Genomic DNA, 56629 nt, shown 5'->3' on the forward strand with positions numbered 1-56629 from the left:
CTGAAGAGCCTTTTTTCAGCACAAAAACAAACGCCCCGAACAAGTCGGGGCGTTTGGTCTAGGGCCTATCAGTGTGTTTTCACACAGTCTGCTTCGGGGCCCTTTGTCGTTTCCCGTCATGACAACCCTTTCATGACAGAAATGTTTCAAATGCTTGCCGAGCGTGCGAAGCTGGCGGCAGGTCCGCAAAACAACTAAAGCTTGAGTGAGCACTGGATAAAACGCCCACCCCCGGGCACCGGCTCACGGCTTCACCATTGGCCCCAGCCTGGGGCATCGGCAACAAGGGGGGCCTGGAACATGCTGACCCTGCTCAACCTGCTGTCCGCCGTGGCCCTGCTGGTATGGGGCACGCATATCGTGCGTACCGGCATCCTGCGGGTGTATGGCTCCAACCTGCGCCGCGTGCTCAGCCAGAACATGAGCAAACGCCCGCTGGCCTTCATCGCCGGTATCGTGGTGACGGCCCTGGTGCAAAGCAGCAACGCCACGGCGATGCTGGTCACCTCGTTCGTCGGCCAGGGCCTGATGGCCATGACCCCGGCGCTGGCGATCATGCTCGGTGCCGACGTGGGTACGGCCCTGATGGCGCGGGTGCTGACCTTCGACCTCTCGTGGCTGTCGCCGCTGCTCATCTTCCTCGGCGTGATCTTCTTCCTGTCGCGCAAGCAGACCCGTGCCGGCCAGCTGGGCCGCGTGGGCATTGGCCTGGGCCTGATCATCCTGGCGCTGCAACTGATCGTCCAGGCCGCCGCACCGATCACTCACGCCCAAGGCGTACGTGTGCTGTTCGCCTCCCTGACCGGCGACATCCTGTTGGACGCCCTGATCGGCGCCCTGTTCGCCCTGGTGTCCTATTCCAGCCTGGCCGCCGTGCTGCTCACCGCCACCCTGGCCGGGGCAGAAGTGATCAGCCTGCCGGTGGCCATCGGCCTGGTGGTCGGTGCCAACATCGGCAGCGGCCTGCTGGCGTTCCTCACCACCAGCATGCAGAACGCCGCCGGTCGGCGGGTGGCCCTGGGTAGCCTGCTGTACAAGCTGATCGGCCTGGTGCTGGTGATCCCGGTACTGCACCCACTGGTGGACTGGATGGACTCGTTGAGCTTCAGCCCCCAGGAGCTGGTGATCGGCTTCCATTTGCTCTACAACACCCTGCGCTGCCTGATCATGCTGCCCACGGTCAAACCCATGGGTCGCCTGTGCAACTGGCTGCTGCCTGACCGGGACAACGGCAACGGGCAGATCCGCCCCCGACATCTGGACGCCACGGCCCTGGCCACGCCAAGTCTGGCCCTGGCCAACGCCGCACGCGAGACATTGCGCCTGGGCGACATCGTCGACAGCCTGCTCGAGGCGATGCTCGGCGCCCTGCGCGGTACCCAGACCGCCGTGCCGCAGCAGGTTCGTGCGCTCGGCGAGGATGCCGAGGCGCTGTACAGTGCCATCAAGCTGTACCTGGCGCAGATGAGCCGGGAGGACCTCAGCGAGCAGGACAACCGGCGCTGGGCCGAGATCATCGAGCTTGCCATCAACCTCAAGCTTGCCAGCGACCTGATCGAGCGGATGCTGCGCAAGGTCCAGCAGCAGAAGACGTCACAGCGCAGGGAGTTCTCCCAGGTCGGCCTGGAAGAGCTGACTGGCCTCCAGGAACAATTGCTGGCCAACCTGCGCTTGGGCCTGTCGGTGTTCCTCAGTGCCGACCCGGAAAGCGCCCGCCTGCTGCTGCGCGAGAAACGCCGTTTTCGCGCCCAGGAACGTCGCCTTGCCCACGCCCATGTCAGCCGTCTGCAACGTAAAGTGGTGCAAAGTATCGAGACCAGTTCGCTACACTTGGAGCTGATCGCCGACATGAAGCGATTGAACTCTTTGTTCTGCAGCAGTGCCTATGTGGTACTGGGCGGCGGGGATACGGGCGGGCTTCTGCTCGACAGCGTGCCGGACGAAGCCCGCCTGTCCTGAACTTGCACACCTGGAGACCCACGCCCGCCGATGCGTTGCCTGATGTTCATTTGCCTGCTGATCTGCAGCCTCCCTTCGCTTGCCCTCGATCGCTCACAGGTAGAGGGCTACCTGTTGCCCAACGGCTTGCAGGTGATCCTCAAATCCGGCTACGAGCGCGACCACGTGGCGATCCGCCTGGTGGTAGGCGTTGGCCTGGACGATTTCGATTGCGACCAGAAAGAGCTGCCGCACTTGCTCGAGCACCTGCTGTTCACCGGTATCGACGATACCGGTGAAGGCGGCCTGGAGGAGCGCATCCAAGCCCTGGGCGGGGAGTGGAACGCCTACACCAGCAGCGCCGACACCACCTTCGTGATCGAAGCCCCGGCGCATAACCAGCGCAAGGTGCTCGACCTGCTGTTGGCGGTGATCCGCGATACGCCCATCGACGCCAAGGCCTTGACCACGGCCAAGAAGATCATCGAACGCGAGGACGGCGGCCACTACGGCCACCTGCAACGCTGGCTCGACCGCCAGGACATCGGCCACCCCGGAAGCGACCAATTGGCCGTAGAGCTGGGCCTCAAGTGCCCGGAGCGCTCCAACGTCGATGCCATGACCCTGGAGCAGGTCAAGGCCCTGCGCGAGCACTGGTACGCCGCCAACAACATGACCTTGATCGTGGTCGGCGGCCTCGACCGCCTGCTGCCGGCCTACCTGGAGCGCACCTACGGCGAACTGCCGGCGAGCGAACCGGGTGAGCGGCGCAGCCTGGAATCCATCAGCCAGAAGGCCGAGCAACGCCGCGACCTGACGCGCGGCTGGTTGGGTGACAACGTCAAGCTGCACTGGCTGTTCATCGAGCCGGTGCTCGAAGATGGCCACGAGGCGACTCTGGACGTGCTCTCGCGCTACCTTGAATGGGCCCTGTACGACCAGCTGCGCCTGCGCCACGGCTTGTCCTACGGGCCATCGGTGCGCCGCGAAAGCTTCGGCGATACCGGCATGCTCGCGCTCAACGCGGACCTTGAGCGCCAGGATGTGGACACCGCCGTCAAGGTGCTGCAGCAACTGTTCGAGCACCTGCGCGAGCACGGCCTGGACCCGGACACCTTTGCCCGCATCAAGGACGCCGCCATCGCCCGTGAAAGCTGGAACACACAAGGCAACAGCGCCCTGGCCGACTACTACTGGAGCGCGCTCAACAACTACAGCGATGGGCGCTTCCTGGACCCGACACGCAAGCTACGCCAGGTCAGCCTCGAGCAGGCGGACGCAGCCTTGCGCGAAATGCTCAAGGCCCAGGGCTACCTGCGCATCGAGAAACCGCTGCTAGGCTATGACGAGCTCTACGGGCTGGTCGCGCTGGTGCTGGGCGTGATCCTGGCCGGCGGCCTGCTGCGCCGCCGGCGCCATTCGGCGCCCACGCCTGGTGGCGCTACACGCGAGCCCTGATTTGGCAGTATCCTTGTGGCATCATCTCGCCAGCTCCGGCCCTATCATCCGTGCAGGAGCGGGCTCGTCCCGCGATAGGGCCAGTATGGCCCCCACATTCATGCCTTCTCTGTTGCCCCCATGCCTCCAATACCCCACTTCGTCATCCGCGTGATCGAGCTGCTCAAGCGCTACCCCGGCGTCATCGCGCTGGGCGGTTTCCTGTCCGGTGTCGGCAGCTTCATCCTGGTCGATCGCCAGGCCGGCCTGGCCAGCTGGATCGCCGTGCTGATGCTGGTCAGCTGGATCTGGCTGATGCTGGAGAACACCCTCACAGGTCTGTTCACCAAGGTCTTCAAGCGCGAGATCCCGCAGCCGCTGCTGCGCTATGCCACACAGATGATCCACCAGGAGAGCCTGTTCTTCGTCCTGCCGTTCTTCTTCATCACCACCACCTGGAACAGCAGCCAGGTGGTGTTCACCGGCTTGCTCGCCGCCGCCGGGCTGGTCTCGATCATCGACCCGCTGTACTACAAGTGGCTCGCGCCCAGGCGTTGGCTGTTCCTCGCGCTGCATACCCTGACCCTGTTCGCCGCGCTGCTTACTGCCCTGCCGATCATCCTGCACCTGACCACGGCGCAAAGCTTCAAGCTGGCCTTGATCATTGCCATGGCCTTGTCGTTCCCCAGCCTTGCGAGCAGTTTCCCCATCAACAGCTGGCGTCGCGCGGTGGCCCTGGTGCTGGTCACCCTCACCGTGGGTGGTGGCGGCTGGCTGTTGCGCTCCTGGGTACCGCCGGCCACCCTGTGGATGACCGAGGTGGCGGTCAGCACCGAAGTGCAGAACCGCCAGCCTGGGGATTCGCTCGAGGAAGTCCCCGCCAGCCGCATCCGCAGCGGCGGCCTGTACGCCTACACCGCGATCAATGCCCCCCGCGGCCTGAACGAGCGCATCTACCATGTGTGGCAGTTGAACGGCAAAGAGGTGGACCGCATCGCCCTGGATATCCACGGTGGGCGCAAGGAGGGTTACCGGGCCTGGACCCACAAGCAGAACTTCCCGCCCAACCCCGTAGGCAAATGGCAGGTGAGGGTGCTGACCGAGGACGGGCAGGTGATCGGCGTGCTGCGCTTCAAGATCATCGATGATGCGCCGTCCCAATGAAATAGCGGCCCAGCCCCCATCGCCGGCAAGCCGGCTCCCACCGGTACTTCGCCAACCACATCCTGTGGGGCTTGCCGGCGATGGGCTGCAAAGCAGCCCCAGCAGCACCATTACGCTATGATCTGACTCGACGCCTCGCGCCCTGTCAGATGCATGGAGCTTATGACCACCCCCAGCGCCACCTTGGACACCAGCAGCCAACCGGCCTGCCTGCGCATTGCCGGTGACTGGACCCTGGCCCACTACGCCGACCTCAAGCGCGAGAGCGACCAGCTGCGCACGCAATACGGCGACGACGCCATTGCCGACCTGAGCCAATTGGGCCGCCTGGACACCGCCGGCGCCTCGCTGCTGGCCGAACTGCTCGGCTCCGAGCGCCTGTCGCGCTGCACCGGCGAGCTTCCCGAAGCCAGCCGTGCCCTGCTCAAGAACGTCTACTGCTCGGTGCAGGACTACTGCATCCCAACCAAGGAGCCCGAGCGCCACGTCCTGCTGCTGTTGCTCGAGCGTATAGGCTGCGCCGTCGCCACCCTCTGGCAGGATACCCGGCAACTACTCGGCTTCATCGGCCTGATCCTGGAAACCTTGGCGCGCCGCGCCCTGCAGCCCCATCGCTGGCGCATCACGCCGGTGGTCTCGCACATCGAACAAACCGGCCTGGACGCCGCGCCCATCGTTGCCTTGCTCACCTTCCTGGTGGGTGCGGTGGTGGCCTTCCTCGGTGCCACGGTGCTGGCCGACTTCGGCGCCACCCTCTTCACTGTCGACCTGGTGGCGTTCTCCTTCCTGCGTGAGTTCGCCGTGCTGCTGACCGCGATCCTCATGGCCGGACGCACCGCCAGCGCCTTCACCGCGCAAATCGGCTCGATGAAGGCCAACGAAGAGATCGACGCCATTCGAACCCTCGGGCTGAACCCCATCGAGTTGCTGGTGGCCCCCCGGGTGCTGGCTTTGCTGATCACCCTGCCGTTGCTAACGTTCGTCGCGATGCTCTGCGGCATTGTCGGGGGCGCGGTGGTCTGTGCCTTGTCCCTGGACATCCCGCCGGCCATGTTCCTTTCGCTGCTGCAAAGCGACATCGGCGTGCAGCATTTCCTCGTCGGCCTGGTCAAGGCGCCGTTCTTCGCCTTTTTGATCGCGGCCATCGGCTGCCTGGAAGGCTTCAAGGTCACCGGCAGCGCCGAATCGGTGGGCGCGCACACGACCTCGAGCGTAGTCCAGTCGATTTTCGTGGTGATCGTGCTCGATGCCGTGGCGGCGCTGTTCTTCATGGAGATGGGCTGGTGAGTGGTATAGGCGAAGCCGTGATCGAGGCCCGGGGCATCTGCAACCGCTTCGGCAGCCAGAGCGTGCATGAAAACCTCGACCTGGACCTGTACCGAGGCGAGATCCTCGCCGTGGTCGGCGGCTCGGGCAGCGGCAAGTCGGTGCTGTTGCGCAGCATCATCGGCCTGCGCCGGCCCAACGAAGGGCAGGTCAAGGTCTTCGGCCAGGACCTGGCCACGCTGAACAACGAGCAGCGCTCGCACGTGGAGCGGCGTTTCGGCGTGCTGTTTCAGAAGGGCGCACTGTTTTCCTCGCTGACGGTGACCGAGAACGTGGCCCTGCCGCTGATCGAGCACGCCGGGCTGTCCCGTGCCGACGCCGAGCACCTGGCCGGGGTCAAGCTAGCCCTGGCCGGGCTGCCGATTTCCGCGGCCGACAAATACCCCTCGTCGCTGTCCGGCGGCATGATCAAGCGCGCCGCCCTGGCCCGGGCCCTGGCGCTGGACCCAGACATCCTGTTCCTCGATGAACCCACCGCCGGCCTGGATCCGATCGGCGCAGCGGCCTTCGACCAGCTGATCCTCACCCTGCGCGATGCCCTGGGCCTGTCGGTGTTCCTGATCACCCACGACCTGGATACCCTCTATACCATCACCGACCGGGTCGCAGTGCTGTCGCAGAAGAAAGTCCTGGTGGCCGGCCCCTTGGCCCAGGTCGAGCAGACCGACGACGCCTGGATCCACGAATACTTTCACGGCCCACGCGGGCGGGCGGCCGAGCATGCCGCCGCCAGTGCAGGGCAGGAGCGCTGAACAATGGAAACCCGAGCTCATCACGTCCTGATAGGCCTGGTCACCGTCCTGGTGGTGGCCGGCGCCATGCTGTTCGGCCTGTGGCTGACCAAGTCCAGCGTAGACGACACCTTCAAGGACTACGAAGTGGTGTTCAACGAAGCCGTTTCGGGCCTGTCCCGGGGTAGCCCGGTGCAATACAACGGCATCAAGGTCGGCGATGTCAGTACTCTGCGCCTGGACCCCAAGGACCCGCGCCGGGTACTCGCGCGCATTCGCCTGAGCGCCGATACCCCGGTCAAGGAAGATACCCAGGCCAAGCTGACCCTGGCCGGGGTGACCGGCAACGCGTTCATCCAGCTCACCGGCGGCACGCCGCAAAGCCCGGAGCTCAAGGGCAAGGACGGCAAGCTGCCGGTGATCGTGGCCTCGCCGTCGCCCATCTCGCGCCTGCTCAGCGACAGCAGCGACCTAGTGACCAACGTCAACCTGCTGCTGCACAACGCCAACCAGATGTTCTCAGAAGACAACATCGAGCGCCTGAGCAACACCCTGGCCAACCTGGAACAGACCACCGGTACCTTCGCCAACAACAAGGGCGGTATCAGCCAGGCCATCGAGCAACTGGCTGAAGTGGGCAAACAGGCCAACGCCACCCTGGCCGAAACCCAGGCCCTGATGCACAACGCCAACGGCCTGCTCGGCAGCGAGGGCAGGCAGGCCTTTGGCAGCGCCGAACAGGCCATGCAGTCGCTGGCCGAAAGCACCGCGACCATCAACAGCCTGCTCAAGGACAACCGCGAAGCCCTCGACGACGGCGCCCAAGGCCTCAACCAGCTGGCCCCGGCCATCCGCGAACTGCGCGAAACCTTGAACGCCCTCAAGGGCATCTCGCGGCGCCTGGAAGCGGACCCGAGCGGCTACCTGCTGGGCCGTGACAACAACAAGGAGTTCCAGCCATGAAACCGTCTCTGCGCCTTCTGGCGCTGGCCGCCACGCTGAGCCTGGCCACGGCCTGCTCGATCCTGCCGCAGAGCGAGCCGGTGGACATCTACCGCTTGCCGGTGAACCAGGCGGGTCGCACGGTCCCGCCGCTGGACTGGTCGCTGCGCCTGAACAAGCCATTGGCCAGCGAAACCCTGGCCGGGCCTCGCATCGCGGTGATCCCCCAGGGCGACATGATCAGCAGCTACAAGGGCGCGCGCTGGAGCGACCCGGTGCCGCTGCTGGTACGCAACCGCCTGCTCGATGGGTTCCAGCGCGACGGCCGGGTGCAGCGCCTGAGCGCCGATGACAGCAACTTGCAAGCCGACTATGAGTTGGTCGGCGAGTTGCAGGCCTTCCAAAGCGAGTACCGTGCTGGCGGTGCCGTGGAGGTGGTGATCCGCTATGACGCGCGCCTGGTGCAAGGGCGCAGCCAACGCATCCTCGCCAGCCACCGCTTCGAAGTGCGCCAGCCGCTGGCCGACGAACAGGTCGCGGCGGTGGTCGCCGGCTTCGGCACGGCGAGCGACCAACTGGTGGCGCAATTGGTGGACTGGACCGTCGGCCAGGCCAGCCAGGCTCAGGCGAAGAACCAGTAGCAGACGCAGATCGCCGCGATCACCCCGGCAAGTTCGGCAAGCAGGGCGCAGCCCACGGCGTGGCGTACGCGCTGGATGCCGACTGCGCCGAAGTACACCGCCAGCACATAGAAGGTCGTCTCGGTACTGCCTTGTACGGTCGCAGCCACCAGCGCGGGGAAGCTATCGACGCCGTGGGTCTGCATGGTCTCGATCAACATGGCGCGCGCCGCGCTGCCGGAGAACGGCTTGACCAATGCTGTCGGCAGGCCTTCGACGAAGCGGGTATCCAAGCCCATCCACTCGACGGTGTGGCGAATACCGTCCAACGCCAACTCCAGCGCGCCGGAGGCACGCAGCACGCCAACCGCGCAAAGCATGGCGACGAGGTATGGCAGCAGGCCCTTGGCCACGTCGAAGCCTTCCTTGGCGCCTTCCACGAACGCTTCGTAGACCTTGACCCGCCGCAACGCACCAACCACCAGGAACAGCACGATCACGCCGAACAGCGTCAGGTTGCCGAGGATCGACGACAGGCTGGCCAGCGCCGTCGCCGAGAGGGTGCCGAGAAATGCCATGAAGGCCCCCAGCAACAATGCGCCAGGCACCAGATAGGCCAGCACCACCGGGTCCCACAGGCGCAGGCGCTGCATCACCGCCACCGACAGCAGGCCCACCAAGGTCGAGGCGCTGGTGGCCAACAGGATCGGCAGGAACACCAGGGTAGGGTCCAGGGCGCCTTGCTGGGCGCGGTACATGAAGATGGTCACCGGCAACAGGGTCAGCGACGAGGCGTTGAGCACCAGGAACAGGATCTGCGCATTGCTCGCCGTGGTACTGCTGGGGTTGAGGTCCTGCAGGGCACGCATGGCCTTCAGGCCGATGGGGGTCGCCGCGTTGTCCAGGCCAAGGCCATTGGCGGCGAAGTTCATGGTGATCAGGCCCAGGGCAGGGTGGCCAGGCGGCACTTCGGGCATCAGCCGGGCGAACAGTGGCCCCAGGACCTTGGCCAGCCATTCGACGATACCGGCCTGTTCGGCGATCTTGAGAAAGCCCAGCCAGAGGGTAAGGGTACCGAACAGCAGGACCATGACCTCCACCGAAAGCTTGGCCATGGCGAAGATGCTCTCGACCATCGCGGCGAAAATGCCGGCATTGCCACCCACCAGCCATTGGGCCAGGGCGGATACCGCCGCCACCAGGAAAAAGCCGAGCCAAAGGCCGTTGAGCATCCGTGTATTCCCCCTGAAAAATGCCCCGAATGATAGCGGAATTGCCCGGTGGCTGTACCGGCCCAATCGCCGGCAGCCGGCTTCCACAGGTGCTGTGCGGCCTCTACATGCGGTGGGAGCCGGCTTGCCGGCGATTGGGCCGGTACAACCAACACTCTGATTTCCTGCGGCCAACAAAAAGCCCCAACCAAGGTTGGGGCTTTTTGTGCATTACAGAACGCTTTACTGGTTCTGCTGAGCCGCTTGGGCCGGCTTGCCAGCGGCAGCCACCACCGCCTCATGCTTGTTACCTGCCATCAGCGAGCTGTAGTAGCGCTCGCCCTTGGCGGCGTCGTACATGCCTTCCCACCGTGCGACAACCAGTGCCGCCAGGGCGTTGCCGATCACGTTCAGAGCGGTGCGGGCCATATCCATGATGCGGTCGACACCGGCGATGAAGGCCAGGCCTTCCAGCGGAATGCCCACGCTGCCCAGGGTCGCCAGCAGCACCACGAAGGAAACGCCCGGTACACCGGCGATACCCTTGGAGGTGACCATCAGGGTCAGCACCAGCAGCAGCTGCTGGCTCCAGGACAGGTCGATACCGTACAGCTGGGCGATGAAGATAGCCGCGATGCTCTGGTACAGGGTCGAGCCGTCAAGGTTGAACGAGTAGCCGGTCGGAACCACGAAGCTGCAGATCGACTTCGGCGCACCGTAGGCTTCCATCTTCTCGATCACCCGCGGCAGCACGGTTTCCGAGCTGGAGGTGGAGTAGGCCAGGATCAGCTCGTCTTTCATGATGCGCATGATCTTGATGACCGAGAAGCCGAACACGCGCGCCACCAGGCCCAGCACCATGAAGGCGAAGAAGGCGATGGCGAAGTACACCAGCAACACCAGCTTGGCCAATGGCAGCAGCGAGGCGAAGCCGAAGTTGGCGACAGTCACGGCGATCAGGGCGAACACGCCGATCGGGGCGTAGTTCATGATCATGTGGGTGACCTTGAACATGGTCTCCGACACGCCCTGGAAGGTACGTACCAGCGGATCGCGCAGGTCGCCCGGCAGGCTCGACAGGCCCAGACCGAACATCACCGAGAAGAAGATGATCGGCAGCATCTCGCCACGGGCCACGGCCGCGAAGATGTTGGACGGGATCAGGTTCAGCAGGGTCTCGATGAACGCATGCTCATGCTGCACCTCGGCCGCAGTGGCCTGGTACTTGGAGATATCGACGGTACCTAGGGTGCTCATGTCGATGCCGGCGCCTGGGTGGAACAGGTTGGCCAACACCAGGCCAACGACGATGGCGATGGTGGTCACCACCTCGAAGTAGATGATGGTCTTCAGGCCGATGCTGCCCAGTTTCTTCGCGTCGCCAACCCCGGCGATGCCCACGATCAGCGACGAAATCACGATCGGGACGACGATCATCTTGATCAGGCGAATGAAGATGTCACCGGCTGGCTGCAGGACATTACTGATCCACCATGCCTTTTCTGCACTGAAATGGTTCAGCAGCGCGCCGATCGCAACGCCGAGGACGAGTCCGATGAGGATCTGCCAGGCGAGGCTCAGTTTTGCCTTCTTCATGTCATTACCCTTTCTTTTAGTGGTCATGGGTGCCAAGCGGAAAAACGCATCCCAGAGCCTTTGGCAGCGCATTGGGCAGCGTTGGGCTTCCGTCCGGCGACGCCATCGAAGGTCACCGCAAGCGAGCGTCTGGGCGCTCGGGCCAGCGAAAAAGGCGGCAACTATTGCGACGGGAAAGGGGGCAGTCTAATGCCGGAAACGATTACCCTATGCCGAATCGGCATGAGGCTTGGGAGCAAAAACGCGCATCAGAGAGGGTTAGGATTCTTGCGTTCGGATTTCCGAACAAGACCAAAGCGCCATTTTTCGGCAGATTTAACAGTGGTCATTTGGGTGTTTCGGCGCCTTGTTCGACAATCCGAATGGTGCCGAACAGGACGGCGCGGCGGCGTACCTGTACGAAAAAAATTTCGATGTACGGTCGAGGCAAAATGTGCCTCCAACGAAAAAGCCAAAACGATAGGCCCTTTCTTATATAGGCGCCTCGGAAGTCCGGCCTGGCACTTGTGTCGCCTGACACGCCGGCCATGACTTCCGATGCCGCCTTGCCTGACCCGGCCCATGACGGAGGTACTCCCTGTACCCCTAGGCCACTCCGATCCTGAAGCAATCAGAACAGCCCGGCCCCCTGGTCATGCGCCACCCCTCCTCGGAGCGGCGCACCATAGAAGCCTGAAAGATAAAAAGGTTCAGCTTCTATCTGGTTACAAACCGCGACCTTCGGTCAGTACCACTTCGGGTCGCGCTTGAGCTGCTCGCGCAGCATGGCTTTCATGCCGTCGTCCGGGTCGCCCAGCCAACGATACTGCGCATGGCGGGTGGGCGATTTATCCGAAGGCAGGCCTTCGGGCACTTCAACGAGCATCCCGTAGGCATCCTCCTTGTCCCAACTGAACGCCACCACCAGGCGCTTGTAAGTGCAGTTGGTTTGGGATTCGCACAAAGGCCCGACCAGGTACTTGTCGCCATCCTCGGTAACGGCCGACATCTGCTCCTGCGAGCTGCCGCTGAGGTTGATCACCCAGTCGGGCAGGCGCTCCTCGCCTTTTATGGCGTCCTGCCAGGTTTCTCGATATTCGGGGTCCGAACCCAGCAGCTGGCTGACCCGGACCTGGCCGTCATTGGCCGCCATCGCCCCCGCGCTACCGCCCACAAGCAGGGCGGTAGCCAGGGCTTTGCAAAGCATCCGGCTCATGCTCAACCTCTACCGCGTCCGAAGAAGAAGGAAGCCACGAACAGGACCAGGAAGACGATGAACAGGATCTTCGCGATACCCGTGGCGGCGCCGGCAATACCACCGAAGCCCAGCACGGCGGCGACAATGGCAATGATCAGGAAGGTGATGGCCCAACTCAGCATGATGGTTCTCCTTTATTTTTCGAAATCGGTCGTGGTCAGAACACCCAGCGTTCCTGGGTGACGACGTTCTCCAGGGTGTCGGATGAAACCTCTTGCGCTGGCAGCGGCGCTTGCGCTCTGACCAGGGTCTCGGCACGGGTCGCCTGCAATTGCGTCAACAGCGCGGTATGTGCCGCGACCTGCTCGGCGAGCCGCGCGGTCTGCCAGCTGTAATAGAACTGGCCAGCGGCGAGCGTCAGCAGCAGGGCCAGGCCGAGGTAAAGGCACTGGCGCCAAGGAAGTTCGGCGGTCTGCGAGCGATTGACGGATTGGCGATTCATGCCGGCTCCTCCTGCTGTGTTTTTATTCGAACCTGACAGGGAAGTTGCAGCCTGCATGCCAGTCCGTGCAGTCTATTAAAATCCTTTAAATTCAATAAGTTATCTAAACTCAGACGCCGTCTTGGGCGTTTATCCTGCACGATGGCCTTTTCGAAGCCGTGCGTTTTGCACGATCAGCCTTCGACTTTACTGGCCACTTTCAACAGGTCTGCGTCCACGCCCCTTACGCCGATAATCTGCCGAGCCACCTCGACGGCAATGGTTTTCTGCTCGCTGCTGACCACCTCGCCGGAAAGGCGCACCAGGCCTTGCTCACTGGCCACCTTGAGGTTGAGGCCATCGAGATTGCGACTGAAGCGATAGCTCGCCTGGATCTTGTCGACGATCCAGTTATCGCTTGGCTGCGGCCCGCTCGGCGCATCCACGGGTTTTTCCCGGGTCTTGGCCATGGCCGCGCTGTCCAGGCTGACCAGGTTGTTGACCAGGTGCACCCCCTCGGTGGTGCGCGCCAGTACACCGGCAAGCTCTTTGGCCTCGGCGCTGTCGACCTTGCCGCGCAGGGTCACCACGCCCTCACGGCTCTCGACTTCGATCGGCGCCTTTTCGGTGACCGTGCTCCAGAGCAGCCGGGCCCGGATGACCGCCGCCAACGTCGCGTCCTCCAACCGCTGGGCGTAGGCACGCAACTCCAGCGGGCGCTCGACGAGCTGCGGGTTGACCCGCAACTGGTTGTCGACCTGTTCGATACCACGGGTCGCCAGGGCGACATGCTCGGCCAGCTGGCGCTCCACCTCGTTCTCCACCTCGCCGGATAGCGTGGCTTTGGGCCCCTCCACGCCGACTTCGATACGGAACGGGTTGAGCACACGGTTGAGCGACAGCGCCGTTTGCAGGGCGCCTTCGAGGCGGGCGTTCTGCGCGGTATCGGCCAGGGCAGGCGAGAGCACAGGCAACAACAAGGCCGCCAACAGGGCGGCTCGAGGGAATAAAGGCATGGGTTGCACCTCCTTTCGTGGCAAAAAATTGAAGATCGTCGCAACTGCCATGCCAGTCGAACGGTCTGTCAAAACGCCCGGTATGTTTCGTACCAGCGGAAGAACAGGCCAATGGCTAGCATGCAAACGACGGATTCCTTCAGAATGGACCATGCAACTTGCCCGATTTTTCCGACACTAATTGAGATCAATCCCGAAGGAGCGTAGGAACATGGAATCAGCCCAGGACACCCAAGGCCGCATTCTGCTGGTGGATGACGAATCCGCGATCCTGCGAACCTTCCGCTACTGCCTCGAAGACGAAGGCTATAGCGTGGCCACGGCCAGCAGCGCCGCCCAGGCCGATGCCTTGCTGCAGCGCCAGGTATTCGACCTGTGCTTCCTCGATTTGCGCCTGGGCGAAGACAACGGCCTCGACGTGCTCGCCCAGATGCGCATCCAGGCCCCCTGGATGCGCGTGGTCATCGTGACGGCCCATTCCGCGGTAGACACTGCGGTGGATGCCATCCAGGCCGGCGCGGCCGATTACCTGGTCAAGCCATGCAGCCCCGACCAGTTGCGCCTGGCCACCGCCAAGCAGCTGGAGGTCCGCCAACTGTCGGCACGCCTGGAGGCCCTGGAAGGCGAAGTACGCAAACCCAAGGATGGCCTGGATTCCCACAGCCCGGCGATGATGGCGGTACTGGAAACCGCCCGGCAGGTAGCGACCACCGACGCCAACATTCTCATCCTCGGCGAGTCGGGCACCGGCAAGGGCGAACTGGCGCGCGCCATCCATGGCTGGAGCAAGCGAATGCGCAAGGCCTGCGTGACCATCAACTGCCCATCGCTGAATGCCGAACTGATGGAAAGCGAACTGTTCGGCCATACCCGCGGGGCCTTTACCGGCGCCAGCGAAAGCACCCTGGGGCGGGTCAACCAGGCCGACGGCGGTACCCTGTTCCTCGACGAGATCGGTGATTTCCCCCTGACTCTGCAACCCAAGCTGCTGCGCTTCATCCAGGACAAGGAGTACGAGCGGGTCGGCGACCCGGTCACCCGCCGCGCCGATGTCCGCATCCTGGCCGCGACCAACCTCAACCTTGAAGAAATGGTCCGCGACGGGCGCTTCCGTGAAGACCTCCTCTATCGCCTGAACGTCATCACCCTGCACCTGCCGCCGCTGCGTGAGCGCAGCGAAGACATCCTCACCCTGGCCGAGCGCTTCCTGGCCCGCTTCGTCAAGGAATACGCGCGCCCGGCCCGGGTGTTCAGCGACGAGGCGCGCACTGCGCTGCTCAATTACCGCTGGCCCGGCAATATCCGCGAGCTGCGCAACGTGGTGGAACGGGCGAGCATCATCTGCCCACAGGAACGGGTGGAGATCGCCCACCTGGGCATGGCCGAAGCGCCCACCAGCAACGCACCGCGCATCGGCGCCGCCTTGAGCCTGGACGAGCTCGAGCGCGCGCACATCGGCGCGGTCCTGGCTGCCAGCGATACCTTGGACCAGGCGGCCAAAACCTTGGGTATCGATGCTTCGACCCTGTACCGCAAACGCAAGCAGTACAACTTATGAAATGGCCGATGAAGCTGCGTACGCGGCTTTTCCTGAGCATTTCGGCGCTGGTCAGCGTCGCCTTGCTTGGCCTGTTGCTCGGGCTGGTGAGCGTGGTACAGATGGCCACCGTCCACCAGCGGCTGGTGGAAGAAACCACCCGAACGTTGGAAATCGGGCTGAAACTGCGGCAGAACCTTGGCGAGCAGTTGACCCTGATTCTCAACGAGAACACCGATTCGCGCAGCCTGCTGGCGTTGCAGGAAGATTTCCAGGCCCTGCTCAACCAAGACCTGGCCGGAGGCGGCGAACGTACAGCGTTCAGCAAGACCAGCAGCAACTACCAGGCGTTTCTCCAGGCCTACCGGGACAGTACGGCGCCCGCGCGGAACATGAGCCCCGACCTGCCGCTGGGTGCTGCCTTCAATCAAGTCCGCAACGACCTCATCGACTCCCACAAGCAGGCCCTCGAACACATCACCAGTGGTGAGGCCCATACTCGTGACCGCGCCTTGCTGGTCAGTGGGCTGCTCAGCCTGCTGGGCCTGGCGGTACTGGTACTGGGGTTCGCCACCGCGCACAACATCGCCCGCCGCTTCGGCCAGCCGATCGAGGCCTTGGCCAAGGCCGCCGACCAAGTCGGCCAAGGCAATTTCGACGTCACCCTGCCGGTCACCCAAGCCAGCGAGCTCAACCAGCTGACCCGGCGCTTCGGGCTGATGGCAGATGCCCTGCGCAAGCACCAGGCCACCAATGTCGATGAACTGCTGGCCGGCCAGCAACGCCTGCAGGCGGTGCTCGACAGCATCGATGACGGATTGCTGATCATCGACCGCCAAGGCTGCCTGGAGCACCTGAACCCAGTGGCACAGCGTCAGCTGGGTTGGGACACCAGCCGGGTCGGCAGCGGCCTGACCGAAGCGCTGCAACGCCCGGAGCTGGAGCAGCAGCTGCGCCAGGTCCTGCGCGGCGGCAGCCTGGACCGCCCGCCCGATGACCTGAGCATCGAGATAGACGAAGAAACCCGGCTGCTGACCTACAGCCTCACACCGGTCTGCCATCCTGAGGGGCCGATCCTGGGCGCCGTGATGGTGCTGCACGACGTCACCGAACAGCGTGCCTTCGAGCGGGTACGCAGCGAATTCGTCCTACGGGCCTCCCATGAGCTGCGCACGCCGGTCACCGGCATGCACATGGCATTCGGCCTGCTGCGCGAGCGCGTGGCGTTTCCACCCGACGCGCGGGAGAACGACCTGCTCGAGACCATCGGCGAGGAAATGCAGCGCCTGACCCAACTGATCAACGACCTGCTCAACTTTTCCCGCTACCAGAGCGGCCTGCAAAAGCTGGAGCTGGCCCCTTGCGCCATCGACCAGCTGCTCGAGCATGCCCAGGCGCGCTTCGCCGAACTGGCTGTGCAGAAAGAGATCGAGCTGTTCATCGAACTGGAGTCGCCCTTGCCACGCATTCAGGCGGACGTGGCCCAACTGGACCGGGTATTGGACAACCTGCTGCACAACGCCATCCGCCATACCGCCAGCGGCGGGCGCATCCGCCTGCATGCGCGGCGGCATGCCGAACGGGTGATCATCGGGGTGGAAGACAATGGCGAAGGCATCGCCTATGGCCAACAAGGCCGGATCTTCGAGCCGTTCGTCCAGGTCGGGCGCAAGAAGGGCGGTGCCGGGCTTGGCCTGGCCTTGTGCAAGGAAATCGTCCAGCTGCACGGGGGCCGCATGGGCGTGTACTCCCGGCCTGGGCAGGGTACCCAGTTCTATATGGCCTTGCCTGTCTAGCGGCTACCTGCGGTTACGCCGCTCGCGGGTGACCAATACGGTAAATTGGCGAGCCGTGAGCGGATGAGCGAACAGCCAGCCCTGGCCATAGTTGACCCCTTCGCTGTTGAGCAGTACCGCCTGGTCTTCGCATTCGATGCCCTCGGCAATCACCCGCAGGTGCAGGGAATGGGCCATGCGGATGATATGGGGCGCCACGCCACTGCTGGCGGCATCGTGCCCCAGGGCATCGATGAACGCCTTGTCGATCTTCAGGCAGTCCACCGGCAAGGTTTGCAAGTAGGCGAGGCTGCAGTAGCCGGTGCCGAAGTCGTCGATCAGCACCTGGTGCCCCACGGCCCTCAAAGCCTGCAGATTGTTACGCGCCACCACTACATCGATCAGGCCACGCTCGGTCACTTCGAAGGCGATCTGGCTGGCAGCCACCCGGTGATGTGCCAACAGCCGGGCCGCCACCCGACCGATACGGGGGACCATGACATCGCACGCCGCGAGGTTCACCGAGATGTACAGCTCAGGGTTGGCCCGCAGCAACTGGCTCAGCTGCTCCAATACCCGTTGCAGGACGAAGTCGGTTATCTGGCGGATCTGCCCGGTATTTTCGGCCAAGGGGATGAACAGCTCCGGGCTGGTCAGGGTGCCATCCGGCCGCAGCCAGCGCACCAGCGCCTCGGCACCGACGCAGCGTCGGCTGTTCAATTCGAAGATCGGCTGGTAGAGCACCTGCAGCTCTCCCCGGCGCAGGGCGTTCTGCAGCTCCGAACTCATCGAGCGCCGCTGCAGGATCAACTGCAGCACCAGCCAACCGATGCAGCACGCCAGCACCAGGCTGCCAGGGAACAACAGCCAGAGCATGCCATTCATCTTCAAGGGCAGGCCTGCGCGCGGGGCGATCAGTACCAACTGATAGTCCGGAGACTTGGTCTGCATGTAATAAAGCAGCCGGTCATCCAGCTCCACCAGCGGCTGGCTCGACGGCGGCGGCCAATCAGCCGCCGGCGGCCAGCGCTGGGGAGGGCCAAGCACCGGGATGGCGCGGGTACCGTGGTCGAGGACCACCAGCACGCTGCTGCCCAGGGGCAGGTCGACCACGTCGGTGAGGTGCCCCCGCGAAGTGGAGACCAGGAATTGGCCCCGGCCAAGCATCAGCGCCGCCAGGTTCTCGTTGGGTTCGGTGGAGGTATTGAGCCAATAGCTGTAGGTCGGCCCTTGAATATCTGGGGCCCGGAACGGCTCGATGGCCCGTTCGCCGCCGCGGTTGGAGCAGGCCTCGGTGCCGTCTACGTAGGCCGCTTCGTAGATGAAGCGCGAGCTTAGCCCCACTTGCTGCAAAGCCGCGATCATCGCCGCATCGCAACCTCGCAAAGGTTGCGCCTGGAGCTGGTCGACACCTTCTCGCAGTTGCCCGAAGATCTGCTCCAGCCGCTCCAGAAAGCGCTCACCCCGAGCATTCATCTGCGCGCTTTCGTTCTGCTTCACCTGCTGGAGCGCCACGCCGAGGCTTGCCGTGAGCAACAGTACTGCGCTGGAAAATGCGGCCAGCCCAGCCAGCATCCAGGGACGGTGGAAAAATTGACGCAGTGCCGCAAGGAACGCTGACATCGCAGACATCCAGTTGATTACCAAGAGGTATAGCAACTATGCGTGCAGTCAGCGTTGCCGTTGGGCGCAATCCCGGCCCGTTCGGGGAAGTAACCGATCAGCGTGTGCGGTTGAGCACCTGCAACATGGCGGCGGTCTGGGCGTCGGGCATGCCGTCGAAACGCTGCGCACGGAAGCGCATCTGGAAGGCCGCGATCACGTGACGGGTGGACACATCCAGCTCGCCGGTCTGGTCGATGGCATAGCCGAAGCGTGCCAGCTGCTGCTGGTACCAGGTGATCGTCGGTGGGTTGACGCTGAAGTAGGCCTGTTGCCGAGCCACCGCAGTGGCCTCCGGCCACACGCCCAGCCCAGCATCGGCCAGGCGTTTCCAGGGGAACATCGGCCCTGGGTCGAGCTTGCGCAACGGGGCGATGTCGCTGTGGCCGATGATGTGCCGGGGCTCGATATTGTTGCGTTTGACGATGTCCTTGAGCAGCGCGATCAGCGCCTGGACCTGCGCCTCGCTGTACGGGTGCCAAACCCGGCCGTTGGGCGTGTCGGTGTAGCCCGGGTTGACGATTTCGATGCCGATGGAGCTGGAGTTCAGCCAGGTGCGGCCTTGCCATTGACTATCGCCGGCATGCCAGGCCCGGCGGTTCTCGTCGACCAGCTGGTAGACCGTGGCCGGCCCGTCGCCGATCAGGTAATGGCTGCTGACTTCGCCATGGGTCAGCAAGGCCAGGGAGCGCTCCAATGACGCGTTGGTGTAGTGCAGGACCACGAACTGGATACGGCTGTCGTGATTGACCGAAGGGTGACTGCGGTCGATGCGCAGGCCGGTAGAGCAACCGGCCAGGACGATCGACAGCAGGACGGTGAACAACACTTTCATGTAAGGCGCCAGGGTGATGAGTCAGTAATGCAACAGCATAACGTATGCGCGCCGACTCAGCCTTGCTCCACACGGTTGCGCCCAAGCTCCTTGGCGCGATAGAGCGCGGTGTCGGCACGCTTGAGGACCTGGTCGGCGCGCTCGCCGAAGCGAAACGCGCTGAAACCGATGGAGGTGGTGATGACCACTCGTTCGCCCTTGAAGTGGAACGGGCAGGCCTCGACCGTCGCCCGCAGCACTTCTGCCAGCTTGGCGCCGACCTCAGGGGCGGTCTGCGGCAGCAACAGGACGAACTCCTCGCCACCGAAACGGGCGATGAAATCCTGCCCACGCAGGCGTTTGCGCAGCTGGCTGGCGACGATTTTCAACACCTTGTCGCCGGCCAGGTGGCCATAGCTGTCGTTGATGCGCTTGAAGTGGTCGAGGTCGAGGATCGCCATCAGCAAATTGCCACCCTGGGCCTGCCATTTCTTCACCTCCTGCTCCACACGCTCCGACCAGGCCGCGCGGTTGGGCAAGCCGGTGAGCGGATCAAGCAAGGCCTTCTGGCGTTGTTCTTCCAGATGCTCGCGATAGCCGTGGGCTTCCTGCTCCATGTTCTGCACCCGCTCGGCCAGGCCTTGCAGGCGGCTCGCCAGCTCCTGCTCACGTCGGTCACGTTCGTGCTGGTGTTCGTCCATGGTGTTCAACAGGCCTTCCAGGCGGGTTTCCAGCACGCGCTTGAGGCTACCCAGGTCAGCCGCGTCCTGCACGCTGCTCTGCAGCCCGTCGACCTGCTCGCGCAGCTGGTGATCCAACTGGCGGACAGCGCTGCTGTTGTCGGCATGCCCCGCGCTCGCTTCCTGCAGGTGACTCTGGAAGGACGCCAGGCGCTCGTTGAGCTGTTGCAGGTAGGCCTCGAATTCATGCTGCCCGCTGTCGGTGATCGCCAGCATCAGCACAGCCAGGTCATCCAGCACCGGGATCAGCTCGTACCAGTTCAGCCCCCGCGACACTCGCTCGCGCATGGCCTGCGCCTGGGCCTTGTAGGGCTCGGGCAGGCTCAGGTCGTCGAGCAGCCCGATCAGGGTCTGCTCGATGTGCATGGCGACCATGCTGTAAGGCGGTTCGACGGCATCGGGCAGGGCGAAGGAACCCTCGCCAGGGCTGTCCGGGCTCACCCCAGACAATGCCTGCGGCGCGTCTGCCGCCTGCGGCTGCGGTTGCACCTCGTCCACCAGGGGCGGGGCCGTTGCTTGCGAGTGCGCAGTCGGGTCGAAGGGCCGCTCCTGCGCATCGGGCTCAGCCACCGGGGCGATTTGCTCCTCGGGCTCAGGCAACGGTTGCAGGGCATCCACATCGACCGGGGACGAAGGTTCGCTCGGTGGCTGGGCGGCGGCATCGACGTGGATCACGTCCGCGGGCGCGGCGGAGGGCTCGGCCTCGGCCTCGCGCCCACCGAACAGGCGCTGGAGAAAACCGGGCCGCATCTCTTCGTCCGGCCGTTGCAGTGCGTTCAGGGCCCGGCCCTGCAAACCACTGAGTTCGCCCAGCAGCGGCGGCAGTTCGCGGGATTGGCTGACGCCTGCCTCGAGCTTCTTGGACAGTTTCTTCAGGGGGCGGGCCACCTCGCCGGGCAACGACAGGCCCTGTAGCTGACTGACCAGTGCAGTCAGCGCTTCACTGACCTGGGTCATGCGCGTCTCGCGACGCTGCTCGGAATCGAGCACAGCCTTTTCCAAGCGTGGCAGCAGCCCGGCCAGACCGGCATCCATGTTGTCGCTGCGGATGACGTCGCGCAGCTCCTTCATGCATTGGTCGACAGTCTTGTCGCTACCTTCGGCAGCCAGGGTGCTGCGCACCAGGCCACGACGCAACAAGTCCAGGCGAGCCTCCCAGCGGCGCTCGAGCTGCTCCTGTCGTTCGATGCTCTTGAGGTACTTCTCTTTCCAGCGCTCGCCTTCGTCTGTCATGCCTGAATCCGCGAACCGGTGATGGCAACTAGCCCAAAACCGGCAGCGTATCCACAGTCAGTGCATCAGGCAAACGAATCTCGACGGCTACCGGAAGGTGATCGGAAATCGGCTGGGCCAACACCTCGACCCGTTCCAGGGTCAGGCTGGGGCTGAGCAGGATATGGTCCAGGCAACGTTGCGGGCGCCAGCTGGGAAACGTGGCCTCGACCTGAGGGGCGATCAGACCAAGGTCACGCAGCGGCGAATGCTCGAGCAGGTCGGTGGCGTGGGTATTCATGTCCCCCATCAGCACCTGGTGACGATAGCCGCCAATCAGCTCGCGCACGTAGGCCAGTTGCCGGGCGCGAGTCTTGGCGCCGAGGGCCAGGTGCATCATCACCACGATCAAGGCATCGTCGCCTTCGCCGAAACGCACCAGGATCGCACCGCGACCGGCAGGGCCGGGCAGGGGGTGGTCTTCGAGGTGCTGGGGCTTGAGCCGGCTGAGCACACCATTGCTGTGCTGCGCGAAACGGCCCAGGTTACGGTTCAGTTGCTGGTACCAATAGGGGAAGGCACCGAGCTGGGCCAGGTGCTCGACCTGGTTGATGTAGCCCGAGCGCAGGCTGCCGCCATCGGCTTCCTGCAAGGCCACCAGGTCGAAATCGGCAAGCAGGTCACCGATCTTCTGCAGGTTGCCGGCACGCCCGGTGTGCGGCAGCAGGTGCTGCCAGCTGCGGGTCAGGTAGTGCCGGTAGCGTTCGGTGCTGATGCCCACCTGGATATTGAAGCTGAGCAACCGCAGGCGCCCGTCCTCTGGCAGGCCGGGGGCCTGCAGGTGGTGCTCGTTGACTTGCGGTTGTCGCAGGCCAACCAGGCGGGTGGACCGAAAGCGGTTCATGGGCAACGCCGCTTACTTGGCGGCGCGCTCCTTGGCGATCAGCTGGTCGGCGACGTTCAGCACGCCTTCCGGCCCCCCGGCGGTCCCCAGGTCGAAGCGGTACTTGCCGTTTACGACCATGCTCGGTACGCCGGTGATTTCGTACTTCTTCGCCAGCTCCTTGGCCTGCTGCACCTGGCCCTTGATGGCGAAGGAGTTGAAGGTGGCGAGGAACTTGTCCTTATCCACGCCCTGGGTAGCCAGGAAGTCGGCCATTTCTTCAGGCTTGGTCAGGCGCATGCGCTTGTTCTGGATGGCGTCGAAGACGGCGGCGTGGACCTTGTGCTCGACGCCCATGGCTTCGAGGGTCAGGAACATCTGGCCGTGGGCATCCCAAGGGCCGCCGAACATGGCCGGTACGCGCTTGAAATTGACATCGGCCGGCAGTTTCTCGGCCCATGGATTGACGGTCGGTTCGAAGTGGTAGCAGTGCGGGCAGCCGTACCAGAACAGCTCGACGACTTCGATCTTGCCCGGCACGGAAACCGGAACAGGGTTGCTCAGCTCGAAATACTGCTCGCCTTCGACAGGCTCCGCAGCCTGGACGGCGGTCATTCCGAATACGCTGGCGGCGACCAGCGCAGCGCTGAGAATCAGTTTACGCATGCTTTACTCCTGAGCAGTCATTGGTCGCCTCGACGCGACCGGTACTGTGACCGGCCGGGAAGGGCTCGAGTTCGCTAGTGTACGGCTACGGACGGAAAAAAGGGCGGTCCGGCCGCCCTTTAATCATTGGCCTACAACATTAACTGAAAGTTAATGTGCCGCCTGCAATGCCCCTATCGCTGGCAAGCCAGCTCCCACCTCGACCGCATCGACTCACGTCATGCGCGGTTCCTGTGGGAGATAACCCATCCCTCCCGGGCTGCGCTGTCGCACAAAGAACAAGCGGCTAGCGCTGCCTCCCCTGTGGGAGCCGGCTTGCCGGCGATAGGGCCGCTACAGGCTGCCGAAGGCCTCAGTGCAGGCCCTGGATGTAGCTGGCCAGCGCCTCGATATCCTTATTGCTCAACTTGCCTGCGATCGAACGCATGGTCATGGCATCACCGTCGTTGGTACGGTTGCCTTCACGGAAGTCGGTGAGCTGCTTGGCCACGTACTGGGCATGCTGGCCGCCCAGATGCGGGAAACCGGCCAGGGCGATGCCAGCACCGTTCGGCGAGTGGCAGCCCGTGCAAGCCGGCATGCCCTTTTCCAGGTCTCCGCCGTTGAACAGCGCTCTGCCACGCTCGACCAGGTTCGGATCGGCCGCACCAACGCTGCCTTTCTGGCTGGAGAAATAGGCGGCGATATCGGCCAGGTCCTGGTCGTTGAAGTTGGCCAGCATGCCGGTCATTTCCAGCACGGTACGCTTGCCGGACTTGATGTCGTGCAGTTGTTTTTCGAGGTAGCGCTGGCCTTGGCCGGCAAGTTTGGGGAAGTTCGGCGCCAGGCTGTTGCCATCGGGGTTGTGGCAGGCTCCACAGACAGCTGTCTTGGCCTGGCCGGCAGCAGCATCGCCTTTGATGGGTTGCGCAGCATTGGCCGCACCTGCGACACCCATGGTCAACAGCAGACTCACGAATAGTTTGTTCATCAGCTAATCCAACACGGCTAGGGGTGAAATGTTATGTATCGGGGCTGCCGCTCATCCAAAGGATGAGGTTACGGTAGTCCTCGTTACTGCAATCCATGCACAATCCACGCGGCGGCATAGCCTTGAAACCCTGGGTAACGTGTGCCACCAGTGTCTCCATGCCTTGCGCCAGCCTGGGTTCCCATGCTGCCCGGTCTCCCAGCTTGGGGGCCTGGGGCAACTGGCCGGCGTGACAGGCCGCACAGGTGCGGTTGTACAACGCCTCGGGATCCTGTGTAGCCTGAGCGCTGAAAATCGGCAGGAACAAACCGACAGCAAGCAGCCATTTCGCCATGCGCAACGACCTTTCAGGGTTGGGGGCCGCGCTGCGTTCTAATGCGCGAGCTATTGTTCGACACCCCATGCACATCACCCTACGCCGGGATAATGCGCACACAAAAACTGGGGCATTATATACTTCCGCCATCCAAACGGAAACGACACTGCTTGCCGCGCCCATTGCCTGATTGGCGGGCCTTGGCAACACCCACATCGGATATCCCATGCAAGTCAAAAACCCCATCCTCGGCCTCTGCCAGAAAGCCAAATTCGCCCTTAGCGCCGCCAAGGTCGAACAATGCCCTCAAGACCAGGGTTACGAGGTGGCTTTCGCCGGCCGTTCCAACGCCGGCAAGTCCAGCGCCCTCAACACCCTGACCCATGCCAGCCTGGCGCGTACCTCCAAGACCCCGGGTCGCACTCAGTTGTTGAATTTCTTCAGTCTGGACGATGAACGGCGTTTGGTCGACCTGCCGGGTTACGGATATGCAAAAGTGCCGATCCCGCTCAAGCAGCACTGGCAGCATCACCTGGAAGCCTACCTGGGCAGCCGCGAGTGCCTGCGCGGGGTGATCCTGCTGATGGACGTGCGTCACCCGATGACCGATTTCGACAAGATGATGCTCGACTGGTCCAAGGCCAGCGCCATGCCCATGCACATCCTGCTGACCAAGGCCGACAAGCTCACCTTCGGCGCAGCCAAGAACACGCTGCTCAAGGTGCAATCGGAAATCCGCAAGGGTTGGGGTGAGGGCGTTACCATCCAGCTGTTCTCGGCGCCCAAGCGCTTGGGGCTGGAAGAAGCCTACGGCGTGCTGGCCGAGTGGATGGAGTTGGAAGACAAGCCCATGGCTTGAAACGTCTATAGGAGCGGCCTTGTGCCGCGATAGGCCGTAGAGCGGCCCCAGGAGTTTAGCGTTTCCATGGAGCGGGGCTGCTGCGCAGCCCTTCGCGGCACAAGGCCGCTCCTACAAAGGGCGAATTCCGGGCAAAAAAAACCCCGGACTTCGTATGGGGAGGGAGAAGTTCGGGGTTCAAGTCCGGACCGCTAGGGCGGGGTCCGGGTATCTGCCAACACTTAACACAACATAGGAGCATCGAAAGGCTTCACCAGCCATTCAGTTACTCTGAGTCCCGGTTCACCGATTTAGTTCCAAAGCCCTGGAAACTATTTGCGATAGTTTCATGAAGCTTGAGAACCTCTGGCACTGAGCCTTCAGCGGATCCACGACACCACACCGCAGATCCTACCCTGCCTTCGGGCTCCGATTCAGTGAGCTTCGTCCCAATTCGAACCAACACCCACTTCCACCAGCAACGGAACGTCCAGTTGCGCGGCGTTGCTCATGTACGGGCGGATCTGCTCCTTCACCTGCTCGACCAGGTCCTCGCGCACCTCGAGCACCAATTCGTCGTGCACCTGCAGGATCACCCGCGCATCCAGGCCGCTGTCGGTCAGCCAACTGTCCACCGCCACCATGGCCCGCTTGATGATGTCCGCCGCGGTGCCCTGCATCGGCGCGTTGATCGCCGTGCGCTCGGCGCCCTTGCGCAGCGCCGGGTTCTTCGCGTTGATGTCCGGCAGGTACAGGCGTCGGCCGAAGAGAGTTTCGACGAAGCCCTGCTCGGCGGCCTGGGTACGGGTACGTTCCATGTAGGCCAGCACGCCTGGGTAGCGGGCGAAATAGCGATCGATGTAGTCCTGGGACTGCTTGCGGTCCACACCGATCTGCTTGGCCAGGCCGAAGGCACTCATGCCGTAGATCAGCCCGAAGTTGATCGCCTTGGCGCTGCGGCGCTGGTCGGTAGTCACCTGCTCCAGCGGCACGCCGAAGACTTCGGCGGCAGTGGCGCGGTGTACGTCCAGGTCGTTACGGAAGGCGTGCAGCAAGCCTTCGTCCTTGGCCAAGTGGGCCATGATGCGCAGCTCGATCTGCGAATAGTCGGCAGCCAGCAGTTTGTAGCCAGGACTGGCGACGAATGCCTGGCGGATGCGCCGGCCTTCGGCGGTGCGCACCGGGATGTTCTGCAGGTTCGGGTCGCTGGAGGACAGGCGCCCGGTGGCGGCCACGGCCTGTTGGTAGGAGGTATGGATCCGCCCGGTGCGTGGGTTGATCTGTTCCGGCAGCTTGTCGGTGTAGGTGCTCTTGAGCTTGCTCAGCGAGCGGTACTCCATCAGCACCGTCGGCAGCGGGTAGTCCTGTTCGGCCAGCTCCGCGAGCACGGCTTCGGCGGTGGAAGGCTGGCCCTTGGCGGTCTTACTCAGCACCGGCATGCCTAGCTTGTCGTAGAGGATCACGCCAAGCTGCTTGGGCGACCCCAGGTTGAATTCCTCGCCCGCCAGGGCGAAGGCCGTACGCTCGAGTTCTGCCATCTTCACGCCCAGCTCGGCGCTTTGCACCTTGAGCAGCGCGGCATCGACCAGTGCGCCCTGGCGCTCGATCTTCGCCAGCACCGGCACCAGCGGCATCTCGATGTCCATCAGCACCGGCTGCACGCTGGGCGTCTTGGCCAGGCGTGCCTGCAGGGCATGGTGCAGGCGCAGGGTGATGTCGGCGTCCTCGGCAGCATAGGGGCCGGCCTTGTCCAACGGGATCTGGTTGAAGGTCAATTGCTTGGCACCCTTGCCGGCGATGTCCTCGAAGGCGATGGTGCTGTGGTCCAGGTACTTGAGCGCCAGGCTGTCCATGTCGTGACGGGTGGCGGTGGAGTCGAGCACGTAGGATTCGAGCATGGTGTCGTAGGCCACGCCACGCATCTGGATGCCCTGGGTCGGGTCGCCACCGATGGCGCAGTTGGCCAGGATGTTGATGTCGTACTTGGCGTTCTGGCCGATCTTGCCTTTGGCAGGGTCTTCCAGCAGCGGCTTGAGCGCCAGCAGCACGCTGTCGCGGTCCAGCTGGGCAGGCGCGCCTTCATAGTCATGGGCCAACGGCACGTAGGCGGCTTCGTGGGGCTCGACCGCGAACGACAGGCCCACCAGCTTCGCCTGCTGGGCATCCAGGCTGGTGGTTTCGGTGTCGAAGGCGAACAGCGGTGCCTGGCGCAGCTTGGCCAACCAGGCCTCGAAGCGCGCCTGGTCGAGGATCGTCTCGTACTTCGGTTCGACCTTGGTTTGCGGCGCTTCCAGCGGAGCAATGGCTTCGCCCGCCTGGGCGGCGTCGCGCTGCACCTCGGCGATCCAGCTCTTGAACTCCATCTCGGTGTACAGCGCCAGCAAGGCCTCGCGGTCGGGTTCGCCGCATACCAGCGCCTCGACCTCGATCTCCAACGGCACGTCGACCTTGATGGTCGCCAACTCATAGGACAGGAACGCCGCGTCACGGTGCTCCTCGAGCTTGGCCGGCAGGCCCTTGGCGCCGCGAATCGGCAGAGCCGGCACCTTGTCCAGGTTGGCGTACAGCTCGCTCAGGCCGCCGCCGATACCGGTCAACAGGCCGACCGCGGTCTTCTCGCCAACGCCGGGCACGCCGGGAATGTTGTCGACCTTGTCGCCCATCAGGGCCAGGAAGTCGATGATGTGTTCCGGGCCGACGCCAAATTTCTCGTGCACGCCAGCCACGTCGAGCACGCTACCGGTCATGGTGTTGACCAGGGTAATGTGCCCGTCCACCAGTTGCGCCATGTCCTTGTCGCCGGTGGAGATGATCACCGGCCGACCCAGGGCCGCGCTGCTGCGCGCCAGGGTACCGATGACGTCGTCGGCCTCGACCCCTTCGACGCACAGCAACGGGTAGCCCAGTGCCTTGACGCTGGCGTGCAACGGCTCGATCTGCACCCGCAGGTCGTCGGGCATGCTGGGGCGGTTGGCCTTGTATTCGGCGAACATGGCGTCGCGGAAGGTGCCCCCCTTGGCGTCGAAGACCACCGCGAACAGGCTGTCCGGGTACTGCTTGCGCAGGCTCTTGAGCATGTTCAGCACGCCCTTGACCGCACCGGTGGGCATGCCCTTGGACGTGGTCAGCGGCGGCAGCGCGTGGAAGGCGCGGTAGAGGTAGGAGGAACCGTCCACCAGGACGAGGGGCGCTTGGCTCATGAGGAGAATCAACCTTTTCGGCAGGTCCGGCGCTAGAATAGCGGGAACAATTGACGACAAAGGGACAAGGTTATCATGCGTACACTCAATCGCCTGTTACTGCTCGGTCTGTTGGCCACCATGCCAGTCGTCACCCTGGCGGCGGAAGACGCCCCATCGGCTGATCCCGATGTGACCATTCGCACGGAAGGCGACAAAACCATCCAGGAGTACCGGCAGAACGGCTTCCTGTATGCGATCAAGGTGACGCCCAAGCACGGCAAGCCTTATTTCCTGGTACGCGCCGATGGCTCCGAAGGTAATTTCATTCGTTCCGACCAGCCGGACATGCTGATTCCGTCCTGGAAGATCTTCGAGTGGTAATCTGAGGCGTATCGTTCTTATCAACCAGGCACTTCCGGGTGGGAGTGCCCGCATGGGCTTCTTTTCATCATGTCAGTCTTCACCCCCGTGACCCGGCCTGAGCTGGAAACCTTTCTGGCGCCGTACGAGCTGGGCCGCCTGCTCGATTTCCAGGGCATCGCCGCCGGTACCGAGAACAGCAATTTCTTCGTCAGCCTGGAGCAAGGGGAGTTCGTCCTCACGCTGATCGAGCGCGGGCCGGCCGAAGACATGCCGTTCTTCATCGAACTGCTCGACGTGCTGCACGATGCCGACATGCCGGTGCCCTACGCCGTGCGCGACCGCAACGGCCATGGCCTGCGCGAGCTGTGCGGCAAACCTGCACTGCTGCAGCCGCGGTTGTCGGGCAAGCACGTCAAGGCACCGAACAACCAGCATTGCGCCCAGGTGGGTGAGTTGCTGGCGCACATTCACCTGGCCACCCGCGAGCGCATTATCGAGCGCCGCACCGACCGCGGCCTGGACTGGATGCTCGCCTCGGGTGCGCAGTTGCTTCCAGGCCTGAGCCAGGAGCAGGCGGCACTGTTGACCCCAGCACTGGATGAAATCACCGCGCACAAGGCGCAGATCCTGGCGTTGCCACGGGCCAACCTGCACGCCGACCTGTTCCGCGACAACGTGATGTTCGAAGGCACACACCTGACGGGCCTGATCGACTTCTACAACGCCTGTTCGGGCCCGATGCTGTATGACATTGCCATCACCGTGAACGACTGGTGCCTGGACGAGGCCGGCGGCATCGACGTGCCCCGCGCCCAGGCGCTGCTGGCGGCCTATGCGGCGCTGCGCCCGTTCACCGCTGCCGAGGCCGAGCTGTGGCCGGTCATGCTGCGCGTAGGTTGCGTACGGTTCTGGTTGTCGCGGTTGATCGCGGCCCAGGCATTCGCCGGGATGGATGTGATGATTCATGACCCGAGCGAGTTCGAGGTGCGTCTGGCGCAGCGCCAGCAGGTGGCGCTGAACCTGCCGTTCGCCTTGTAACCGAGGCAGCCCCGCGATCAGGCCGGGCCCGATATCACCGCCGCCTGGCAAGGGCTTCGCCCTTGATCGCGGGGCAAGCCCGCTCCCACAGAGGGGGGCGGCGCTAGCCGCTTGTTCTCTGCGCGACAGCAGGACCAGCGCACAGCCTGAAGGGCCGGGTGGTCTGCCGAGCCTCTGTGGGAGCTGGCTTGTCCCGCGATAGTGTCAGCGGCGACACCACCGCTTCAAAGCTGTTCCAGGCACCCCGCCAGGTCATTGCCCAGCTTTTCCAGCAACCGTTCATACCCCTTGGCATCCGCAGGGTCGTTCCCGCCCAGGGCATCGAGCTCGGCCAACCGCACCGGCAAGCCGGCGGTCAGCGTTTCGGCCAGACGCGGACGCAGTGGCGGCTCGCTGAACACACAGGTCTTGCCCACTTCCTGCAGACGTTTGCGCATGGCCGCGACATGTTGCGCGCCCGGCTGCACTTCCGAGGCCACGCTGAACACCCCGGCATGCTTGAGGCCATAGGCCGCCTCGAAGTAGTCGAACGCCTCGTGGAACACGAAGTAGGGTTTGCCCTTGATACCTGCAACGCGGGCCTGCAGACGCTGGTCGAGGGCGCCCAGGCGCGCGACGAAGGCCTTGAGGTTGGCCTGGTAGCGGGCGGCATTGGCCGGGTCGGCGGCAGCCATGTCGCTGGCCATTTTGGCCGCGATTACCCGCGCATTGGCCGATGACAACCACAGGTGTGCATCGAGGCTGCCAGGGCGATGGTCATGGTCGTGGTCATCATGGTCTTCCTCATGGGCCTCACCGCTTTCGCCGAAGTGTCGCAAGTGCATGCCCTCGAGCGACTGCACCGCCACGCTCGGCTTGCTGCGGCCCTTGAGCACGCGGGGCAGGAAGCCTTCCATGTCCGGGCCGATCCAGTACAGCAGGTCGGCATCGGCCACCCGTCGCACGTCAGAAGGACGCAAGGCATAGTGATGCGGCGAGGCACCAGGCGGAAGCAGGACTTCCGGGCTGCCCATCCCGTCCTGGACCGCCGCGGCGATCTGCTGCAAGGGCTTGATGCTGGTCAGGACACGCACATCGGCATGGGCCGAGAAGGCGATGAAAACGACAAAAAAAGCTAGCAATCGGGACACGATGAATACTCGGCGGGCCAGAAAGGAGTAACATAATAACGTCTCCATCCAGAACCGTCGCTGCCCATGTCCATCACGCCGCTGGCCAACCGTCCCCACGATCATTCCCACTGCGTCCACAGTGCGCTGGCCGAAGCCGACACCCTGTGCAACCGCCAGGGGCTGCGCCTGACCGCCTTGCGTCGGCGTGTGCTGGAGCTGGTCTGGCAGAGCCATAAACCGCTGGGCGCCTACGACATCCTCGCGGTATTGAGCGAGCAGGACGGCCGTCGCGCCGCGCCGCCGACCGTGTACCGCGCCCTGGACTTCCTGCTGGAGAACGGCCTGGTACACCGCATCGCCTCGCTCAATGCCTTCATCGGCTGCAGCCACCCCGAGCACGCGCATCAGGGCCAGTTCCTGATCTGCCGCCACTGCCACGTAGCCATCGAGCTGGAGCAAGACAGCATCAGCGACGCCATCGTCACCAGCGCCAAGGGCGTAGGCTTCACCGTCGAGACGCAAACCGTCGAGGTGGTCGGCCTATGTGGCAACTGCCGGGGGCAGGCATGAGCGATGCGCTGATCCGCCTCGAGCAGGTCGGGGTCACCTTCGCCGGCGAGGCGGTGCTCGACAGCATCGACCTGTCGGTCGCCCCGCGCCAGATCGTGACCCTGATCGGCCCCAACGGCGCCGGCAAGACTACCCTGGTGCGCGCCGTGCTCGGCCTGCTCAAGCCGCACCGTGGCAAGGTCTGGCGCAAGCCCCGGCTGCGCATCGGCTACATGCCGCAGAAAATCCAGGTGGATGCCACCCTGCCGCTGTCCGTGCTGCGCTTCCTGCGCCTGGTACCGGGCGTCGACCGCGCCGCGGCGCTGGCCGCGCTGCAGGAAGTGGGCGCCGAACACGTCATCGACAGCCCCATCCAGACCATCTCCGGCGGCGAGATGCAGCGCGTGCTGCTGGCCCGTGCATTGCTGCGCGAGCCGGAGCTGCTGGTGCTCGACGAACCCGTGCAGGGCGTCGACGTCGCCGGCCAGGCCGAACTGTACAGCCTGATCACCCGCCTGCGCGATCGCCATGGCTGCGGCGTGCTGATGGTGTCCCATGACCTGCACCTGGTGATGAGCACCACCGACCAGGTGGTCTGCCTGAACCGCCATGTGTGCTGTTCGGGGCACCCGGAGCAGGTCAGCGGCGACCCGGCCTTCGTCGAGCTGTTCGGCCAGAATGCCCCGAGCCTGGCCGTCTACCACCATCACCACGATCACCGCCACGACCTGCACGGCGCGGTGATCGCCCCTGGCGCCCATGTTCACGGAGAGCACTGCAAGCATGGCTGATTTTCTTCTCTACGCCTTGCTTGCGGGCCTGGCCCTGGCGCTGGTGGCTGGCCCCCTGGGCTCGTTCGTGGTGTGGCGGCGCATGGCCTATTTCGGCGATACCCTGTCCCACGCCGCGCTGCTCGGCGTGGCCCTGGGCCTGGCGCTGGACATCAGCCCGGCCCTGGCAGTCACCGTCGGCTGCCTGCTGTTGGCCATCCTCCTGGTCACCCTGCAGCAACGCCAGCCCTTGGCCTCAGACACCCTGCTCGGCATCCTCGCGCCCAGTACCCTGTCGCTGGGCCTGGTGGCCCTGAGTTTCATGCGTGATGTCCGCATAGACCTGATGGCCTACCTGTTCGGCGACCTGCTCGCCATCAGCCCCACGGACCTGGCCTGGATCCTGGGCGGTAGTGCCTTGGTCCTGCTGCTGCTCGCCGCCCTGTGGCGGCCGTTGCTGGCGGTGACCGTGCACGAGGAACTGGCGATGGTCGAGGGCCTGCCGGTGACCGGCCTGCGCCTGGCGCTGATGCTGCTGATCGCCGTGGTGATCGCCGTGGCCATGAAGATCGTCGGCGTGCTGCTGATCACCTCGCTGCTGATCATCCCAGCCGCCGCGGCACAACGTCACGCCCGCTCGCCCGAACAGATGGCCCTGGGGGCCAGCCTGATGGGCGTCGTCGCGGTCTGCGGCGGCCTGGCCATGTCCTGGTTCAAGGACACCCCGGCCGGTCCGTCGATCGTGGTCTGCGCCGCAATGCTATTCTTGCTGAGCCTGGCGTTGCCCAAACGCTGAAAATTTCAGGGTGCATGCGGATGTACCCTGCAACCTTTTCCTAGGTAAAGGGTCTGTAAGACTTATTTTCGAGCGTGCGCACCTGGGTGTAGACTTGCTCGCTTTTTGCGCAAATAGAGAGTCGCAGGAATGAAGCCGTTCGCCTCCCGTTTTCTGCTTGTTGCCGCGTTTTCCCTGTTCCTGGCGGCCTGTTCCAGCACCCCGACCGAACCGGCCGCACCGGCCCAGGTCGATGCCTGGCAGGCGTTGCAACAGAGCATCACCAGCAACGAGCTGGCCACCGCCGAAGACCAATTGGCCGCCCTGCAGGCCCAGTCGCCGGATGATGCGCGCCTGGAGCCTTACCAGCGCCAACTGGCCGAGGCCTACCTGCAACGCAGCCAGATCGTGCTGCAGAAAGGCGACGTCAATGCCGCCGCCACCGCCCTGGCCCGCGCACGTGCGCTGATGCCCCAGGCCCCGGCGGTCACCGGTGGCGATGCCGTGGCCCAGGCGCGCAGGGCCGAGCTGGAAAAAGCCGAAGCTGCGCTGAAGGCAGCCGAGGCCAAGCCCAAGGCCCGCGTGCTCGACCCGAGCGCGCCCAGCACCGTGGTGGCCTTGAAGACCACCGATATCCGTGCCATGCGCCGCCAGCTGGATGACATCGCCGCCGACGTGGTGAATTACCAGTGCGAGGTGGTGTTCCAGGTACCGCGCAAGGACGACGCGCCGTGGCTCAAGACCTTGCTGCACAAGCGGGTGCACAAGCTCGACAGCGGGTTCGAGCTCGAGCAGCGGCATGAAATCCAGCGTGCGCTACCGGCGCAGGTGGTGCTGGTTCCACATCGCTCCTGACCAAGCCAGGGGCGCCTTGTGGGAGCCAACTGTCTTGAGTTGCTTGCCCCGGTCCTATCGCTGGCAAGCCAGCTCCCACAGGTACGGCGGTATCTCTGAAGACAGCACAGGCCTGGTGGGAGCGGGCTTGTCCCGCGATTGGGGCAGTCCTGCCATCACGGTGTATGGCAAGGGCTTCGCCCTTGATCGCGGGGCAAGTCGGACCGCCGCTCCCACAAGGGCTGGGTGATCGCCTATGGAAAGCGGGTTGCCCTGACCTTTACGCGGGGATCGCTTCGGCCATCGCCTCCCGCGCCCACACCCGGTGCTGCTCCAATGCCTTCACGAAGGCATCCACCGCCGCCTGGTCATCGCCCAGCAGCAGGCCGGCATCCTCCTTGAGCCCCAGCACGTCCAGCAACCCCTTGCCGTCACTGGCCAACCCCATGGGCTTGAGGTGCTTGTAGGCCTCGAGCAGGTAATGCTTGGCCAGGCCGCTCTTGCCCAACGCCTCAAGCGCCGCCTTGCCAGCCGGCACCCAGAGGCCGTCCACCATCACCGACGGCATGCCTTCCATCGACGCATCCACCGGCAACGCCTGGCCCTGGGCGGTAGTGACCGATGCCGAGGTCGGCCCCAATACCAGGATGCGTGCACTCTCGGCCTCGAATGCCTTGACCAGCCGATCGACCTGGGCACCATCGACACCATCGGCCACCAGTAGGGCGATCTTGCGCCCCTTGATACCGACGCTGCCAGGGTGGTTCATCTGACTCAGGGCGGGCGATTGTGCCGGCGTCGCCCCTTTGACCTGCACGGTACCGGCCGTGGGCGCGGGCAAGCCCAGGTTGGCCGCAACCGCCGCAGCAAGCTTCAGGTCGATATTGGCCAGGATCTCGTTGACTTCCCGGGCGCGGATGGCCTCGCGCTCCACCTTGCCCAATTCGAAGCTGTAGGCCTTGATGATGTGTTGCTGCTCGGTAGGGCTCATGCTCTGGAAAAACAGCCGCGCCTGGGAGAAATGGTCACTGAACGAGTCGCTGCGCTGGCGGATCTTGTGCGCATCGATGCGCTCCTGATAGCTCTCGAAACCGCCATCTTGTGCTGCCGGTGGCGTTTCCTTGGGCCAGCCGCCATCGATGGAATTGGGCTCGTAGGAGGTGCGGCCCTTGTCGATGGTCATGCGATGCATGGCATCGCGCTGGCCGCTGTGGTTCGGCACGATCGGCCGGTTGATCGGGATTTCGTGGAAGTTCGGCCCACCAAGGCGGCTGAGCTGGGTGTCGGTGTAGGAGAACAACCGGCCCTGCAGCAGCGGGTCGTTGGTGAAGTCGATGCCCGGCACGATGTGGCCCGGGCAGAACGCAACCTGTTCGACCTCGGCAAAGAAGTTGTCCGGGTTACGGTTGAGCACCATCTTGCCCAGTGGTGTTACCGGCACCAGTTCCTCGGGGATGATCTTGGTCGGGTCGAGCAGGTCGAAGTCGAATGCGTGCTCGTCCGCTTCTGGGACGATCTGCACGCCCAGTTCCCATTCTGGGTAGTCACCCGTCTCGATGGCTTCCCACAGGTCGCGGCGGTGGAAGTCGGGGTCCTTGCCACCAAGCTTCTGGGCTTCGTCCCAGAGCACCGAATGCACGCCCTGGCGCGGCTTCCAGTGGAACTTGACGAAGGTCGCCACGCCCTGGGCATTGACCAGACGGAAGGTGTGCACGCCAAAGCCTTCCATCATCCGCAGACTACGCGGAATGGCGCGGTCGGACATCGCCCACATGACCATGTGCGCCGATTCCGGCACCAGCGAGACGAAATCCCAGAAGGTGTCATGAGCCGAAGCGCCGGTAGGGACCTCATTGTGCGGCTCGGGCTTCACCGCATGGACGAAATCGGGAAACTTGATCGCGTCCTGGATGAAGAACACCGGCATGTTGTTGCCCACCAAGTCGAAATTACCCTCGTCGGTGTAGAACTTCACCGCGAACCCGCGCACGTCGCGCACCGTATCGCCCGAGCCGCGCGGCCCCTGTACGGTGGAGAAGCGCACGAAGACCGGGGTGATCTTCTCGGGGTCCTGCAGGAAGCCGGCCTTAGTCAGCTCGGCATGGCAGCCATAGCTTTGGAAGTAGCCGTGAGCGCCGGTCCCGCGGGCATGGACGATGCGCTCGGGAATGCGCTCATGGTCGAAGTGGGTGATCTTCTCGCGCATGATGAAGTCTTCGAGCAGCGAAGGCCCGCGCGCGCCGGCTTTCAGGGTGTTCTGGTTGTCGGCGATCTTCACCCCCTGGTTGGTGCGCAAGGCCTGGCCAGTGGCGTCGCGGCGTACATCTTCTAGGCTTTGCAGCTTGGCATTGGTATTGGCGCGATCAGGGGTGTGGGTGCCCGCGAGCTGGCTTTCCTTGGGCGAATCCGGGGTCTTGCTGGACATATCGGCTCTCCTCAGCAGTCTTCAAGCGGCCCGTTCGGGCTCGTTCAAGTAGTGACTGGAAGCGGTTGATGAGCGTTCAATCGGATTACCGGTTGTCGCGTTATGCCCAACGGATTGGTTGAAGTCGAAATAAATGCTAAGAACAACTATGGGAACAGGCTAAAATGCGCGGCCCGGCTAACCGCTGACCCAAATTCCATGCGCCCCACAAGGTTCGCTCAGTGATCGAGTTTCAAAATGTCCACAAGACCTACCGCGTCGGCGGTAGGGATATTCCCGCCCTCAATCCGACCAGCCTGACCATTGAAAATGGCCAAGTGTTCGGCCTGATCGGGCACTCCGGCGCCGGCAAGAGCACCTTGCTGCGCCTGATCAACCGCCTGGAAGCACCCAGCGGCGGCAAGATCATCGTCGACGGCGAGGACGTCACCGCCTTCGATTCCAATCAGCTGCGCCGCTTCCGCCAGCAGGTCGGGATGATCTTCCAGCACTTCAACCTGCTGGCCTCCAAGACCGTGGCCGACAACGTGGCCTTACCGCTGACCCTGGCTGGCGAGCTGTCGCGCGCCGAGATCGACAAGCGCGTGGTCGAGCTGCTGGCCCGCGTGGGCCTTTCGGACCACGCGAAAAAGTACCCGGCCCAACTTTCTGGCGGCCAGAAGCAACGCGTCGGCATCGCCCGCGCGCTGTCCACCAACCCCAAGATCCTGCTGTGCGACGAGGCCACCAGCGCCCTCGACCCGCAGACGACCGGGCAGGTCCTGCAACTGCTGGCCGAGATCAATCGCGAGCTGAAGCTGACCATCGTGCTGATCACCCATGAGATGGATGTGATCCGCCGGGTCTGCGACCGCGTGGCGGTGATGGATGCCGGGCAGATCGTCGAGCAAGGCCCGGTGGCCGATGTGTTCCTACACCCGCAGCACCCGACCACCAAGCGTTTCGTCCAGGAAGACGAACAGATCGACGAGAGCGAGCAGCGCGACGACTTCGCCCATGTACCGGGCCGCATCGTGCGCCTGACCTTCCAGGGCGACGCCACCTATGCGCCGCTGCTGGGCACTGTGGCCCGCGAAACGGGTGTGGACTACAGCATCCTGGCCGGGCGTATCGACCGCATCAAGGACGTCCCCTATGGGCAGCTCACGCTCGCCGTCACCGGCGGCGACATGGAAGCGGCGTTCGCGCGCTTCAAGGCAGCTGATGTTCATATGGAGGTACTGCGTTGATGGACGCCCTGAATTTCTTCGCCAACGTCGACTGGGCCGAAATCTGGCTGGCCACCATCGACACCATGATCATGCTGTTCGGCTCGCTGTTATTCACCGTGCTGCTGGGCCTGCCCCTGGGCGTGCTGCTGTTCCTCTGCGGCCCGCGGCAGATGTTCGAGCAGAAGGGCGTGTACGCGCTGCTGTCGCTGGTGGTGAACATCCTGCGCTCGCTGCCGTTCATCATCCTGCTGATCGTCATGATCCCGATCACCGTGCTGATCACCGGCACCTCGCTGGGTGTCGCCGGTGCCATCCCGCCGTTGGTGGTGGGGGCCACGCCATTCTTCGCGCGCTTGGTGGAAACCGCCCTGCGTGAAGTGGACCGCGGCATCATCGAGGCCACCCAGTCGATGGGTGCCACCACTCGCCAGATCATCATGAGTGCTCTGCTGCCAGAAGCCCGACCGGGCATTTTCGCGGCCATCACGGTCACCGCCATCACCTTGGTGTCCTACACCGCCATGGCCGGTGTGGTCGGTGCCGGCGGCCTGGGCGACCTGGCAATCCGCTTCGGCTACCAGCGTTTCCAGACCGACGTGATGGTGGTCACCGTGGTGCTGCTGCTGATTCTGGTTCAAGTTCTGCAGAGCGTCGGCGACAAACTGGTGGTGCATTTTTCCCGTAAGTAACCCCAATGGGGTCGGCCTGGCCGACCCGTTCGGGGGCCGTCGCGGCCCTCACAAGGAGTGATCAATGAAGAAGCTGCTTGCTGTTGTCGCCGCTGTCGCGGCCTTCTCGGCCAACGCCGAGCCCCTGACCGTCGCCGCCACCCCGGTGCCCCACGCCGAGATCCTCAACTTCGTGAAGCCGCAACTGGCCAAGGAAGGCGTGGAACTGAAGGTCAAGGAATTCACCGACTACATCCAGCCCAACGTGCAGGTTGCGGAAAAACGCCTGGACGCCAACTTCTTCCAGCACCAGCCGTACCTGGATGAGTTCAACAAGGCCAAGGGCACCGAGCTGGTCAGCGTCACCGGCGTGCACTTGGAGCCGCTGGGCGCCTACTCCAGCAAGATCAAGAAGCTCGACGAGCTGCCGTCCGGCGCCACCGTGGTCATCCCCAACGACGCCACAAATGGCGGTCGCGCCCTGCTGTTGCTGGACAAGGCCGGCGTGATCAAGCTCAAGGACAACAAGAACATCCTGTCGACCGTGAAAGACATCACCGGCAACGACAAGAACCTGAAATTCCGTGAGCTGGAAGCGGCCACCATCCCGCGTGTGCTGACCCAGGTAGACCTGGCGCTGATCAACACCAACTATGCGCTGGAAGCCAAGCTGAATCCGGAAAAAGACGCCCTGGTCATCGAAGGCAGCGACTCGCCGTACGTGAACATCCTGGTGGCCCGCCCGGACAACAAGGACTCCGCCGCCATGAAGAAACTGGCCGATGCCCTGCATTCACCGGAAGTGAAGCAGTTCATCACCGAGAAATACAAAGGCGCTGTGATTCCGGCGTTCTAAGCCTGTCTCCAGAGGGGCCGCCTTGCGGCCCTTTCGCGGCACAAGGCCGCTCCTACAGGTTGGCGCTGTCCCGCGATGCTTTGGGTCTCAATCCCGGCAACTGCGCCACCCGCATCTGATTGTTCAATGGCGCATACGCGAGCCTGAAAACCGCCAAAGGCTCCAACATTTCAGCACTTCGGACACAATAACCAGCATGATCGCGAAGACTGCACTATTGCCGGGAAACAGTCCCAGGACGCCTGGAAGGAGCGAAACAGATGGAACCATCAACAACAGCCTGAACGGTGTCTGCATGAATCCTAGCCATCTCGCTGCTCGCCGCTGAGTGACGAAAAGGTAGCAACTCAGGAAAATGGATAATTCGAGCACTGCGCTGGCGGCCATGAATACTCTGGCGCCTTCCCCATAGACTTCCAGTGTCTCGAGCGCCAAACGTATGTCTGTAAAAAATGGAAGTCTTCCGCGGCTCACGCTGTACACAATGTACGAAACTATATGAAATGCATCGAGCCCACCCCATAGTCGCCAGGTGAGCTTCGCTTTTTGTTCCTGGTTCATTTGAATCGCAGGTTCCCGATGCCAAGAGTTGCCGATGATGGCCCAGAGGCACCTGTAGGAGCGGCCTTGTGCCGCGATGGCCTGCGCAGCAGGCCCAACGATCTCAATCCCGCTTGACCAGCCCCGGCAGCTGCGCCACCAGCTTCTGGTTGTTCAACGGCGCGCGAATGAAGCCGCGTTGGCGCCCATCCGGGCCGACGATCGCCAGGTTGCCGCTGTGGTCCACGGTATATCCAGGTTTGCTGGTGTAGGCGGGGATGAACGGAATGCTCAAGGCATTGGCCAGGGCCTGGGTATCCTCGATCGAGCCGGTCACCCCGACGAAATCCTTGTCGAAGTAGCCCAGGTACTGCTTGAGCTGGTTCGGCGTGTCCCGGTTCGGGTCGACGCTCACCAGCACCACCCGCAGGCGCTCCAGCGCCTCCTTGGGCAGCTCGCTCTTGACTTGGCGCAGCTGGGCCAGGGTGGTCGGGCAGATGTCCGGGCAGTAGGTGTAGCCGAAGAACAGCAGCGACCACTTGCCCTTGAGGTCATCCAGCGCCACCGGCTGGCCGTCCTGGTCGGTCATCTTCACATCCGGCACGCTGCGGCTCTGGGGCAGCAGGATGATGCCGGCATCGATGAGATCGGCAGGGTTGGCCTGGCCGCGGTCGTTGAGCACCTTGTTCACGGTCAGGCCCAGGATCAGGGCGACCACGGCGACGAGGATGAAGACGGTTTTCTGGGTTCGGGTCATAGGCTCGGCAACAGGTAGTGGTCCAGAAGCAGCGCGATGAACAGCAGGAACAGGTACACGATGGAGTACTTGAAGGTGCCGATCGCGGCGTGCGGCTGGGTGCCACGGTACAACACCCAGGCCCAACGGACAAAGCGCAGACCAAGCGCCAGGGCACAGGCCAGGTACAGCAGGCCACTCATGTGGATGACGAACGGCAGCAAGCTCGCCGCCAGCAGCACGAAGGCATAGAGCAGGATGTGCAGCTTGGTATAGCGTTCGCCATGGGTCACCGGCAACATGGGGATATCCGCCTTGGCGTACTCCTCCTTGCGGTGGATGGCCAAGGCCCAGAAGTGCGGTGGCGTCCAGGCGAAGATGATCAACACCAACAGCAGCGGTTCAGCGCTGACGTGCCCGCTCACCGCCACCCAGCCCAGCAAGGGCGGCATCGCGCCCGCCAGGCCGCCGATCACGATGTTCTGTGGCGTGGCCCGCTTCAGAAAGCCCGTGTAGATCACCGCATAGCCGACCAGAGAGCCCAGCGTCAGCCAGGCGGTCAGGGCATTGGTGAAGACCAACAGCACGGCCATGCCCAGCAGCGCCAAGGCCAGGGCGAACGCCAGCGCCGGCATGGGCGCAACCCGGCCCTCGGCCAGGGGGCGTTTGTGGGTACGGGCCATCAACGCATCGATGCGCCGATCCACCACATGGTTGACCGCCGCCGCACCCCCTGCGCACAACGCGATACCGAGGTTGCCGAATACCAGCACGGTCCAGGGCACGCCGGCACGGGTGGCGAGGAACATGCCCACCAGGGACGTGATCAGCATCAGCACCACCACCTTCGGCTTGGTCAGCTCCAGGTAGTCGCGCCAGCTGGCTTGTCGCCTGCCTTGATCTAGAAGCGTCGCCACGACTCATGCCTCATTTGGGGAGTGATCGCCACGCCCGCCACCGGCGTCAGACGCCAGCCATGGCCCACGCGGACCTTATCGACCACGCGGATGCGGTAGTTGACCAGCACCATGCACAGCAACAGCAGGGCGCCACCGGCGTTGTGCGCCACCGCAACGCCCAGGGGCAGGTGCAGCAGCACGTTACTGATGCCCAGGCCCACCTGCACCGCCAACGCCAGCAACACCAGGCGCGCCAGCGCGGTGAGGCCATTGCGGTGCAGTTTCCAGCTGAGCAGCAGCAACACCGCGACCACCATCAGGGCACCGAGGCGGTGGCTGATGTGGATGGCCGTGCGCGCATCGCTGTCCAATTGCCCGCCCAGGTAGTTGGGCCCTACGTGCTGGGTCAGGTGGAAACCATTGCTGAAATCCGCCGCCGGCCACCACTGACCATGGCAGGTGGGCAGGTCGATACAGGCGACCGCCGCATAATTGGCGCTGACCCAGCCCCCCAGGGCGATCTGCCCGATGACCACCAGCAGGGCCAGCGCCGCGATTCGGCGCAGGCTCAAGGGCAGCTTGGGCAACGGCGCAAAGGCCCGGGACAGACGCAGCGACAACAGGAACAACAAGCTCAGGGTGGTGAAGCCGCCCAGCAGATGGGCCGTGACCACCTGGGGCCAGAGCTTGAGCGTGACTGTCCACATGCCGAACGCTGCCTGGGCGAGCACCACGCCAAGCAACAGCAGCGGCAGGCGATACGGCTGGCCATCACGGGCATGGCGGCGCACTGCCTGGAACGCCAGCAGCGCGATCACCGTCGCCAAGGTACCGGCGAAATAGCGATGGACCATCTCCGCCCAGCCCTTGGCCTGTTCCACCGGATGGTCCGGGAAGCGCAGCTCGGCATGGGCGAGCTGCGCTTCGGTCTTGGGCACGCCGATGAAACCGTAGCAGCCCGGCCAGTCCGGGCAGCCGAGGCCGGCATGGGTGAGCCGGGTGTAGGCGCCGAGCAGGACGACCAGCAGTGCCAGCAGGGTGGCGAATACAGCGAGACGGTATCCGGGTCTGGCCATGGTGGCCTCCTAGCCGATGTTGGACAGCTTGAGCAGATGGCGCAGGTCGTCCAGCACATGCTTGCCGTTGACCTTGGCGTCGTAGCGCAGCACCAGGTTGCCGTGGGGGTCGACGATCCACAGCTGCGGGCCCGGCTCACTGACGTTCTGGCCGTAGCGCTGGGTATCCAAGGAATAGCGCTGCAACTGCGGGTATTCGCGGCCCAGCAAGGCCTGGTAGTCGGCCGCCAACGGTTGCGCCGTGGCCAGTGCATGGCTGGCACGGGTGGCATCTCGGCCCAGGCCGATCTGGATCTGCCGCACCAGGTACACCAGCTGCTGGCAATCCGCGGCGCAGGCCGACGGCGCGCTGACCAGCAACTGCCAGCGCGTCTCCTGGGCATCGATGCCGATATCGCTCCGGCCCTGGCCGTTGCCGATCATCTGGCCGTGGTAGCTGCGGCCGTCCGGCACCCAGAACTTGAGCTTGTACATGCTGGTGGCGAGGATCATCGGCCCCAGCACCACCAGCAGAATCAGGATCAGCTGCAAACGCCCGCGTGCACGGGGTTTGCCGCGTTCAGGCATGTCCAGTGGACTCGTTGCGGCGCCCATGGTCGTTCTCCTTTTTCTTGTCATGCCAGCCGAAATAGAGGAAGAGCAGCACCAGTGCCGTGGCCAGGGCAAACCACTGCACGGCGTAGCCCAGGTGTTTTTCCGGGCCCATGGCGACCACCGGCCAGTCCAGCCGATAGCTGGCCGGGCCCGGCTCCAGGCGCAGTTCATGGGCGAAACCTTCACGGCCCAGTTGTTGCCACAGTTGGGCCGGGTCGATGGCGGTCAGCAGGTGCGGCCACTGGCCGCCCACCGGATCGGGGTGCAGCTGGAAGGCCGCGCCGGGCGCGACGTAGACCGAGGCTTCGAGGGCCAGCGCCTGATTGGGGGTGTCGAAGCGCACGGGCTCGCGGCGATCTGGCCAAGGCAGCCAACCGCGGTTGACCAGTAGCCACACGCCGGACGCCTGGTCATGGAAAGGCTGCAGCAACTCGACGCCTGCCCGGCCATCGCGCATGCGGTTGTCCAGCAGCAGGCTGTGCTCGCCGTCGAAACGTCCGTACAGGTGCACGCGGCGGTAAGCCGGGTCAGGCACCTGCGCCAGCTGCCCGCTGGCCAACGGCGCTTCGACTCGGCGCTCGGCATGGATGGCCAGCAGCGCCCGCTTCTCGTCAGCTCGCCCCAGTTGCCAACAGCCGAGCGCAATCAGCCCTGGCAGTAGCGCGAGCACCACCAGGGTCGGTACCCAGCCTGGGCGAAACGGCCTCACCACAGCCTCGTCAGGCCGATCGCTATACTGATGTTCATCACTGCATCCCCCCGGAGTTTCGCCATGCTCAAGGCCGCGATTGTCCTGATGCTGTTGGCCACCATCGCCAGCCTGTTCAGCGGCCTGGTGTTCCTGGTCAAGGACGACGACCACTCGACCCGCCTGCTCAAGGCCCTGACCGTACGGGTGGCCCTTGCCACGCTCACCATCGCCCTGGTGGCCTGGGGCCTGATCAGCGGCCAGCTGGTCTCCCACGCCCCCTTCTAATCCCTACACCGCCCCCTTTTGTAGGAGCGGCCTTGTGCCGCGATGGGGCGCGCAGCGGCCCCAATCCGATATCAGAGCACATACACAAAGATGAACAGCCCCACCCACACCACATCCACGAAGTGCCAATACCAGCTGGCCGCTTCGAAACCGAAGTGCTTGTCGGGGTCGAAGTGCCCGCGCAAAACCCGCACGAACATCACGATCAGAATCAGGGTGCCCAAGGTCACGTGAGCCCCGTGGAATCCGGTGAGCATGAAGAAGGTCGCGCCATAGATCCCCGACCCCAGGGTCAGCCCCAGCTTGGTATACGCCTCGTGGTACTCGTAGGCCTGCAACGCCAGGAACGACAGGCCCAGCAGAATGGTCAGCCCGAGCCAGAGTTTCAGCGTGCCGCGATGGTTCTTGCGCAGCGCATGGTGGGCGATGGTCACCGTCACGCTGGAACTGACCAGCAGGATGGTATTGATCAGCGGCAGGTGCCACGGGTCGATGATTTCCTTCGGTGGCGGGAACAGCTTCGGGTCCGGTGTATGCAGCAGTGGCCAAGCGAACTCGAACGTCGGCCAGAGCATATGGGCGATGCCTTTGTGCCCCTCGCCACCCAACCAGGGCCCGGCCAGCACCCGCACGTAGAACAGCGCACCGAAGAACGCCAGGAAGAACATCACCTCGGAGAAGATGAACCAGCTCATGCCCCAGCGGAACGAGCGATCCATCTGCGCGCTGTACAGCCCCGCACGGCTTTCCTTGACCACCGCGCCGAACCAGCCGAACAGCATGTAGGCCAGGAACAGCGCGCCGATGAAGAAGATCAGCGGCCCATGGGACTCGGGGTGGCCGGCCTTGAGGTCGTTGAACCAGGTAGCCAGGCCGAACACCGTGATGAACATGCCGATCGTCGCGATGATCGGCCACTTGCTCTGCGCCGGGACGTAGTAGTGCTCGTGACTTGCCATTGCTGTTCTCCTTCCCTTAACGGGCGCCCTGGTCGTCCTGGGCCGCGATACGGGCGACCGGCGGGTGGCGAGCGGTGATGTCGAACAAGGTGTAGGCCAGTGTCAGGTGCTTCACGTTGGCCGGTAGGTCGCGGTCGACTATGAACCGCACCGGCATCTCGATGCGTTCGCCAGGCTGCAGCACCTGCTGGGTGAAGCAGAAGCACTCGGTCTTGTGAAAGTACGCCGCGGCCTCGGCCGGGGTGATGCTGGGAATCGCCTGGGCGCTCATGGGTTTGTCGGTCGGGTTGCGGGCCACGAAGACCATCTGGTTCACCGCCCCGGGGTTGACTTCCAACTGATCGGCCGTGGAGTGAAACTCCCAGACCATGTCGCTGGCGTTGGTCGACATGAACTGCACCCGCACCGTGCGCGTCGGGTCGCTGACCTGGCTGCCCTCGTACTGCCCGCCGGTCTTGCCGTTGATGCCGAACGCCCTGCACATCACGTCGTAGATCGGCACCAGGGCGAAGCCGAAGGCGAACATCACCACCGTCAGCATCAACAGGCGGCTGACCAGGCGCTTGAGCGAGAGGCTGTTCATAGCCCGGCCCTATTTCACTTCCGGCGGAGTCTGGAAGGTGTGGTAAGGCGCCGGCGATGGCACCGACCATTCCAGCCCGTCGGCGCCATCCCAGGGCTTGGCCGGTGCCGGCGCGCCGCCACGGATGCACTTGATGACGATGAACAGGAAGAATATCTGCGTAGCGCCGAACATGAAGGCACCGATCGACGACACCATGTTGAAGTCGGCGAACTGCAGGTTGTAGTCCGGTATGCGCCGCGGCATGCCGGCCAGCCCAACGAAGTGCATGGGGAAGAAAGCCAGGTTCATGCCGATGAACGACAGCCAGAAATGCAGCCTGGCCAGGGTTTCGTCGTACATGTGCCCGGTCCATTTCGGCAGCCAGTAGTAGGCCGAGGCGAAAATACCGAAGATCGCCCCCGGCACCAGCACATAGTGGAAGTGGGCGACCACGAAATAGGTGTCGTGGTACTGGAAGTCCGCCGGGGCGATGGCCAGCATCAGGCCGGAGAACCCACCGATGGTGAACAGGATGACGAAGGCGATGGCGAACAACATTGGCGCTTCGAAGGTCAGCGCCCCCTGCCACATGGTGCTGACCCAGTTGAACACCTTCACCCCCGTGGGCACGGCGATCAGCATGGTGGCGTACATGAAGAACAGCTCGCCCACCACCGGGATGCCGACCACGAACATATGGTGGGCCCAGACGATGAACGACAGGAAGGCGATGGCGCCGGTGGCATAGACCATCGAGGTGTAGCCGAACAGTGGTTTGCGCGAAAACGCCGGGATGATCGAACTGACCGCACCGAACGCCGGCAGGATCATGATGTACACCTCGGGGTGGCCGAAGAACCAGAACACGTGCTGGAACAGCACCGGGTCACCGCCCCCGGCCGCACTGAAGAAGCTGGTGCCGAAATGGATGTCCATCAGCATCATGGTCACCACGCCGGCCAGCACTGGCATCACCGCGATCAGCAGGAACGCGGTGATCAGCCAGGTCCAGACGAACAGCGGCATCTTCATCAAGGTCATGCCGGGTGCGCGAAGGTTGAGCACGGTAGCGATCACGTTGATGGCGCCCATGATCGAGCTGATACCCATCAGGTGGATGGCGAATATAAAGAAGGTCACGCTGGCCGGTGCATACGTGGTCGACAGCGGCGCATAGAACGTCCAGCCGAAGTTCGGCCCGCCGCCGGGGCTGAACAAGGTCGAGACCAGCAACAGGAAGGCCGCCGGCAGCAGCCAGAAGCTGAAGTTGTTCATCCGTGGCAGGGCCATGTCCGGCGCGCCGATCATCAGCGGGATCATCCAGTTGGCCAGGCCGACGAAGGCCGGCATCACGGCGCCGAACACCATGATCAGACCGTGCATGGTGGTCATCTGGTTGAAGAACGCCGGTTCCACGATCTGCAGCCCAGGCTGGAACAGCTCGGCGCGGATCACCATGGCGAAGGAACCGCCAAGCAGAAACATGGTGAAGGCGAACCACAGGTACATCGTGCCGATGTCCTTGTGGTTGGTGGTCAGCACCCAGCGCATCAAGCCCTTGGCCGGGCCGTGAGCATGGTCATGGCCCTGGGCGTGGTCGTCGATCACTGCACTCATGTCCTGTCTCCTGCAATCCATTGATTGCCGCGAGTAACCCGGTTCATTGCGCTTCGGCCTGCTTGAGCGCCAGCACGTCCTTCGGCGTGACCATGTCACCCTTGTTGTTGCCCCAGGCGTTGCGCTCGTAGGTCACCACGGCGGCGATATCGACTTCCGACAGCTGCTTGCCGAACGCGGCCATGGCGGTGCCGGGCCGGCCATGGAACACCACGTTCAGGTGCTCTTCCTTGGGCCCGGTGGCGATCTTCGAGCCTTTGAGCGCCGGGAACATCGGCGGCAGGCCCTGGCCCTCGGCCTGGTGACAGGACACACAGGTGGTGTGGTAAACCTTGTCGCCCCGTTCGACCAACTCCTCGAGGGTCCACTCTTTGCTGGTCAGCTCCTTGAGCTTGGCCGCCTCGGCCTTGCGCTCGCCAAGCCAGGTGTCGTAGTCAGCCTTGGACTTGACCTCGACCACCACCGGCATAAAACCGTGGTCCTTCCCGCACAGCTCGGTGCACTGGCCGCGGTAGATGCCGGGCTTCTCGATGCGCGTCCAGGCCTCGTTGACGAAGCCGGGGATGGCGTCGCGCTTGACCGCGAAGGCCGGCACCCACCAGGAGTGGATGACATCGGCGGCGGTCACCAGGAAGCGCACCTTGGCGCCGACCGGCAGTACCAGCGGCTGGTCCACTTCGAGCAGGTAGTGCTCATCCTTGGGCGCCTTGTTGTGGATCTGCTCGGCGGGGGTGGCCAGGTTGCTGAAAAACTCCACGTCCTGCCCCAGGTACTTGTAGTGCCACTTCCACTGGTAGCCGGTGACCTGGATATCGATGTCCGACTCGCTGGCATCGTAGATGTCGATCAGGGTCTTGGTGGCCGGGATGGCCATGGCCACGAGGATCAGGAAGGGGACAACCGTCCAGAGGATTTCCACCCAGGTGTGCTCGTGGAAATGCGCAGGTTCCTGGCCCGTGGAGCGGCGGTGGATGACCATCGACCAGAACATCGCGCCGAACACCACGATGCCGATGACCACGCAGATCCAGAAGATGGTCATGTGCAGGTCGAACACGGCGTTGGAGACTTCCGTCGCCCCCGGTGCCATGTTCACGGTCCAGGCGGCATGGGCCTGGCCAAACACCAACCACAACAGGAGGCCCATCCAGACATGTGGATGTCGCATCATTGCGGGTTCCCCTTATCGTTCTTGTTGTCCCGGAGGCGTGGACGACCTTACGGCTAAGGAGGGGTGGGTGGCCAAGACTGCCTGGCTTCGACGACCGAGCCCCTGCAAACGGCAGTCGGGCCTCATCAACGAATCACGTTCACCGGGAGTATAGACAGCGACCAACGGCACGCAACGGCAGCCATGAAATCAACTTCATCGATTCACGCAATCGTTTGAAAGCCTTGCAGTTACTGGGATGGAGCAAAATGATGGCACATTGATATAACCACAGCGACACACGTGTCTCGGGGTTATAACAAATGCGTCTTAGGCATTCTCACAACCGAGCTAATTTAGTGTCTTCCGTTTGTAACGCCTTGTCCCTGGAGTTGTCATGAACATCGCTGCTGTGCGCGAGCAGATCACCCACGCCCATCAACACGAGGGCCAGACCGGCCAACTGAAACAGCGTCTGGAACAACAACTGCCGCATCTGCATCCTTCGATCCATCTGCCCGAGCAGGATGCCCAGGGTACCTTGGCGCGTTTCGTCAGCGCCTATATCGACCAAGTTCCGGAACTGCTGGAAGCCGCCCATGAGGTGGCCCGCGAGGCTGGCATCGAGTCGCAGATCAGGCCGGTACTGAAGATCGCCGAAGCCTATTTCCTGCAACCGCCCAGCGTCATGCAAGGCCATGTCGGCCTGGACTGCCTGCTGGACGAAGCCTATCTGGCCCATCGCCTGGTCGAAGAGGTCAATGATCTGTACATCCGCCATTTCCAGCAGCCATTGATCCCGGTAGACACCACCGTGGCCAACCTGATCGCCCACCAACTGATCGGCGAAACCTTCGCCAACCAGCTCGATGAAGTGGTGCATCATTCGGTGGACCAGATGCTCGACGACGAGAGCTTCGCCGTGGAGTCGGTCGAAGCCTACCGAGAGAAACTCTGCAGCCCAGAGACCGGCGCCGCCTGGAAGCGCTGGCCATGCCTGTCGCGCCAGCTGGGTGTGGAACTGGGCCAGCCGGCCTGACCCTTTCAGCGCTGACTCGGTGGAAGCGGCGGTGCGGCGGTCCGACTAGCCCCGCGATCAAGGGCGAAGCCCTTGCCTGGCGATGCGTTATCGGGCCCGGCCTAGTCGCGGGACAAGTCGGATCGGCGCACCGCCGCTCCCGCAAGATCTGCAATCAGGCGCCTGCACCCGCCGTCGTGCGCAGCCGCCCTTCGATACGCCGCTTGAGCCCGCGCTGCTCGATCAACAGCCGAGACCCCTTGGCCGCATTGCTGCGCCCCCAGTCTTCGAGCAGTTCCAGGCAGGAATGGTCGATGTAGCTGAGGTTGTTCAACGGCACGTGCAGCGTGGTACCCGCCGGTACGCTTTCGAGTACCTGGGTCAATGCCGGCACCTTGAGGAAGGTCGCGGCGCCACTGAGCCGTAGCTCCATGTGTCCAGGCTCTTGCAGCGTGGCCAGGTTGATCTTCAGCCGCGCCGCCTTGAGCGCCAGTTTCAGCAAAGTCAGGGCAAAGCCAAGCAGCACGCCGGTCAGCAGGTCGGTGAAGATGATCGCCAGCGCCGTGGCCGCATAGGTGAACATCGGCATGCGGCCGTACCGGCCCAGCCCACGGAACGCCCTGAAGTCCACCAGCTTGATACCGGTATACACCAGCACGCCGGCCAGGCTGGCCACAGGGATCTGTTGCAGCACGCTGCTGAGCGCCACCACGAATGCCAGCAACCACAAGCCATGGAAAATCGCCGACAAACGCGTCTGGGCACCCGCCTGGACGTTGGCCGAACTGCGTACGATCACCCCGGTCATCGGCAATGCGCCCAGCACACCGCAGAGCATGTTGCCCAGCCCCTGGGCCGACAGTTCACGGTCGAAGTCCGAGCGCTGGCCACTGTGCATACGATCCACCGCAGCCGCCGAGAGCAGGGTTTCGGCGCTGGCGATGAAGGCCAGGGCGAAGGCGGCGACCAGCAGGGTAGGGTCGGCCAACTTGAGCAGGTCGTCCGGACGCAGCCAGTCGATGGCTTCGGACAGGTCCGCCGGTACCTGCACACGATTCACCGGCAGCGCCAGCCACAGGCTGACGGCGGTCATCGCCGCCACACCCAGCAAGGCCCCGGGAATGAAGCGCAGGCGCTGCGGGCGCCAGCGCTCCCAGCCCCACATCAAGACGATGGTCCCAAGCCCTAGGGCGCCGGCCTGCCAGCCATGGCCCGCGCGCTCCAGCGGCAGGGCCGCGGCCACCGTTGCCGGGAAGCCCAGCAGGTTCTGAACCCCTGATGGCTGGGGCGCGCTGTCGAACATCACATGCACCTGGGACAGCACGATCAACACGCCGATCCCGGCAAGCATTCCGTACACCACCGCAGGAGCCGTGACGCGGAACCAGCAGCCCAGGCGCAGCCGCCCGGCCAACAGCTGCAACAGACCCGCGAGCAACAGGATCGGGCCCAACATGGCCACACCATGCTGACGCACCAGCTCGAATACCAGTACCGCCAGGCCCGCTGCCGGGCCGCTGACCTGCAAGGGCGAACCGGCTAGGAAGCCGACCACGATGCCGCCGATGATGCCAGTGATCAGCCCCTTGGCCGGAGGCATGCCCGAAGCGATCGCAATGCCCATGCACAACGGCAAGGCCACCAAAAAGACCACTACCGACGCCAACAACTCACGCGGCAGGGCCGCTTTGATCTGTGTCTTGTTCACCATGAAGCTCCTTTCTCGATACGCGGCCAGTCCGCCAGCCGCAGGCACAGGGATCCCCGACACGCGCGCAGGCGCGGGCCGCCGGCGAGCCGGCAAGGCAGTCAGGGGAATTCAAGGCAGCCGACAACTGGCCACACCCTCAGCAGGTGTGGCCGGCCGGCAAAAAGTTACTGCGAGGCGTGGGCCGCTTAGTAGCGGCCTCTCGGTGTAGCGCAGGGGATCGGCTGATCGGCGGTCAGCGGCAAGAAACTGTCACTGGCAGCGTCATAGGCTTCGATCTGGCTGGTCTCGATGTCATAGACCCAACCATGGATGAACAGCTGGCCGGCGGCCAGGCGCGAGGCGACCGAGGGGTGGGTGCGCAGGTGGTGTAACTGCGCAATGACGTTTTCCTTGGTCAGTACCTGCATGCTCTCGTGCTCGCTGCCGCAGGAGCAATTGTCCTCGACCACGGTACGGGCGACTTCGGCGTGGCGCAGCCAGGCCTTGACCGTGGGCATCTTCTCCAGCGAGTTGGGGTTGAGTACCGCTCGCATGGCACCGCAATCGGAATGGCCGCACACGATGATGTGATGCACGCCGAGGGCCAGCACGGCGTACTCGATGGCCGTGGAGACGCCGCCGTTCATCTGCCCGTAGGGCGGTACAACGTTACCTACGTTACGGGTCACGAACAGGTCGCCGGGTGAACTTTGGGTGATCAGTTCGGGAACGATGCGCGAGTCGGCGCAGGTGATGAACATGGCGCGCGGGGTCTGCGCAGTGGCGAGCTTCTTGAACAGCTCCTGCTGCTCGGGGAAGACGTCATGGTGAAACCGCAGGAAGCCGTCGACGATATGCTTCAGGGCGGCATCGGCACTTTCGGCGGGGGCAGCCGGGACGACCTTGGATGGGTCCTTGACGGGCATGATTCATCCTCTTGACGGTGTGTAGGGTAAGTTCCAGTTTACCGGGTAAAGATTCTGGTTATGCAGGGCGTTAGATGCCGGGCACGGCCCATTCATCACAATCTCTTGTGGGCTCACGCTACCGTGGAAAACTTAACTGAAACTGAATTTGGAGGCTCTAGAACGGGCGTTCCAGCTCCGAAAGGCGGGAAATCGATAATAGCAAAAAAGCATCAGCAGCCAATAGCCTGGAAGAAAAATATTGGATGCCATGAGCCAGGCTAGGGATGGCTTTTTAACCTATTGCGGCTGCACAACGCCCCAGGCCGTTCAAAACAACGCCATCTGCCCACCCGGCGGGCAGAATGCGGTGCAGTCCAGCGGCTGTGCCTCCCGCCCTTGGAACCCCAACCGGCGCATGGCCTTGGCGAACCGCTGCGCCAAGAGCTCGGCGAAGATCCCTTCGCCGCGCATCCTCGAACCAAAGCGACTGTCGTACAGCTCGCCACCTCGACTCTGACGGATCAGGCTGAGCACATGGGCAGCCCGTTGCGGGTAGTGATCGTGCAGCCATTGCTCGAACAGCGGCGCAACCTCCAGCGGCAGACGCAGCATCATATAGGCCGCGCTCTGCGCACCGGCTTCCTTGGCTGCTTCCAGCAAGTGCTCCAGCTCGCTGTCGTTGATCATCGGGATCATCGGCGAGCACAACACGCCCACCGGCACGCCTGCCTCACGCAACACCCGAATGGCCCGCAACCGCGCCTTGGGCGACGCGGCCCGCGGCTCCAGGGTGCGCTTGAGATCGTCATCCAGCGTGGTCAGGCTGATCATCACCCGGGCCAGCCGCTGGCTGGCCAGCTCGGCGAGCAAATCCAGGTCGCGCAGCACCAGCGAGCCTTTGGTGACGATGGTCACCGGGTGGCGATAGCGCAGCAACACGTCCAGCAGGCGCCGGGTCAGGCGTTGTTCCCGTTCGATGGGCTGGTAGGGGTCGGTGTTCGAGCCCAGGTTGATCGGCGCACAGATATAGCCCGGTTTGCTCAATTGCTGCTCGAGCACCTCTGCCGCGTTGGTCTTGGCGATCAGCTTGGTCTCGAAGTCCAGCCCAGGGGAAAGATCCCAATAGGCATGGCTGGGGCGGGCGTAGCAGTATATGCAGCCATGCTCGCAGCCCCGGTAGGGATTGATGGAGCGGTCGAAGGGCAGGTCGGGTGACGTATTGCGGGTGATGATACTCTTGGCCGTTTCGAACCGCACCTCGGTGCCCTGGGTCTGCGGCACTTCCTGGTACCAGCCATCGTCTTCCGCCACGCTGTGGGCCGGGGAAAAACGATTGTGCGGGTTATGGGCCGTGCCTCGGCCCTTTTGCGGTGCTGGAGAAAACATCGCGCACTCCTTACTGTATTTATATACAGTAATCCTGTACGAAGGTTCATTCCAGCACCTTTGGTCAGCCGACAACCGGCTCAGGCGATGCCAAGCCAGCGCAAGAACGGCTCGATGCTTGTCTTGCGACCGAGGAAGGCTTCCACACCGTCCGATACTTGCCGCGAGGCGCCCGGGTCGAACAGTGTCTCTTGGAAGCGCCGACCGACCTCACGATCGAGCAGGCCGTGCCGCTCGAAACGGGTAAATAGATCGGCGGCGTTCACCTCTGCCCAAATGTAGGCGTAGTACCCGGCTTCATAGCCTTGAACGATGTGGTTGAAGCCATGCGCAGGTTTCTCGAAATCCGCCAACGGCCAGCACCCGCAACGTTCGCGGCACTCCACCAGGCGCTGCTCCACAGGTTTGCCATCCAGCGGTGTCGAGTGCAGTTCGAGGTCGAATAGCGCCAGGCTCAAATCATCGGCAAATGCCTGGAGCGCATTGGACCGCCGCACGGCCAATTCAGCCTCGACCTCGTCCTTCGTCGGCTTTCGCCCGGTCACAGCGTGGGCACCAATCCCGGCCAGGTACTCGGCATTCCATACCCAGCGCTCGAGCAGCTTGCCGTGGAGTTCCACACCGTCGGTGCCGTTTCGGCGCGGGTCCGACAACAGATGGTTGGTCGTGCGCACCGACAGCAGGTGCAGGCCATGCCCGAACTCATGGAACAGTTTTCTCAAGGCCAGATGGTCGAGCAGCGCCGGCCCTCCCTCCGCGCCGGGCGCGATTTCGCTGTACACGATGGCCATGGCAGGATGGTAGCGACCTTCGGCATCCACCCGCCTGTTACGGACATAATCCGTGGCCGGAACGTTGAATGTCTTGTTCGGGTACAGAAGCAGATCCAGGTACAGGTAGCCGACGAATGCATGGTCCTGGTGCACTTCGAACGTCATGACGCTGGGATGCCAGCGAGGCAGCGAAGCTGTGGTCACGGTCAGACCGAACAGTCGTTGTGCCAGGTCGATCAAGGCCGCGACGACCTGGTCCAGGGAGAAGAATTCCCGAAAATCGGTGCTGAGGGTCGCGAGTCTGCGCGACAGCAGATAAGCGATGTCCCAAGGCCGTACCTCATCCAGCCCTCGCGCCTTGCCCTGCGCCTCGATTTCGCGCCGAGCCTGCAGCATCGCAGGGCGGACCCGGTCCGCCAGATCGAGCAGCAACAGGCGTACCTGCTCCACCGAGCGCGCATCCTTGGCTTCGATGGCCAGCTGCGAAAAGCTGCCGAACCCCAGTAAACGGGCATGCTGGTGGCGCAAATCTGCCAATTTCCCGAGGATCGTACCGTTGTCCTGCTCGGGGTCCTCATGGACACCGCGCTGGTGATAGGCCCGGTAGGCCTGCTCGCGAAGGCTGCGATCCTCGGCAAATTCAAGCACCGCCTTGCAAGGGCCGTCCTCGCACGCTATCAGCCAGTCGCCTTGGGCCAATGCCTGAGCACCGGCGCGCTCGGCCATTTCTGCACGCACTGGCTTCGGTAACCCGAGCAAACGCTGTTCGTCGTCGATCCAGATACCCGACTGCCCTACGCTTGTATCGACGTTGAGGAAGAATTCGAATGCCAGCGCGCCGATCTGTTTTTCCAGCGCGTCGAGGCGGTCGCGCTGATCGTCGTCCAACAACACGCCGGCCAGCCTGGACTCCTTGAGTATGCGCTGCAAGGTGGCGTGTTCATGGGCATCCAGGCTGGCCCCGACGGCACTGTCGGCCAGACGCTCATACAAGGTATACAGAGGCCTGCTTCGCACCTTTTTCCGGAACAGCTTATCGATGCGGTCGCGGCCCTGCCAGATCGCGTCCGCCCATTCATTGCCCCGGTATGCCAGCGGCGTGGAGGCATAGGTCACAGCCTGCATGTCGGCGTCCAGGGCTTCGACCGCAAGCACCAGATCGTCCCATGTGGGCAGCTGTCGTTGATTCTCGATGATCCTTTCCATGCCCACTTCATGCTCCGTGGCGCGCTGCTCGAAGGCAGCAGGCACGTGTTCGAGCAGCACGGCGTCATAGTCGACCGGCGTGAGACTGTCGTTAAGTAAGGGGTTTTTCTCTTGCATGGCATGACTCCCTGCCCGTGTTGATCACAACACGAGCATGGAGCGACGAAGACGATGCGAGGGGAGGCATATCTACCGCCCGCAGTAGAAGAGGCACGCCACGGGCGATCCACGTGGCGCGACGGCCTTATTCAGCCGGTTTCTTCAGCTTCGGATTGGGGAAGAACTGCACCGTCTGTACCTGGACCGGCGCCGCCTTGGGCGCCGCCTGGTTGACCCGCGTGCCCAACTCCTTGGGTACCGAGAGGCCCTGTTCGTTCAGGGTGTCGGTGAAGCCACAGGCCACGCATTCGCGGTGCGGTACGCCGTCCTCGCTCCACATCATCAGCTTGTCGGGTTCGCTGCACGCCGGGCAGACAGCCCCGGCGATGAAGCGCTTCTTGGTCTTGGTCACAGGTGCCTCGCTCATGCCGCCGCGTCCTCGGTCAGGCCACTATGGCGCAGCAAGGCGTCGATGGAAGGCTCACGACCGCGGAAGTCGACGAACAGCACCATCGGCTCTCGGGAGCCGCCACGGGCCAGGATCGCCTCGCGGAAAGCGCGGCCGGTCTCGGCATTGAGCACGCCTTCTTCCTCGAAGCGCGAGAAGGCATCGGCCGAGAGCACTTCAGCCCACTTGTAGCTGTAGTAGCCCGCTGCATAACCGCCCGCGAAGATATGGGCGAAGCTGTTGGGGAAGCGGTTGTAGGCCGGCGGGCGCATCACCGACACCTCGTCGCGCACCCCTTCGAGCACCTGCAGCACACTTCGGCCATCGCCGTGGTTGGCATGCAGCTCGAAGTCGAACAGCGAGAACTCCAGCTGGCGCACCATCATCATGCCGGACTGGAAGTTCTTGGCTGCCAGCATCTTGTCCAGCAGGTCTTGGGGCAGGGGCTCGCCGGTCTCGTAGTGGCCGGAAATCAGCGCCAGGCCTTCAGGTTCCCAGCACCAGTTCTCCATGAACTGGCTCGGCAGCTCCACCGCATCCCAGGCCACGCCGTTGATGCCGGAAACGCCAGCATGCTCGATGCGGGTCAGCAGGTGGTGCAAGCCATGGCCGAACTCGTGGAACAGCGTGGTGACTTCGTCGTGGGTCAGCAGCGCAGGCTTGCCGGGCGCGGCCGGGGTGAAGTTGCACACCAGGTTCGCCACCGGGCTCTGCAGTGCACCGGCCGCCGTGCGACGGCGGTCGCGAGCGCCATCCATCCAGGCGCCGCCGCGCTTGTTGGCGCGGGCGTACAAGTCGAAGAAGAAGCGGCCCACATGCTGGCCGTTTTCCTTGATCTCGAACAGGCGCACGTCCGGGTGCCAGGCGTCGAAGCCCTTGAGCTCGGTAATTTCGATGCCGTACAGGCGCTGGACGATAGAGAACAGGCCCGACAGCACCTTGTCGATCGGGAAGTAGGCGCGCAGGGCCTCTTGCGACACGCTGTAGCGCTGCTCGCGCAGTTTCTCGCCGTAGTAGCCGGCGTCCCAGCTGGACAGCTCCGGGCAACCTTGCTCGGCCGCATAGGCCTTGAGCTGTTCCAGGTCCTGGGCAGCGAACGGCTTGCTGCGCTTGGCCAGGTCACGCAGGAAGCTCAGCACCTGGTCGCTGGACTC

At 63.7% G+C, this 56629-nt stretch carries 54 protein-coding genes (1 of these 54 cut by a window edge); 22 read left to right on the forward strand and 32 right to left on the reverse strand.

Annotation, left to right across the window (positions count from 1 at the left end):
• The 8 genes from IRZ56_RS23155 to IRZ56_RS11925 form a co-directional block, all read left to right on the forward strand.
• Positions 1–198 (forward strand): hypothetical protein (locus tag IRZ56_RS23155; protein ID WP_230390372.1); only part of this gene is annotated, 198 nt, incomplete at its 5' end.
• A 102-nt stretch (positions 199–300) separates the two neighbouring features.
• Positions 301–1959, forward strand: a complete 1659-nt coding sequence (locus IRZ56_RS11895; protein ID WP_196145114.1) for a Na/Pi cotransporter family protein — start codon at positions 301–303, stop codon at positions 1957–1959.
• A gap of 30 nt (positions 1960–1989) precedes the next feature.
• Positions 1990–3396, forward strand: coding sequence for a M16 family metallopeptidase (locus IRZ56_RS11900; RefSeq protein ID WP_196145115.1), 1407 nt, complete (start codon positions 1990–1992; stop codon positions 3394–3396).
• 120 nt (positions 3397–3516) lie between these two features.
• On the forward strand, positions 3517–4539 hold the full coding sequence (locus tag IRZ56_RS11905) for a DUF5924 family protein (protein ID WP_196145116.1): 1023 nt from the start codon (positions 3517–3519) through the stop codon (positions 4537–4539).
• A 153-nt stretch (positions 4540–4692) separates the two neighbouring features.
• A complete protein-coding gene (locus tag IRZ56_RS11910; protein ID WP_196145117.1) occupies positions 4693–5826 on the forward strand; it encodes an ABC transporter permease in 1134 nt (377 codons plus the stop codon).
• On the forward strand, positions 5823–6617 hold the full coding sequence (locus tag IRZ56_RS11915; protein WP_196145118.1) for an ABC transporter ATP-binding protein: 795 nt from the start codon (positions 5823–5825) through the stop codon (positions 6615–6617). The genes IRZ56_RS11910 and IRZ56_RS11915 overlap by 4 nt, the downstream gene beginning before the upstream one ends.
• Before the next feature lie 3 nt (positions 6618–6620).
• Positions 6621–7559 carry an MlaD family protein gene (locus IRZ56_RS11920; RefSeq protein ID WP_196145119.1) on the forward strand — a complete coding sequence of 313 codons (939 nt, stop codon included), beginning with the start codon at positions 6621–6623 and terminating at the stop codon, positions 7557–7559.
• Positions 7556–8179, forward strand: coding sequence for an ABC-type transport auxiliary lipoprotein family protein (locus tag IRZ56_RS11925; protein WP_196145120.1), 624 nt, complete (start codon positions 7556–7558; stop codon positions 8177–8179). The genes IRZ56_RS11920 and IRZ56_RS11925 overlap by 4 nt, the downstream gene beginning before the upstream one ends.
• On the opposite strand, the gene IRZ56_RS11930 is transcribed toward IRZ56_RS11925, so the two are convergent.
• From IRZ56_RS11930 to IRZ56_RS11955, 6 genes are all read right to left on the reverse strand, one after another.
• Positions 8161–9390 (reverse strand): nucleoside recognition domain-containing protein, encoded by a 1230-nt coding sequence (locus tag IRZ56_RS11930; RefSeq protein ID WP_196145121.1) that lies wholly within the window; start codon positions 9388–9390, stop codon positions 8161–8163. The two genes, IRZ56_RS11925 and IRZ56_RS11930, sit on opposite strands and share 19 nt — an antisense overlap.
• 222 nt (positions 9391–9612) lie before the next feature.
• Positions 9613–10965, reverse strand: coding sequence for a glutamate/aspartate:proton symporter GltP (gene gltP, locus IRZ56_RS11935; protein WP_196145122.1), 1353 nt, complete (start codon positions 10963–10965; stop codon positions 9613–9615).
• Positions 10966–11689: 724 nt separating this feature from the next.
• The gene (locus tag IRZ56_RS11940; protein WP_196145123.1) at positions 11690–12160 is read right to left on the reverse strand and encodes an inhibitor of vertebrate lysozyme family protein; all 471 of its coding nucleotides are present in this window, start codon (positions 12158–12160) and stop codon (positions 11690–11692) included.
• Between the two features lie 2 nt (positions 12161–12162).
• Complete coding sequence (locus tag IRZ56_RS11945; RefSeq protein WP_003252966.1) at positions 12163–12324, reverse strand: DUF1328 domain-containing protein; 162 nt, start codon at positions 12322–12324, stop codon at positions 12163–12165.
• Positions 12325–12359: 35 nt separating this feature from the next.
• The gene (locus tag IRZ56_RS11950) at positions 12360–12644 is read right to left on the reverse strand and encodes a hypothetical protein (protein WP_196145124.1); all 285 of its coding nucleotides are present in this window, start codon (positions 12642–12644) and stop codon (positions 12360–12362) included.
• A gap of 173 nt (positions 12645–12817) precedes the next feature.
• Positions 12818–13639 (reverse strand): BON domain-containing protein, encoded by an 822-nt coding sequence (locus IRZ56_RS11955; protein ID WP_196145125.1) that lies wholly within the window; start codon positions 13637–13639, stop codon positions 12818–12820.
• A gap of 211 nt (positions 13640–13850) precedes the next feature.
• On the opposite strand from IRZ56_RS11955, the gene algB reads away from it, so the two are divergent.
• Together algB and IRZ56_RS11965 are read left to right on the forward strand one after the other, a co-directional pair.
• Entirely contained in the window at positions 13851–15197 is a 1347-nt protein-coding gene (gene algB / locus IRZ56_RS11960) for a sigma-54-dependent response regulator transcription factor AlgB (protein ID WP_196145126.1), read from the forward strand.
• The gene (locus IRZ56_RS11965; RefSeq protein ID WP_196145127.1) at positions 15194–16972 is read left to right on the forward strand and encodes a KinB sensor domain-containing domain; all 1779 of its coding nucleotides are present in this window, start codon (positions 15194–15196) and stop codon (positions 16970–16972) included. The genes algB and IRZ56_RS11965 overlap by 4 nt, the downstream gene beginning before the upstream one ends.
• Before the next feature lie 3 nt (positions 16973–16975).
• On the opposite strand, the gene IRZ56_RS11970 is transcribed toward IRZ56_RS11965, so the two are convergent.
• The 7 genes from IRZ56_RS11970 to IRZ56_RS12000 all read right to left on the reverse strand — a co-directional run bounded on the left by IRZ56_RS11970 (position 16976) and on the right by IRZ56_RS12000 (position 24232).
• A complete protein-coding gene (locus IRZ56_RS11970; RefSeq protein ID WP_196145128.1) occupies positions 16976–18574 on the reverse strand; it encodes an EAL domain-containing protein in 1599 nt (532 codons plus the stop codon).
• A 97-nt stretch (positions 18575–18671) separates the two neighbouring features.
• A complete protein-coding gene (locus tag IRZ56_RS11975) occupies positions 18672–19448 on the reverse strand; it encodes an N-acetylmuramoyl-L-alanine amidase (RefSeq protein WP_196145129.1) in 777 nt (258 codons plus the stop codon).
• 56 nt (positions 19449–19504) lie between these two features.
• Positions 19505–21400 (reverse strand): diguanylate cyclase, encoded by a 1896-nt coding sequence (locus IRZ56_RS11980; RefSeq protein WP_196145130.1) that lies wholly within the window; start codon positions 21398–21400, stop codon positions 19505–19507.
• Between the two features lie 28 nt (positions 21401–21428).
• Positions 21429–22283 (reverse strand): endonuclease/exonuclease/phosphatase family protein, encoded by an 855-nt coding sequence (locus IRZ56_RS11985; protein WP_196145131.1) that lies wholly within the window; start codon positions 22281–22283, stop codon positions 21429–21431.
• 12 nt (positions 22284–22295) lie between these two features.
• Entirely contained in the window at positions 22296–22928 is a 633-nt protein-coding gene (gene dsbA, locus IRZ56_RS11990) for a thiol:disulfide interchange protein DsbA (protein WP_196145132.1), read from the reverse strand.
• Between the two features lie 352 nt (positions 22929–23280).
• Positions 23281–23898, reverse strand: a complete 618-nt coding sequence (locus IRZ56_RS11995; RefSeq protein ID WP_196145133.1) for a c-type cytochrome — start codon at positions 23896–23898, stop codon at positions 23281–23283.
• Positions 23899–23929: 31 nt separating this feature from the next.
• A complete protein-coding gene (locus tag IRZ56_RS12000) occupies positions 23930–24232 on the reverse strand; it encodes a c-type cytochrome (RefSeq protein ID WP_196145134.1) in 303 nt (100 codons plus the stop codon).
• Between the two features lie 208 nt (positions 24233–24440).
• Between IRZ56_RS12000 and yihA the strand changes: the two genes are divergently transcribed.
• Positions 24441–25073, forward strand: coding sequence for a ribosome biogenesis GTP-binding protein YihA/YsxC (gene yihA, locus IRZ56_RS12005; protein ID WP_196145135.1), 633 nt, complete (start codon positions 24441–24443; stop codon positions 25071–25073).
• Between the two features lie 413 nt (positions 25074–25486).
• Here yihA and polA read toward each other — a convergent pair whose 3' ends face one another.
• Positions 25487–28252 (reverse strand): DNA polymerase I, encoded by a 2766-nt coding sequence (gene polA / locus IRZ56_RS12010; RefSeq protein WP_196145136.1) that lies wholly within the window; start codon positions 28250–28252, stop codon positions 25487–25489.
• Between the two features lie 75 nt (positions 28253–28327).
• On the opposite strand from polA, the gene IRZ56_RS12015 reads away from it, so the two are divergent.
• Both IRZ56_RS12015 and IRZ56_RS12020 read left to right on the forward strand, forming a co-directional pair.
• Positions 28328–28615: a DUF2782 domain-containing protein gene (locus IRZ56_RS12015; RefSeq protein WP_043207720.1), complete on the forward strand. Its 288-nt coding sequence runs from the start codon at positions 28328–28330 to the stop codon at positions 28613–28615.
• A gap of 69 nt (positions 28616–28684) precedes the next feature.
• The gene (locus IRZ56_RS12020; protein ID WP_196145137.1) at positions 28685–29635 is read left to right on the forward strand and encodes a homoserine kinase; all 951 of its coding nucleotides are present in this window, start codon (positions 28685–28687) and stop codon (positions 29633–29635) included.
• A gap of 224 nt (positions 29636–29859) precedes the next feature.
• Here the strand turns inward: IRZ56_RS12020 and IRZ56_RS12025 are convergent, their stop codons facing one another.
• Positions 29860–30813, reverse strand: coding sequence for a zinc ABC transporter substrate-binding protein (locus IRZ56_RS12025; protein WP_196145138.1), 954 nt, complete (start codon positions 30811–30813; stop codon positions 29860–29862).
• An 18-nt stretch (positions 30814–30831) separates the two neighbouring features.
• Between IRZ56_RS12025 and zur the strand changes: the two genes are divergently transcribed.
• The 4 genes from zur (at position 30832) to IRZ56_RS12045 (ending at position 33696) form a co-directional block, all read left to right on the forward strand.
• Positions 30832–31317 (forward strand): zinc uptake transcriptional repressor Zur, encoded by a 486-nt coding sequence (gene zur, locus IRZ56_RS12030; protein ID WP_196145139.1) that lies wholly within the window; start codon positions 30832–30834, stop codon positions 31315–31317.
• Positions 31314–32087, forward strand: coding sequence for a zinc ABC transporter ATP-binding protein ZnuC (gene znuC / locus IRZ56_RS12035; protein ID WP_196145211.1), 774 nt, complete (start codon positions 31314–31316; stop codon positions 32085–32087). The genes zur and znuC overlap by 4 nt, the downstream gene beginning before the upstream one ends.
• Entirely contained in the window at positions 32080–32862 is a 783-nt protein-coding gene (znuB, locus tag IRZ56_RS12040; protein ID WP_196145140.1) for a zinc ABC transporter permease subunit ZnuB, read from the forward strand. Before znuC ends, znuB begins: the two co-directional genes overlap by 8 nt.
• Before the next feature lie 129 nt (positions 32863–32991).
• Positions 32992–33696, forward strand: a complete 705-nt coding sequence (locus tag IRZ56_RS12045) for a PA5502 family lipoprotein (RefSeq protein WP_196145141.1) — start codon at positions 32992–32994, stop codon at positions 33694–33696.
• Positions 33697–33955: 259 nt separating this feature from the next.
• On the opposite strand, the gene katE is transcribed toward IRZ56_RS12045, so the two are convergent.
• On the reverse strand, positions 33956–36100 hold the full coding sequence (gene katE, locus IRZ56_RS12050) for a catalase HPII (protein ID WP_196145142.1): 2145 nt from the start codon (positions 36098–36100) through the stop codon (positions 33956–33958).
• 221 nt (positions 36101–36321) lie between these two features.
• Between katE and IRZ56_RS12055 the strand changes: the two genes are divergently transcribed.
• The 3 genes from IRZ56_RS12055 to IRZ56_RS12065 all read left to right on the forward strand — a co-directional run bounded on the left by IRZ56_RS12055 (position 36322) and on the right by IRZ56_RS12065 (position 38835).
• Positions 36322–37329, forward strand: a complete 1008-nt coding sequence (locus IRZ56_RS12055) for a methionine ABC transporter ATP-binding protein (protein ID WP_196145143.1) — start codon at positions 36322–36324, stop codon at positions 37327–37329.
• Positions 37329–38000 (forward strand): methionine ABC transporter permease, encoded by a 672-nt coding sequence (locus IRZ56_RS12060; RefSeq protein ID WP_196145144.1) that lies wholly within the window; start codon positions 37329–37331, stop codon positions 37998–38000. The genes IRZ56_RS12055 and IRZ56_RS12060 overlap by 1 nt, the downstream gene beginning before the upstream one ends.
• A 64-nt stretch (positions 38001–38064) precedes the next feature.
• Positions 38065–38835 (forward strand): MetQ/NlpA family ABC transporter substrate-binding protein, encoded by a 771-nt coding sequence (locus tag IRZ56_RS12065; protein ID WP_196145145.1) that lies wholly within the window; start codon positions 38065–38067, stop codon positions 38833–38835.
• A 123-nt stretch (positions 38836–38958) separates the two neighbouring features.
• Here IRZ56_RS12065 and IRZ56_RS12070 read toward each other — a convergent pair whose 3' ends face one another.
• The 6 genes from IRZ56_RS12070 to IRZ56_RS12095 all read right to left on the reverse strand — a co-directional run bounded on the left by IRZ56_RS12070 (position 38959) and on the right by IRZ56_RS12095 (position 43389).
• On the reverse strand, positions 38959–39396 hold the full coding sequence (locus IRZ56_RS12070; RefSeq protein WP_196145146.1) for a hypothetical protein: 438 nt from the start codon (positions 39394–39396) through the stop codon (positions 38959–38961).
• Positions 39397–39499: 103 nt separating this feature from the next.
• Entirely contained in the window at positions 39500–40132 is a 633-nt protein-coding gene (locus IRZ56_RS12075) for an SCO family protein (RefSeq protein ID WP_196145147.1), read from the reverse strand.
• Positions 40129–41028 (reverse strand): heme o synthase, encoded by a 900-nt coding sequence (gene cyoE / locus IRZ56_RS12080; protein WP_196145148.1) that lies wholly within the window; start codon positions 41026–41028, stop codon positions 40129–40131. Before cyoE ends, IRZ56_RS12075 begins: the two co-directional genes overlap by 4 nt.
• Positions 41013–42086: a COX15/CtaA family protein gene (locus IRZ56_RS12085; protein ID WP_196145149.1), complete on the reverse strand. Its 1074-nt coding sequence runs from the start codon at positions 42084–42086 to the stop codon at positions 41013–41015. The genes cyoE and IRZ56_RS12085 overlap by 16 nt, the downstream gene beginning before the upstream one ends.
• Positions 42087–42095: 9 nt before the next feature.
• A complete protein-coding gene (locus tag IRZ56_RS12090) occupies positions 42096–42680 on the reverse strand; it encodes a hypothetical protein (protein WP_196145150.1) in 585 nt (194 codons plus the stop codon).
• The gene (locus IRZ56_RS12095) at positions 42646–43389 is read right to left on the reverse strand and encodes an SURF1 family protein (protein WP_196145151.1); all 744 of its coding nucleotides are present in this window, start codon (positions 43387–43389) and stop codon (positions 42646–42648) included. The genes IRZ56_RS12090 and IRZ56_RS12095 overlap by 35 nt, the downstream gene beginning before the upstream one ends.
• Positions 43390–43452: 63 nt before the next feature.
• Between IRZ56_RS12095 and IRZ56_RS12100 the strand changes: the two genes are divergently transcribed.
• Positions 43453–43656 carry a twin transmembrane helix small protein gene (locus IRZ56_RS12100; RefSeq protein WP_196145152.1) on the forward strand — a complete coding sequence of 68 codons (204 nt, stop codon included), beginning with the start codon at positions 43453–43455 and terminating at the stop codon, positions 43654–43656.
• Between the two features lie 71 nt (positions 43657–43727).
• Here the strand turns inward: IRZ56_RS12100 and IRZ56_RS12105 are convergent, their stop codons facing one another.
• Genes IRZ56_RS12105 through coxB form a run of 4 tightly spaced genes read right to left on the reverse strand, consistent with a single transcriptional unit; the run spans position 43728 to position 47968 of the window.
• A complete protein-coding gene (locus IRZ56_RS12105; RefSeq protein WP_196145153.1) occupies positions 43728–44615 on the reverse strand; it encodes a cytochrome c oxidase subunit 3 in 888 nt (295 codons plus the stop codon).
• 16 nt (positions 44616–44631) lie between these two features.
• Positions 44632–45198, reverse strand: coding sequence for a cytochrome c oxidase assembly protein (locus IRZ56_RS12110; protein WP_196145154.1), 567 nt, complete (start codon positions 45196–45198; stop codon positions 44632–44634).
• Positions 45199–45207: 9 nt separating this feature from the next.
• Positions 45208–46797: a cytochrome c oxidase subunit I gene (gene ctaD, locus IRZ56_RS12115; protein WP_196145155.1), complete on the reverse strand. Its 1590-nt coding sequence runs from the start codon at positions 46795–46797 to the stop codon at positions 45208–45210.
• Between the two features lie 43 nt (positions 46798–46840).
• A complete protein-coding gene (gene coxB, locus IRZ56_RS12120) occupies positions 46841–47968 on the reverse strand; it encodes a cytochrome c oxidase subunit II (protein ID WP_196145156.1) in 1128 nt (375 codons plus the stop codon).
• A 376-nt stretch (positions 47969–48344) separates the two neighbouring features.
• Between coxB and IRZ56_RS12125 the strand changes: the two genes are divergently transcribed.
• Positions 48345–48986 (forward strand): hypothetical protein, encoded by a 642-nt coding sequence (locus IRZ56_RS12125; protein WP_196145157.1) that lies wholly within the window; start codon positions 48345–48347, stop codon positions 48984–48986.
• Positions 48987–49140: 154 nt separating this feature from the next.
• Here the strand turns inward: IRZ56_RS12125 and IRZ56_RS12130 are convergent, their stop codons facing one another.
• From IRZ56_RS12130 to prlC, 6 genes are all read right to left on the reverse strand, one after another.
• A complete protein-coding gene (locus IRZ56_RS12130) occupies positions 49141–50676 on the reverse strand; it encodes a SulP family inorganic anion transporter (protein WP_196145158.1) in 1536 nt (511 codons plus the stop codon).
• A 185-nt stretch (positions 50677–50861) separates the two neighbouring features.
• Positions 50862–51581, reverse strand: coding sequence for a carbonic anhydrase (locus IRZ56_RS12135; protein ID WP_196145159.1), 720 nt, complete (start codon positions 51579–51581; stop codon positions 50862–50864).
• A gap of 309 nt (positions 51582–51890) precedes the next feature.
• Positions 51891–52949, reverse strand: a complete 1059-nt coding sequence (locus tag IRZ56_RS12140) for a PA0069 family radical SAM protein (RefSeq protein ID WP_196145160.1) — start codon at positions 52947–52949, stop codon at positions 51891–51893.
• An 80-nt stretch (positions 52950–53029) separates the two neighbouring features.
• Positions 53030–55045, reverse strand: a complete 2016-nt coding sequence (locus tag IRZ56_RS12145; protein ID WP_196145161.1) for a M3 family metallopeptidase — start codon at positions 55043–55045, stop codon at positions 53030–53032.
• Positions 55046–55172: 127 nt separating this feature from the next.
• The gene (locus IRZ56_RS12150; RefSeq protein WP_196145162.1) at positions 55173–55454 is read right to left on the reverse strand and encodes a YheV family putative zinc ribbon protein; all 282 of its coding nucleotides are present in this window, start codon (positions 55452–55454) and stop codon (positions 55173–55175) included.
• Positions 55451–56629 carry the 3' portion of an oligopeptidase A gene (prlC, locus tag IRZ56_RS12155; protein ID WP_196145163.1) on the reverse strand. 873 nt of this gene lie beyond the right edge of the window, so only the last 1179 of its 2052 coding nucleotides appear in the window; its start codon lies beyond the right edge, outside the window; the stop codon is at positions 55451–55453. Before prlC ends, IRZ56_RS12150 begins: the two co-directional genes overlap by 4 nt.

The organism is Pseudomonas guariconensis, from assembly GCF_015680235.1.
Classification (GTDB): domain Bacteria; phylum Pseudomonadota; class Gammaproteobacteria; order Pseudomonadales; family Pseudomonadaceae; genus Aquipseudomonas; species Aquipseudomonas guariconensis_A.

Coding starts and splice junctions, on each gene's coding strand:
- IRZ56_RS12025 (WP_196145138.1), bottom strand. CDS start 30,813: ATGGAGACGTTATTATGTTACTCCTTTCTGGCCCGCCGAGTATTCATC.
- yihA (WP_196145135.1), top strand. CDS start 24,441: ATGCAAGTCAAAAACCCCATCCTCGGCCTCTGCCAGAAAGCCAAATTC.
- IRZ56_RS12060 (WP_196145144.1), top strand. CDS start 37,329: ATGGACGCCCTGAATTTCTTCGCCAACGTCGACTGGGCCGAAATCTGG.
- IRZ56_RS12140 (WP_196145160.1), bottom strand. CDS start 52,949: ATGTTTTCTCCAGCACCGCAAAAGGGCCGAGGCACGGCCCATAACCCG.
- IRZ56_RS11905 (WP_196145116.1), top strand. CDS start 3,517: ATGCCTCCAATACCCCACTTCGTCATCCGCGTGATCGAGCTGCTCAAG.
- IRZ56_RS12100 (WP_196145152.1), top strand. CDS start 43,453: ATGCTCAAGGCCGCGATTGTCCTGATGCTGTTGGCCACCATCGCCAGC.
- IRZ56_RS11965 (WP_196145127.1), top strand. CDS start 15,194: ATGAAATGGCCGATGAAGCTGCGTACGCGGCTTTTCCTGAGCATTTCG.
- IRZ56_RS12065 (WP_196145145.1), top strand. CDS start 38,065: ATGAAGAAGCTGCTTGCTGTTGTCGCCGCTGTCGCGGCCTTCTCGGCC.
- IRZ56_RS12070 (WP_196145146.1), bottom strand. CDS start 39,396: ATGAACCAGGAACAAAAAGCGAAGCTCACCTGGCGACTATGGGGTGGG.
- IRZ56_RS11900 (WP_196145115.1), top strand. CDS start 1,990: ATGCGTTGCCTGATGTTCATTTGCCTGCTGATCTGCAGCCTCCCTTCG.
- coxB (WP_196145156.1), bottom strand. CDS start 47,968: ATGATGCGACATCCACATGTCTGGATGGGCCTCCTGTTGTGGTTGGTG.
- IRZ56_RS12015 (WP_043207720.1), top strand. CDS start 28,328: ATGCGTACACTCAATCGCCTGTTACTGCTCGGTCTGTTGGCCACCATG.
- dsbA (WP_196145132.1), bottom strand. CDS start 22,928: ATGCGTAAACTGATTCTCAGCGCTGCGCTGGTCGCCGCCAGCGTATTC.
- IRZ56_RS11985 (WP_196145131.1), bottom strand. CDS start 22,283: ATGAACCGCTTTCGGTCCACCCGCCTGGTTGGCCTGCGACAACCGCAA.
- IRZ56_RS12090 (WP_196145150.1), bottom strand. CDS start 42,680: ATGGGCGCCGCAACGAGTCCACTGGACATGCCTGAACGCGGCAAACCC.
- zur (WP_196145139.1), top strand. CDS start 30,832: ATGTCCATCACGCCGCTGGCCAACCGTCCCCACGATCATTCCCACTGC.
- IRZ56_RS12105 (WP_196145153.1), bottom strand. CDS start 44,615: ATGGCAAGTCACGAGCACTACTACGTCCCGGCGCAGAGCAAGTGGCCG.
- katE (WP_196145142.1), bottom strand. CDS start 36,100: ATGTCCAGCAAGACCCCGGATTCGCCCAAGGAAAGCCAGCTCGCGGGC.
- IRZ56_RS11980 (WP_196145130.1), bottom strand. CDS start 21,400: ATGACAGACGAAGGCGAGCGCTGGAAAGAGAAGTACCTCAAGAGCATC.
- IRZ56_RS12045 (WP_196145141.1), top strand. CDS start 32,992: ATGAAGCCGTTCGCCTCCCGTTTTCTGCTTGTTGCCGCGTTTTCCCTG.
- IRZ56_RS12075 (WP_196145147.1), bottom strand. CDS start 40,132: ATGACCCGAACCCAGAAAACCGTCTTCATCCTCGTCGCCGTGGTCGCC.
- IRZ56_RS12125 (WP_196145157.1), top strand. CDS start 48,345: ATGAACATCGCTGCTGTGCGCGAGCAGATCACCCACGCCCATCAACAC.
- gltP (WP_196145122.1), bottom strand. CDS start 10,965: ATGAAGAAGGCAAAACTGAGCCTCGCCTGGCAGATCCTCATCGGACTC.
- znuB (WP_196145140.1), top strand. CDS start 32,080: ATGGCTGATTTTCTTCTCTACGCCTTGCTTGCGGGCCTGGCCCTGGCG.
- IRZ56_RS12135 (WP_196145159.1), bottom strand. CDS start 51,581: ATGCCCGTCAAGGACCCATCCAAGGTCGTCCCGGCTGCCCCCGCCGAA.
- IRZ56_RS12085 (WP_196145149.1), bottom strand. CDS start 42,086: ATGGCCAGACCCGGATACCGTCTCGCTGTATTCGCCACCCTGCTGGCA.
- IRZ56_RS11920 (WP_196145119.1), top strand. CDS start 6,621: ATGGAAACCCGAGCTCATCACGTCCTGATAGGCCTGGTCACCGTCCTG.
- IRZ56_RS11950 (WP_196145124.1), bottom strand. CDS start 12,644: ATGAATCGCCAATCCGTCAATCGCTCGCAGACCGCCGAACTTCCTTGG.
- IRZ56_RS12020 (WP_196145137.1), top strand. CDS start 28,685: ATGTCAGTCTTCACCCCCGTGACCCGGCCTGAGCTGGAAACCTTTCTG.
- IRZ56_RS11895 (WP_196145114.1), top strand. CDS start 301: ATGCTGACCCTGCTCAACCTGCTGTCCGCCGTGGCCCTGCTGGTATGG.
- IRZ56_RS11925 (WP_196145120.1), top strand. CDS start 7,556: ATGAAACCGTCTCTGCGCCTTCTGGCGCTGGCCGCCACGCTGAGCCTG.
- IRZ56_RS12130 (WP_196145158.1), bottom strand. CDS start 50,676: ATGGTGAACAAGACACAGATCAAAGCGGCCCTGCCGCGTGAGTTGTTG.
- IRZ56_RS11945 (WP_003252966.1), bottom strand. CDS start 12,324: ATGCTGAGTTGGGCCATCACCTTCCTGATCATTGCCATTGTCGCCGCC.
- znuC (WP_196145211.1), top strand. CDS start 31,314: ATGAGCGATGCGCTGATCCGCCTCGAGCAGGTCGGGGTCACCTTCGCC.
- IRZ56_RS11930 (WP_196145121.1), bottom strand. CDS start 9,390: ATGCTCAACGGCCTTTGGCTCGGCTTTTTCCTGGTGGCGGCGGTATCC.
- IRZ56_RS11975 (WP_196145129.1), bottom strand. CDS start 19,448: ATGAAAGTGTTGTTCACCGTCCTGCTGTCGATCGTCCTGGCCGGTTGC.
- IRZ56_RS11995 (WP_196145133.1), bottom strand. CDS start 23,898: ATGAACAAACTATTCGTGAGTCTGCTGTTGACCATGGGTGTCGCAGGT.
- IRZ56_RS11940 (WP_196145123.1), bottom strand. CDS start 12,160: ATGAGCCGGATGCTTTGCAAAGCCCTGGCTACCGCCCTGCTTGTGGGC.
- IRZ56_RS11955 (WP_196145125.1), bottom strand. CDS start 13,639: ATGCCTTTATTCCCTCGAGCCGCCCTGTTGGCGGCCTTGTTGTTGCCT.
- IRZ56_RS12000 (WP_196145134.1), bottom strand. CDS start 24,232: ATGGCGAAATGGCTGCTTGCTGTCGGTTTGTTCCTGCCGATTTTCAGC.
- IRZ56_RS11910 (WP_196145117.1), top strand. CDS start 4,693: ATGGAGCTTATGACCACCCCCAGCGCCACCTTGGACACCAGCAGCCAA.
- algB (WP_196145126.1), top strand. CDS start 13,851: ATGGAATCAGCCCAGGACACCCAAGGCCGCATTCTGCTGGTGGATGAC.
- polA (WP_196145136.1), bottom strand. CDS start 28,252: ATGAGCCAAGCGCCCCTCGTCCTGGTGGACGGTTCCTCCTACCTCTAC.
- ctaD (WP_196145155.1), bottom strand. CDS start 46,797: ATGAGTGCAGTGATCGACGACCACGCCCAGGGCCATGACCATGCTCAC.
- IRZ56_RS12150 (WP_196145162.1), bottom strand. CDS start 55,454: ATGAGCGAGGCACCTGTGACCAAGACCAAGAAGCGCTTCATCGCCGGG.
- IRZ56_RS11970 (WP_196145128.1), bottom strand. CDS start 18,574: ATGTCAGCGTTCCTTGCGGCACTGCGTCAATTTTTCCACCGTCCCTGG.
- IRZ56_RS12110 (WP_196145154.1), bottom strand. CDS start 45,198: ATGAACAGCCTCTCGCTCAAGCGCCTGGTCAGCCGCCTGTTGATGCTG.
- IRZ56_RS12145 (WP_196145161.1), bottom strand. CDS start 55,045: ATGCAAGAGAAAAACCCCTTACTTAACGACAGTCTCACGCCGGTCGAC.